Origin of the sequence: Thiohalocapsa marina (genome assembly GCF_008632335.1) — a bacterium.
GTDB lineage: Bacteria > Pseudomonadota > Gammaproteobacteria > Chromatiales > Chromatiaceae > Thiohalocapsa > Thiohalocapsa marina.
On sequence record NZ_VWXX01000033.1, the window covers coordinates 1 to 46,911 of the forward strand.

The 46,911-nt window shown below is 67.5% G+C and carries 42 protein-coding genes and 1 pseudogene; 36 read left to right on the forward strand and 7 right to left on the reverse strand.

Annotated elements, in window-relative coordinates; genetic code table 11:
* Positions 1–276: 276 nt before the first annotated feature.
* The 5 genes from exaC (at position 277) to lnt (ending at position 7,402) form a co-directional block, all read left to right on the forward strand.
* The gene (gene exaC / locus F2Q65_RS15695) at positions 277–1,797 is read left to right on the forward strand and encodes an acetaldehyde dehydrogenase ExaC (protein ID WP_150094361.1); all 1,521 of its coding nucleotides are present in this window, start codon (positions 277–279) and stop codon (positions 1,795–1,797) included.
* Positions 1,798–1,897: 100 nt separating this feature from the next.
* Positions 1,898–2,935: a protein adenylyltransferase SelO family protein gene (locus F2Q65_RS15700; protein ID WP_150094362.1), complete on the forward strand. Its 1,038-nt coding sequence runs from the start codon at positions 1,898–1,900 to the stop codon at positions 2,933–2,935.
* A gap of 113 nt (positions 2,936–3,048) precedes the next feature.
* Positions 3,049–5,001, forward strand: coding sequence for a 1-deoxy-D-xylulose-5-phosphate synthase (dxs, locus tag F2Q65_RS15705; RefSeq protein ID WP_150094363.1), 1,953 nt, complete (start codon positions 3,049–3,051; stop codon positions 4,999–5,001).
* A gap of 31 nt (positions 5,002–5,032) precedes the next feature.
* A complete protein-coding gene (gloB, locus tag F2Q65_RS15710; protein WP_150094364.1) occupies positions 5,033–5,818 on the forward strand; it encodes a hydroxyacylglutathione hydrolase in 786 nt (261 codons plus the stop codon).
* A 3-nt stretch (positions 5,819–5,821) separates the two neighbouring features.
* Positions 5,822–7,402, forward strand: coding sequence for an apolipoprotein N-acyltransferase (gene lnt, locus F2Q65_RS15715; RefSeq protein ID WP_246156276.1), 1,581 nt, complete (start codon positions 5,822–5,824; stop codon positions 7,400–7,402).
* Here the strand turns inward: lnt and F2Q65_RS15720 are convergent.
* On the reverse strand, positions 7,381–7,938 hold the full coding sequence (locus tag F2Q65_RS15720; RefSeq protein WP_150094365.1) for a cell wall hydrolase: 558 nt from the start codon (positions 7,936–7,938) through the stop codon (positions 7,381–7,383). The two genes, lnt and F2Q65_RS15720, sit on opposite strands and share 22 nt — an antisense overlap.
* A gap of 204 nt (positions 7,939–8,142) precedes the next feature.
* Between F2Q65_RS15720 and F2Q65_RS15725 the strand changes: the two genes are divergently transcribed.
* The 21 genes from F2Q65_RS15725 (at position 8,143) to F2Q65_RS15825 (ending at position 28,093) form a co-directional block, all read left to right on the forward strand.
* Positions 8,143–9,390, forward strand: coding sequence for a bifunctional alpha/beta hydrolase/OsmC family protein (locus F2Q65_RS15725; RefSeq protein WP_150094366.1), 1,248 nt, complete (start codon positions 8,143–8,145; stop codon positions 9,388–9,390).
* Between the two features lie 42 nt (positions 9,391–9,432).
* Complete coding sequence (locus F2Q65_RS15730; RefSeq protein ID WP_150094367.1) at positions 9,433–10,149, forward strand: VWA domain-containing protein; 717 nt, start codon at positions 9,433–9,435, stop codon at positions 10,147–10,149.
* A gap of 28 nt (positions 10,150–10,177) precedes the next feature.
* Entirely contained in the window at positions 10,178–10,966 is a 789-nt protein-coding gene (locus tag F2Q65_RS15735; protein ID WP_150094368.1) for a J domain-containing protein, read from the forward strand.
* 256 nt (positions 10,967–11,222) lie between these two features.
* The gene (locus tag F2Q65_RS15740; RefSeq protein WP_150094369.1) at positions 11,223–12,092 is read left to right on the forward strand and encodes a polyprenyl synthetase family protein; all 870 of its coding nucleotides are present in this window, start codon (positions 11,223–11,225) and stop codon (positions 12,090–12,092) included.
* Between the two features lie 49 nt (positions 12,093–12,141).
* Positions 12,142–13,269 (forward strand): methyltransferase, encoded by a 1,128-nt coding sequence (locus F2Q65_RS15745; RefSeq protein WP_342782253.1) that lies wholly within the window; start codon positions 12,142–12,144, stop codon positions 13,267–13,269.
* A 149-nt stretch (positions 13,270–13,418) separates the two neighbouring features.
* Entirely contained in the window at positions 13,419–14,378 is a 960-nt protein-coding gene (gene bchC, locus F2Q65_RS15750; protein WP_150094397.1) for a chlorophyll synthesis pathway protein BchC, read from the forward strand.
* Positions 14,371–15,348 (forward strand): chlorophyllide a reductase iron protein subunit X, encoded by a 978-nt coding sequence (locus tag F2Q65_RS15755; RefSeq protein WP_150094371.1) that lies wholly within the window; start codon positions 14,371–14,373, stop codon positions 15,346–15,348. The genes bchC and F2Q65_RS15755 overlap by 8 nt, the downstream gene beginning before the upstream one ends.
* Positions 15,349–15,536: 188 nt before the next feature.
* Positions 15,537–17,006 (forward strand): chlorophyllide a reductase subunit Y, encoded by a 1,470-nt coding sequence (bchY, locus tag F2Q65_RS15760; protein ID WP_150094398.1) that lies wholly within the window; start codon positions 15,537–15,539, stop codon positions 17,004–17,006.
* Positions 17,006–18,475, forward strand: a complete 1,470-nt coding sequence (gene bchZ, locus F2Q65_RS15765) for a chlorophyllide a reductase subunit Z (RefSeq protein WP_150094372.1) — start codon at positions 17,006–17,008, stop codon at positions 18,473–18,475. The genes bchY and bchZ overlap by 1 nt, the downstream gene beginning before the upstream one ends.
* A gap of 194 nt (positions 18,476–18,669) precedes the next feature.
* Positions 18,670–18,813, forward strand: coding sequence for a light-harvesting antenna LH1, beta subunit (pufB, locus tag F2Q65_RS15770; RefSeq protein WP_150094373.1), 144 nt, complete (start codon positions 18,670–18,672; stop codon positions 18,811–18,813).
* A 106-nt stretch (positions 18,814–18,919) separates the two neighbouring features.
* Entirely contained in the window at positions 18,920–19,117 is a 198-nt protein-coding gene (gene pufA, locus F2Q65_RS15775) for a light-harvesting antenna LH1, alpha subunit (protein WP_246156277.1), read from the forward strand.
* A gap of 104 nt (positions 19,118–19,221) precedes the next feature.
* Positions 19,222–20,043: a photosynthetic reaction center subunit L gene (gene pufL, locus F2Q65_RS15780; protein WP_150094374.1), complete on the forward strand. Its 822-nt coding sequence runs from the start codon at positions 19,222–19,224 to the stop codon at positions 20,041–20,043.
* 15 nt (positions 20,044–20,058) lie between these two features.
* Positions 20,059–21,033 (forward strand): photosynthetic reaction center subunit M, encoded by a 975-nt coding sequence (gene pufM / locus F2Q65_RS15785; protein WP_150094375.1) that lies wholly within the window; start codon positions 20,059–20,061, stop codon positions 21,031–21,033.
* Positions 21,030–22,295 (forward strand): photosynthetic reaction center cytochrome PufC, encoded by a 1,266-nt coding sequence (gene pufC, locus F2Q65_RS15790; RefSeq protein ID WP_150094376.1) that lies wholly within the window; start codon positions 21,030–21,032, stop codon positions 22,293–22,295. Before pufM ends, pufC begins: the two co-directional genes overlap by 4 nt.
* Positions 22,296–22,381: 86 nt before the next feature.
* Positions 22,382–22,525, forward strand: a complete 144-nt coding sequence (gene pufB / locus F2Q65_RS15795; protein WP_150094377.1) for a light-harvesting antenna LH1, beta subunit — start codon at positions 22,382–22,384, stop codon at positions 22,523–22,525.
* A gap of 92 nt (positions 22,526–22,617) precedes the next feature.
* Positions 22,618–22,809 carry a light-harvesting antenna LH1, alpha subunit gene (gene pufA, locus F2Q65_RS15800; protein ID WP_150094378.1) on the forward strand — a complete coding sequence of 64 codons (192 nt, stop codon included), beginning with the start codon at positions 22,618–22,620 and terminating at the stop codon, positions 22,807–22,809.
* A gap of 176 nt (positions 22,810–22,985) precedes the next feature.
* Complete coding sequence (gene pufB / locus F2Q65_RS15805) at positions 22,986–23,129, forward strand: light-harvesting antenna LH1, beta subunit (protein ID WP_150094379.1); 144 nt, start codon at positions 22,986–22,988, stop codon at positions 23,127–23,129.
* 88 nt (positions 23,130–23,217) lie between these two features.
* Positions 23,218–23,361, forward strand: a complete 144-nt coding sequence (gene pufA, locus F2Q65_RS15810) for a light-harvesting antenna LH1, alpha subunit (RefSeq protein WP_281291049.1) — start codon at positions 23,218–23,220, stop codon at positions 23,359–23,361.
* A gap of 233 nt (positions 23,362–23,594) precedes the next feature.
* Entirely contained in the window at positions 23,595–24,269 is a 675-nt protein-coding gene (locus F2Q65_RS15815) for an ABC transporter ATP-binding protein (RefSeq protein WP_150094380.1), read from the forward strand.
* Complete coding sequence (locus tag F2Q65_RS15820) at positions 24,266–26,902, forward strand: ABC transporter permease (protein ID WP_150094381.1); 2,637 nt, start codon at positions 24,266–24,268, stop codon at positions 26,900–26,902. The genes F2Q65_RS15815 and F2Q65_RS15820 overlap by 4 nt, the downstream gene beginning before the upstream one ends.
* 36 nt (positions 26,903–26,938) lie before the next feature.
* Positions 26,939–28,093, forward strand: coding sequence for a lipocalin-like domain-containing protein (locus tag F2Q65_RS15825; protein ID WP_246156278.1), 1,155 nt, complete (start codon positions 26,939–26,941; stop codon positions 28,091–28,093).
* A 51-nt stretch (positions 28,094–28,144) separates the two neighbouring features.
* On the opposite strand, the gene F2Q65_RS15830 is transcribed toward F2Q65_RS15825, so the two are convergent.
* Positions 28,145–29,227, reverse strand: coding sequence for a Fe(3+) ABC transporter substrate-binding protein (locus tag F2Q65_RS15830; protein WP_150094382.1), 1,083 nt, complete (start codon positions 29,225–29,227; stop codon positions 28,145–28,147).
* Between the two features lie 395 nt (positions 29,228–29,622).
* On the opposite strand from F2Q65_RS15830, the gene sufB reads away from it, so the two are divergent.
* The 4 genes from sufB to F2Q65_RS15850 all read left to right on the forward strand — a co-directional run bounded on the left by sufB (position 29,623) and on the right by F2Q65_RS15850 (position 33,875).
* Entirely contained in the window at positions 29,623–31,110 is a 1,488-nt protein-coding gene (gene sufB, locus F2Q65_RS15835; RefSeq protein WP_150094383.1) for a Fe-S cluster assembly protein SufB, read from the forward strand.
* A gap of 201 nt (positions 31,111–31,311) precedes the next feature.
* Entirely contained in the window at positions 31,312–32,067 is a 756-nt protein-coding gene (gene sufC, locus F2Q65_RS15840) for a Fe-S cluster assembly ATPase SufC (RefSeq protein WP_150094384.1), read from the forward strand.
* Positions 32,064–33,392, forward strand: a complete 1,329-nt coding sequence (gene sufD / locus F2Q65_RS15845; RefSeq protein ID WP_150094385.1) for a Fe-S cluster assembly protein SufD — start codon at positions 32,064–32,066, stop codon at positions 33,390–33,392. The genes sufC and sufD overlap by 4 nt, the downstream gene beginning before the upstream one ends.
* A gap of 63 nt (positions 33,393–33,455) precedes the next feature.
* Positions 33,456–33,875, forward strand: coding sequence for an SUF system Fe-S cluster assembly protein (locus tag F2Q65_RS15850; RefSeq protein ID WP_150094386.1), 420 nt, complete (start codon positions 33,456–33,458; stop codon positions 33,873–33,875).
* A gap of 289 nt (positions 33,876–34,164) precedes the next feature.
* Here F2Q65_RS15850 and F2Q65_RS15855 read toward each other — a convergent pair.
* Positions 34,165–35,166: pseudogene (locus F2Q65_RS15855) on the reverse strand (AI-2E family transporter); the annotation flags it as partial.
* Positions 35,167–35,289: 123 nt separating this feature from the next.
* On the opposite strand from F2Q65_RS15855, the gene F2Q65_RS15860 reads away from it, so the two are divergent.
* Both F2Q65_RS15860 and F2Q65_RS15865 read left to right on the forward strand, forming a co-directional pair.
* Positions 35,290–35,733, forward strand: a complete 444-nt coding sequence (locus F2Q65_RS15860) for a hypothetical protein (protein ID WP_150094387.1) — start codon at positions 35,290–35,292, stop codon at positions 35,731–35,733.
* A 564-nt stretch (positions 35,734–36,297) separates the two neighbouring features.
* Complete coding sequence (locus tag F2Q65_RS15865; protein ID WP_150094388.1) at positions 36,298–37,188, forward strand: hypothetical protein; 891 nt, start codon at positions 36,298–36,300, stop codon at positions 37,186–37,188.
* Positions 37,189–37,224: 36 nt separating this feature from the next.
* Here F2Q65_RS15865 and asd read toward each other — a convergent pair whose 3' ends face one another.
* The 3 genes from asd to F2Q65_RS15880 all read right to left on the reverse strand — a co-directional run bounded on the left by asd (position 37,225) and on the right by F2Q65_RS15880 (position 40,181).
* Entirely contained in the window at positions 37,225–38,100 is an 876-nt protein-coding gene (asd, locus tag F2Q65_RS15870; RefSeq protein ID WP_246156279.1) for an archaetidylserine decarboxylase, read from the reverse strand.
* A 13-nt stretch (positions 38,101–38,113) separates the two neighbouring features.
* Positions 38,114–38,872 carry a hypothetical protein gene (locus F2Q65_RS15875; RefSeq protein WP_150094390.1) on the reverse strand — a complete coding sequence of 253 codons (759 nt, stop codon included), beginning with the start codon at positions 38,870–38,872 and terminating at the stop codon, positions 38,114–38,116.
* A 106-nt stretch (positions 38,873–38,978) separates the two neighbouring features.
* Positions 38,979–40,181, reverse strand: a complete 1,203-nt coding sequence (locus F2Q65_RS15880) for a pyridoxal-phosphate-dependent aminotransferase family protein (RefSeq protein WP_150094391.1) — start codon at positions 40,179–40,181, stop codon at positions 38,979–38,981.
* A gap of 248 nt (positions 40,182–40,429) precedes the next feature.
* Between F2Q65_RS15880 and msrB the strand changes: the two genes are divergently transcribed.
* Entirely contained in the window at positions 40,430–40,831 is a 402-nt protein-coding gene (gene msrB / locus F2Q65_RS15885) for a peptide-methionine (R)-S-oxide reductase MsrB (RefSeq protein ID WP_150094392.1), read from the forward strand.
* A gap of 255 nt (positions 40,832–41,086) precedes the next feature.
* Complete coding sequence (gene lipA, locus F2Q65_RS15890) at positions 41,087–42,064, forward strand: lipoyl synthase (RefSeq protein WP_150094393.1); 978 nt, start codon at positions 41,087–41,089, stop codon at positions 42,062–42,064.
* 368 nt (positions 42,065–42,432) lie between these two features.
* Here the strand turns inward: lipA and F2Q65_RS15895 are convergent, their stop codons facing one another.
* Positions 42,433–45,570 (reverse strand): efflux RND transporter permease subunit, encoded by a 3,138-nt coding sequence (locus tag F2Q65_RS15895; protein WP_150094394.1) that lies wholly within the window; start codon positions 45,568–45,570, stop codon positions 42,433–42,435.
* Between the two features lie 105 nt (positions 45,571–45,675).
* Between F2Q65_RS15895 and F2Q65_RS19545 the strand changes: the two genes are divergently transcribed.
* On the forward strand, positions 45,676–45,843 hold the full coding sequence (locus F2Q65_RS19545) for a hypothetical protein (protein WP_170265775.1): 168 nt from the start codon (positions 45,676–45,678) through the stop codon (positions 45,841–45,843).
* Between the two features lie 4 nt (positions 45,844–45,847).
* On the forward strand, positions 45,848–46,783 hold the full coding sequence (locus tag F2Q65_RS15900) for a Gfo/Idh/MocA family protein (RefSeq protein WP_150094395.1): 936 nt from the start codon (positions 45,848–45,850) through the stop codon (positions 46,781–46,783).
* The last annotated feature ends 128 nt before the right edge of the window (positions 46,784–46,911 follow it).

The following is a 46,911-nucleotide window of genomic DNA, read 5'->3' on the forward strand; positions in this document are numbered from 1 at the left end:
CCGGAGCCCGGGTCGGGCTTATACCCCAAGCCCAGCCGCTACCGCCCACACCGCGGGTGGCGCTTCGCTTATCCGCCCTACAGTGTTCACCTTGTCTTGGGCGCGTTCCTAACTGCGGCGTTCTGCCCGGCGGCGGCGTGTGTGGCAAACCTGTCGCCGATCTTGAACGCTTGGCCTTGCCGACCCAGGTCGGTATGGGCATCATAGCGCCGGCTCGAACCAGACCGCAGGGTTCGACAAGCGATAATCAGGTACAAAAAGAGGAGGATACCCAGGATGATCTACGCAAACCCCAACACCCAAGGCGCGGTGGTCGATTTTCGCGACCGGTACGACAACTTCATCGGCGGCAAATGGGTAGCCCCGGTGCGTGGCGAGTACTTCGACAATGTCTCACCGGTCAATGGCAAGGTATTCTGCCAGGTGGCCCGTTCCAGCGAGGCGGATATCGAACTGGCCCTGGATGCCGCCCATGCGGCCAAGGACGCCTGGGGGCGGACCTCGGTCACCGAGCGTTCCAACCTGCTGCTCAAGATCGCCGACCGCATCGAGGCCAACCTGGAGGCGCTGGCCGTTGCCGAGACCTGGGACAACGGCAAGGCCGTGCGCGAGACCCTGAATGCAGACGTGCCGCTGGTGGTGGACCATTTCCGCTACTTTGCCGGCTGCATCCGCGCCCAGGAGGGCAGCATCGGCGAGATCGACGGAAACACCACGGCCTACCATTTCCATGAACCCCTGGGCGTGGTTGGCCAGATCATCCCGTGGAACTTCCCGATGCTGATGGCGGCCTGGAAGCTGGCGCCGGCCCTGGCCGCGGGCAACTGTGTGGTGCTCAAGCCCGCCGAGCAGACCCCGGCATCGATCCTCGTGCTGATGGACCTCATCGGTGATCTGCTGCCGGCCGGTGTGATCAATGTGGTCAACGGTTACGGCAACGAGGCGGGTAAGGCCCTGGCCACCAGCACGCGCATCGCCAAGATCGCCTTCACCGGCTCGACCCCGGTGGGCGCGATGATCATGAAATACGCCGCTGACAACATCATTCCCTCCACTGTGGAACTGGGCGGCAAGTCGCCGAACATCTTCTTCCAGGACGTGCTGCAGCAGGAGCCGGAATTCGTCAGCAAGTGCGTCGAGGGCGCGGTGCTGGCCTTCTTCAACCAGGGTGAGGTGTGCACCTGCCCGTCGCGGCTGCTGATCCAGGAGTCCATCTACGACCAGTTCATCGGCCTGGTCATCGAGCGCGCCATGCAGATCAAGCGCGGTAATCCGCTCGACACCGAGGTCATGGTCGGCGCCCAGGCCTCCCAGGAGCAGTTCGACAAGATCCTGAGCTACATCAAGATCGGCCAGGAGGAAGGCGCCCAGGTGCTGATCGGCGGTGACGTGGACGCTGTCGGTGAAGATCTCAGTGCCGGCTTCTACATTCAGCCAACGCTGCTAAAGGGCACCAACGACATGCGGGTGTTCCAGGAGGAGATCTTCGGCCCGGTGGTCTCGGTGACCACGTTCAAGGACGAGGCGGAGGCGCTGGCCATCGCCAACGACACCGAGTTCGGTCTCGGCGCCGGCGTCTGGACCCGCGACATGAACCTGGCCTATCGCATGGGTCGGGGCATTCAGGCCGGCCGCGTCTGGACCAACTGCTACCACCACTACCCGGCCCATGCGGCCTTCGGCGGCTACAAGAAGTCCGGCGTCGGCCGCGAGACCCACAAGATGATGCTCGAGCATTACCAGCAGACCAAGAACCTGCTGGTGAGCTACGACATCAATCCCCTGGGCTTCTTCTGACCGGCGGGCGGGGTCGCTACGGCGGCCCCGCCGCGCCGTCTGCAGCCGGGTCCGGCGCGCCGCTCCCTCTGCGCCGGTCTTCTTCCCGCCCCAGAGTGGCATGAGCGGACTCCCGTCCCTTGTCCTGCAGCCAATCCTGACCGATCCGGGGCCGCGTTTTCGCGCGGAGGTGTCCCCGCGTCCGCTGAGCCGCCCGGAACTGATGCGGCTCGACCCCGAGGCCGCGGCGTCCATCGGCTTGCAGTCGGCGGATTGTGCGTCGGAGGCCTTTCTGCAGTTATTCAGCGGCCAGACGCTGCCGGCCGGCTGCCGCCCGCTGGCGATGGAATACGCGGGCCATCAGTTCGGCCGTTTCAATCCATTCCTGGGTGACGGACGGGTGCTGCTGCTCGGCCAGGTCCGCACCGCCCAGGGGTCGCTGGAGATCAGCCTGAAAGGCGCCGGCCGGACCCCGTACGCCCGCGAAGCAGACGGGCGTGCCGGGCTGGAGGAGTGTCTGCATGAGTTCGACATGAGCCGGCGTCTGGCCGGGTTCGGTATCCCGGTTGCCCGCTGTCTGTGCGTCATCGCCGGCGATGAAATGGTGTACCGCCAGGGGTTCCAGCGGGCGGCCATCCTGGTGCGTCTGGCGCCGAGCCATGTGCGCTTCGGCAGCTTCGAGGCCCTGTACTTCCAGCGCGACGTGGAGGCCCTGCGCCGGCTGGCGGACGGCCTGATCCGGCATCACTATCGATATGTGCCCGATGGAGATATGCCGGACGAGCACCGCTACGCTGCCTTGTTCCGGGCCATGGTCATCGACACGGCCCGGCTCATCGCCCGCTGGCAGGCGGCGGGCTTCGTGCACGGCATGATGAATACCGACAACCAGTCGGCCCTTGGCCTGACCCTGGATCTGGGGGCGGCGGCCTTCACCGACGCGCGCGACGATGCCTTCGTCGCCAGCCCGCTGGATGAGCGCGGTCGCTATGCCTTCGGCCGGCAGCCCGTGATCGGGCTGTGGAATTGCAATGTGCTGGCGCGAGCCTTGTCGCCGATCATCCCGGCCGATGCGTTGCGCGATGCCCTGCGCGCCTATGAGCCGGCCTATCTGCAGGCGCGCGCGGCGCTGTCCCCCTCTGAGGGCCCGGCATCCTGATGCAGGTCAGCGGGCCAGCTAATCCCCGGCGGATTGCGCGGAAACAAGACCTCGTGCGATGCCATCGTCTACAATCGCCCGATCCGAGCCCTTTCGTGATCGCTATGCCACCGATGCCTGATTCCTCCCGTACCGCCCCCGAGACCGATGCCGAGCGCTATCCGTTGCTCAGCACGATCAACGATCCCACGGACCTGCGCGCCCTGCCGGCCAGTCGCCTGGAGCCGCTTGCCGCCGAGCTGCGCGCCTTCCTGATCGACAGTGTCTCGCGCACGGGCGGGCATCTGGCCGCCGGCCTGGGGGTGGTGGAACTCAGCATCGCGCTGCACTACGTCTTTGACACCCCGGAAGACCGCGTGGTGTGGGATGTGGGCCATCAGGCCTATCCGCACAAGATCCTCACCGGTCGGCGCGAACGCATGGCACGCATGCGCAAGAAGGGCGGTCTGTCCGGCTTCCCGAAGCGTAGCGAGAGCGCCTACGACACCTTCGGCGTCGGCCATTCCAGCACCTCCATCAGCGCGGCCCTGGGCATGTCCATTGCGGCGCGGCTGAAGGGCGAGCGCCGGCACGTCATCGCCGTGATCGGCGACGGCGCCCTGGGTGCCGGCATGGCCTTCGAGGCCCTCAATCATGGCGGCCCGCTCGATCCGGACCTGCTGGTCATCCTGAACGACAACGAGATGTCGATCTCGCCGCCGGTGGGGGCCATCAGCGGCCACCTGGCCCGGCTGCTGTCCGGACGGGTCTACACCAGCATGCGCGAGGGCAGCAAGAGCGCCCTGGCCGGCATGCCGCAGCTGCGCGAACTGGTCGGCCGCTGGGAGGAGCACATGAAGGGCATGGTCATGCCCAGCACCATGTTCGAGGAGCTCGGCTTCAATTACATTGGCCCCATCGACGGCCACGACATGGATGCGGTGGTCTCCACGCTGCAGAACATGAAGAAGATGCCCGGCCCCCGGCTGCTGCATCTGGTGACCAAGAAGGGACGCGGCTACGAGCCCGCCGAGCATGCGCCCACCACCTACCACGGGGTGACGCCATTCGACCTGAAGACCGGCACCATCCACAAGAAGAAGGGCGGCGGCAAGAGCTACACCCAGATCTTCGGCGACTGGCTGTGTGACATCGCGGAGCGGGACGCGCGCGCGCTGGGCATCACCCCGGCCATGCGCGAGGGCTCCGGTATGGTGGAGTTCTCGTCGCGCTTTCCGCAGCGCTATTTCGATGTCGGCATCGCCGAGCAGCATGCGGTGACCCTGGCTGCGGGCATGGCCTGCGAGGGCATGAAGCCGGTGGTCGCCATCTACTCGACCTTCCTGCAGCGCGCCTACGACCAACTGGTGCATGACGTCTGCCTGCAGGGTCTGGATGTCACGCTGGCGGTGGACCGGGCGGGGCTGGTGGGGGCCGATGGTGCCACCCATGCGGGCAGCTTCGACCTGAGCTATGGCCGTCCACTGCCCAATCTGGTGATCATGGCCCCCGCGGACGAGAACGAGTGCCGACAGATGCTGGAGACGGCCTACCAGCATCCGGGGCCGGCCATGGTGCGCTATCCCCGCGGCACCGGTCCCGGCGTGGCGTTGCAGGCGGAGCTGACGACCCTGCCCATCGGCAAGGGGGAGATCCGCCGCCGCGGGCAGGGGGTGGCGCTGCTGGCCTTCGGCAGTCGGCTGGCGCCGGCCCTGGAGGTGGCGGAACGGCTCGATGCCACCGTGGCAAACATGCGCTTCGTCAAGCCCATCGACGAGGCGCTGATCCTGGAACTGGCGGAGGAGCATCAGCTGCTGGTGACGGTGGAGGAAAACACCGTGGCCGGCGGCGCCGGTTCGGCGGTGTCCGAGACCCTGGCCGCCCATGGCGTGATCGTGCATTGCCTGCACCTGGGGCTGCCGGACGTCTGTGTCGATCAGGCCGGTCATGACGAACAGCTGCAGGTCTGCGGGCTGGACGAAGACGGCATCGAGGCGTCGGTCCGCCAGGAGATGCAGTCCCTCGGCCTGGGTGCCGGCGCTGATGTCGCTCAGGCGGCGATGCCGAAACAGGCCGCGGTGTCCTGACATGCCGCCGGATAGGCTGCCGGATAAGCTTATGGACAGTCTGCGGGTCGCGCCGATACCGGCCTTCGACGACAACTACATCTGGCTGCTGCGCGAGGGCGACGCGCCGACCGTGGCCGTGGTGGATCCGGGCGATGCCGAGCCGGTGATCGCGCGCTTGCGGGCAGACGGACTGACCCTGACGGCGGTGCTGGTGACCCACCACCACGGCGACCACACCGGCGGCATCGACGAGCTGCTGGCCGAATGGCCGGACGCCGAGGTGATCGCGCCGGCGGATCGGCGCATCCCGAGTGTGACGCAAACCGTGGCCGACGCAGATCGGGTCGTGCCGGCGGGGCTGCGGACCGAGTTTCAGGTGCTGGCCGTGCCGGGACACACCTCGACCCATGTGGCCTACCTGGGCGCCGGTGCGCTGTTCTGCGGCGACACCCTGTTCGCCGGTGGCTGCGGCCGCGTCTTCGACGGCACCTTCGAGCAACTGGCGGTGTCGCTGCGGCGCATCGCCGCGCTGCCCGCAGAGACGCTGTGCTACTGCGCACATGAATACACCCTCGCAAACCTGGGTTTCGCCGCCTGGGTGGAGCCCGACAGCGCCGCGCTGGCGGAACGCACGCGGGCCGCACAGGCGCTGCGTGCCGCCGGGCGGCCGACGGTTCCGTCGGAACTGGGCCTGGAGCGTGCCACCAATCCGTTTCTGCGCACCGCCGAGCCGGCGGTGATCGCCGCCGCAGAGGGGTTCGCCGGCGCCCGGTTGGCGGACGCGACCGAGGTGTTTACCGCGCTGCGTCGCTGGAAGGATACGCGCTACGACTGAGCCATGTCCGCATCCCGCCCGCTGATGTGGCGTTCTGCTGTGATGTGGTTACTGCCCTCGGCCCTGGCCCTGGCGGCCGGTGCGGTGGTGGTGCTGGCCTTTGCGCCCTTCGGCTGGTATCCATTCGCCGTGCTCGGCCTGGCGCTGTTCTATCACCTGATCCGCTCGGCCGCGCCCCGCGCCGCCGCCTTCCGGGGCTGGCTGTTCGGGCTGGGCCTGTTTGCTGCCGGGGTCTTCTGGATCCGCATCAGCCTGAACGAGTTCGGCAACCTGCCGGCGCCCATCGCCAACGGGCTGATGCTGGTGTTCGTCGCCGCCATGGCCCTGTACTACGCCCTGGCGGCCTGGCTCATCCGTCGCCTGCAGCCCCCCGCCGATGGCCCTCAATGGGTGGGGCCGTTGCTCGTCCTGCCCTCGGTCTGGGTGTTGCTGGAATGGTTGCGGGGGTGGCTGTTCACGGGCTTCCCGTGGCTGCTTGTGGGCAATGCTCAGATCAATGCCCTGCCGTTGATCGGTGCCCCTCTGGCCGGGCTTGCGCCCGTGCTCGGTGTCCATGGCCTGAGCCTGGCGGTGGCGCTGTCGGCGGGCCTGGTCTGGTGCCTGGTCCGGGACAGGCGCAGGGCCGGTTGGTCGCGGTCGGCGGCCTTGGCGGTGCTGACGTTCACACTGGCGGTCATCTGGCTGGGGTCGGCGCTGCTGGCCCGTGTCGAGTGGACGCAGCCCCGGGGCGAGCCGCTGTCGGTCAGCGTGTTGCAGGGCAACGTGGAGCAGGCACTGAAATGGGAGCCGGACGGCCTGCTGCCGACGCTTGAGGTGTATCTGGAACTCACGCGCCGGCATCTCCACAGCGATGTCATCGTCTGGCCGGAGACGGCCATTCCGGACTTTCTGCATCAGGTGCAGGGGGTGCTGATCGAGCCCCTGGCCGAGACCGCGCGGGCGGAGGGGGCCGAGGTGGTCATCGGCGTGCCGGTCATGGAAGACCGCGAGCATTACTACAACGGGCTCATCAGCCTGGGCAGTGCCGCTGACCACTATTACAAGCGGCACCTGGTGCCCTTCGGCGAGTTCCTGCCGTTCAAGGCCCAGTTGTCACCGCTGATCGACTGGTTCCAGGTGCCGATGTCCGACTTCAGTCGCGGCCAGGCGGAGCGGCCGCTGCTGCAGGTGGGGTCGCATGCGGTGGGGGTATCCATCTGCTACGAGGACGTGTTTCCGCAGGAGGTGCGCCAGGCCCTGCCGGATGCGGCCTATCTGATCAACGTCAGCAACGATGCCTGGTTCGGCGATTCGCTGGCGCCGCACCAGCATCTGGAGTTCGCCCGTCTGCGTGCGCTGGAGAACGGCCGTCCGCTGGTGCGGGCAACCAACAGCGGCATCTCCGCCATCATCGACCACCGGGGCCGGGTTATTGACGCCCTGCCGCTGTTCGTTCGCGCGGGGCTGGTGGCGGAGATCCAGCCGCGCTCCGGCAGCACCCCCTTCTCGCGCTTCGGCAGCCTGCCGACCCTGCTCGCCGCCGCGCTCATGCTGCTGGCGGCGGTGGTGCTGTCACGGCGTCGTCAGCTCTGGGTCGGCCGGTAGAACAGATGCTGGCCGATCTGCGCCGTGCGCTGGAAAGCGCGGGACCAGCTTGGCTTGACGTAGTGTGCGTGGTAGTAGAGCGCACCGCGGGTGGGGTCCGGGTCCTTTTCGGCAAGGGCGCGGCGGCCGATCCGCAGCGACCGGTGCCAGGCCTCCTGTTCCGTGGGATGGTCCGACTTGCCGTCGCACCACCAGGAGAACTGGCAGCGGTTGCGTTGCTGTCCGCCCTGTTTCACTACCCCGCAGATGGATCCCGGAAACGCGTCCGACGCCACCCGGTTGAGGGTGACCCGGGCCACGGCCATCTGGCCGGATTCCGGCTCGGAGCGGGCCTCGTGGTAGATGTTCAGCGCCAGGCAGAGCAGTTCGGGATCCGCTGCCGGCGCTTGTGCCGGGCTCGACTCGGTGGTGGTCGTCGCAGTGGCCAACGTCGTGCCGCGTTCCGATACTGGCGCGCCGCTATCCGAGGCCGCCGAGGCGAGCAGCAGTGTGGGAAAGAGTGCGGCGCCGAGCGCCAGAGTGGAAGCAATTCGCATGGGTGTTCACCGTCGATGCCGCAGGGGCAAGCCATAGTTTGTTGCGCTGCATGATATCCAAGAATGCGTCATAAGGGAAATCCCTGATAGGGTCTTCCCGTAGGGTAGGGCGTCTGCGCGCCGCTTCGCGTTGAAGCCGGACAACACCTGCCCTCATACTGGCGGTCAGGGCGACGACGGATTCCAGTGGGAGCAAAGACGGCCATGGCACGGATCAAACTCGACTTTCAGAACACCGAGGGACACACCCTGGCCGGTCTGCTGGAGACGCCCCCGGCGGACGTCGACACGCAGCGCTATGCGCTGTTCGCGCACTGCTTCACCTGTGGCAAGGACATCGCCGCGGCATCGCGCATCAGTCGCGCTTTGGCGGCCCGCGGCATCGCGGTGTTGCGCTTCGACTTCACCGGGCTGGGCAACAGCGACGGCGACTTTGCCAACACCAGCTTCACCTCCAATGTGCAGGACCTGCTGGCCGCCGCCCGCATGCTCGAGGCGCAGTACCAGGCGCCGTCGCTGCTGATCGGGCACAGCCTGGGCGGGGCCGCAGTGCTCGCGGCGGCGCACCGGCTCGATTCGGTGGAGGCGGTGGTGACCATCGCCGCGCCGGCCACGCCTGGCCATGTCGAGCACCTGTTCAGCGGCGCCCGCGGCGAGCTGGAGGCCAGGGGCGAGGCGGAGGTGCAGGTGGGGCGCAAGCGGTTTCGCATCCGCCGGCAGTTCCTCGACGACCTGGCCCAGTACGCCGACGCCGAGCACATCCGCCGACTGAAGCGGGCGTTGCTGATCTTCCACTCGCCGGTGGACGAGATCGTGTCCATCGAGGAGGCGGCCAAGATCTACCGCGCCGCGCTGCATCCGAAGAGCTTCATCTCGCTGTGCCAGGCGGACCACATGCTGACCAACCGCGAAGACTCGGAGTACGTGGCCGAGACCCTGGTGGCCTGGGCCAGCCGTTACCTGGGCCTGCGCCGGCACGCCGAGGAGGCCGGCAGCGGCACAGCACCGTTGGTTGCGGCCGGCGAGGTCAAGGTGACCGAGCGCAACGAGGGCCTGTTGCGCGGGCTCTATGGCGAGCGCCACCAGTTGCTGGCGGACGAGGCCCGGGACGCGGGACTGGGGCCCGATCCCTACGAACTGCTGCTGATGGCGCTGGGCGCCAGCATGTCCATGACGCTGCGCGCCTGCGCCACGGAAGCGGGCATGACGCTGGACGACGTGGAGGTCCATCTGCGCCAAGAGCGTGCCCACGCGGACGATCGCCAGGCCGCCTGCGCGGAGGCCGCCAGCGCCGGCCGGCTCGGGCAGATCCGTCGTCGTGTCCTGCTGACCGGGCATCTGTCCGATGCTGAGCGGGCCGAGCTGATGCGGCTGGCGGACCGTTCCCCGGTGCAGCAGGCCCTGGCGGCGGGCGTGCAGGTCGTCGACGAGTCGGACCCGCCTGATCAGTGATCTCTCCCTCCGCGCGCCAGAGTGCCGTACCGATCAAACGCCATGCCGAACGCCGGAAAAGACCTTCAATCTCCCGCCAGTGCCGCCGAGGTGGATGCCTTCCTGCGCCAGGTCGCGCAGACGCCCGCGCGTCCGTCGGGCGGCACGCGCGGGCGGCTGATCTTCGCCATGGACGCCACTGCCAGCCGTGAGCCGACCTGGGACCAGGCTGCCCACATCCAGGCCTCGATGTTCGCCGAGACCCGGGATCTCGGTGGCCTGGAGGTGCAGCTGTGCCACTACGGGGGTTTTCACCTGTTCGAGGCCTCGCCCTGGTGCGTCAGCGCCGATGAACTGTTGCCGCGCATGACTCGGGTGCGCTGCGCCGCCGGCCTGACCCAGATCGGCCGGCTGCTGGCGCATGCGGCGGACGAGGCCGCACGCAAGCCGGTGGATGCGCTGGTGTTCGTCGGCGACTGTGTCGAGGAGTCCCTGGACGGTCTGGCCGACCGGGCGGGCAAGCTGGGCCTGCTCGGTGTGCCGGTGTTCGTGTTTCAGGAGGGACGCGACCCCACCGCCGAGCGGGCCCTGCGGGAGATTGCGCGGCTCTCCGGCGGGGCCTGGTGTCCGTTCGATGCCGGCAGCCCGCAGGTGCTGAAGGACCTGCTGGGTGCCGTTGCCGTGTTCGCTGCCGGCGGCCGCAAGGCGCTGGCGGATTTCAGTCGCCGTCGCGGTGGCGCCGTGCTGCAACTGACCCGACAGTTGGGGCAGGGGCGATGAGCCGGCGGTCGTCTTGCCGGGAGTTGCCATGGGTCGGCTGATCATCCTGCTGGCGGTCATCGTCGGGCTGCTCTGGTTCCTGCACTGGTTCCGCCGCACGCCGCCGCACCAGGTGGCGGCGGTGTTGCGCAAGGTGCTGCTGTGGGGCGGCATCGGCCTGGTGATGCTGGCGGCGCTGAGTGGCCGCCTGAACCCGATCTTCGCCGCCCTGGCCGCCGCTGTGCCGGTGCTGATGCGGCTGCTGCACCTGATGCGCATGCTGCCGATGCTGCAGCAGGTGTTGCGGGCGCTGGGGCTTGGCGGCCTGGTGCCGCCGCCGGGGACCACTGGGGGACCCGGCGGGACCGCGGGTGCTGGCCGGGGCTCGTCCATCCGCACCCGTTATCTGGACATGACGCTGGAGCACGACAGCGGACGCATGGACGGCAGGGTGCGCGAGGGGCCATTCGCCGGGCGTGCCCTGTCCGAACTGGAGCTGCCGCAGCTGCTACGGATGCTGGAGCTGTACCAGGAGTCGGATCCCCGCTCGGCGTCGGTGCTGGTGGCGTACCTGGATCGCGAGCATGGCGATGCCTGGCGGGATGCCGCCGGCGCCGGCGTCGGCGACGATGCCCACGCCGGCGCCGCCGCGCAGGCCGGTCATGCCATGGGTCGGGACGAGGCCCTGGCCATCCTCGGGCTCGGCCCGGATGCCGATGCCGAGGCCATCCGCGCCGCGCACCGGCGGCTGATGCAGAAGTTCCATCCGGACCGCGGCGGCTCCGATTACCTGGCCGCCCGGATCAACGCCGCCAAGGCCCTGCTGCTGGGAGACTGAGCCCGGATCCCCCATCTCCATCCCGCCAATCCTCGCATACCCTCGCATCCCCTCGCATCCCCTCGCATCCTCGGCGGCTACCGCTCCGCCAGCCCCCCTTTTTTGCCATTCAATTGATCTGCTCCCCCCTGCGGGCGCGTCTGTGGCGTTGACGGTCATGGGGCGGGTGTCTATCTTTGCTGACACCTGCGAATGACAAAAAATGCTTACAGTTCGGGTCGGCCCTCGATCCGTCTGCCAGGAGAGATGCCCGACGATGGATGCCGTGCAACGCATTGAGCAAGCCCTTGAGGCGGCCCTTGCCCGAGGGCTGGGGGCCGAGGCGCCGCCGCTGCTGGCGCAGGCCGCGCGGCATGCGGTGATGGCGCCGGCCTCCCGCGCCCGTCCGCGCCTGCTGCTGGCCGTCGCCCACGCCTGTGGTGATGACGTGCCGGCGCTGAGCGATGCGGCGGCGGCCTCGCTGGAACTGCTGCACTGCGCCTCGCTGGTGCATGACGACCTGCCCTGCTTCGATGATGCCGACCTGCGTCGCGGCCAGCCGACGGTGCATCGGGCCTTCGGCGAACGGCTCGCGGTGCTGGCCGGCGACGGACTGATCGTGCTGGCGTTCGAGAATCTGGCCTGGCATGCGCCCCGGCACCCGGCCCGCCTGGTGTCCCTGACCGGCATCATCGGCCGCGCGGTGGGGCTGGCCACCGGCATCGTCGCCGGTCAGGCCTGGGAGTGCGAACCGCAGGTGGACCTGACGGCCTACCATCGCCAGAAGACCGCAGCGCTGTTCTCCGCCGCGACCGAGGCCGGCGCGGCCGCCGCCGGCATGGATCCGGACCCCTGGGGGCGGCTGGGGGAGAATCTCGGTCTCGCCTACCAGGTGGCCGACGACCTGCGCGACGTCGCGTCCAGTGCCGAGGAGCTGGGCAAGCCGGTGGGGCAGGACGCCGCCCACGGCCGACCCAGTGCCGTGGCCGAACTCGGCGTGGAGGGCGCCATGGAGCGCCTGCTGGAACTGATGCGCGGTGCCGTCGATTCGATCCCGGACTGCCCCGGGGCCGATCAGCTCCGCGCCATGGTGCGCGCGGAGATGCAGCGGCTGTTGCCCCGGCAACTGGGTGAGCGGCTGGGTTGATCGCTCCATCACATTGAACCATCCATGAAACCAAGGGGTAGAGGTGCAGGTGTCACTCATCGACCGCTGGCGCGCCTGGCGTGACCGCAAACTGGCCAGTCCGGCATTTCAGCGCTGGGCGGCAGATTTCCCGCTGACCCGGTTCGAGGCCGCGCGCCGCGCGCGGGGCCTGTTCGACATCACCGCCGGATTCGTCTATTCGCAGATCCTCTATGCCCTGGTCGAGCTCGACCTGTTCGACCGGCTCGCCGACAGGCCGCTGACCGCCGCCGAGCTGGCGCCGCACATGGGCATGTCCGTCACCGCCGCCGACCGGCTGCTGCGCGCGGCGGTGGCCATCGATCTGCTGGAGCGTCGCGGGACGGACGCCGCCGGCGCGGCGCGCTACGGCCTCGGCAAGCTCGGCATCGCCATGCCGGGCAATCCGGGCATCGCCGCCATGGTGCGGCATCACCGCATGCTCTATCACGATCTGGACGACCCGCTGGCACTGTTCCGCGGCGAGCTCACCGAGACCGAGCTGGGCCGCTACTGGTCCTACGCCGGCTCGGCGGATCCGGCGGCGGATGGCGAGGAGCGGGTGGCTGAGTACAGCACCCTGATGTCCGCCTCCAGCGGCTTTGTGGCGGAAGACACCCTCGACGCCTATTCCCTGGGCGAGCACCGTTGCCTGATGGACGTCGGTGGCGGCGAGGGCCGTTTCCTGCTGCAGGCCGCCCGGCGCTGGCCGGATCTGCAACTGATGCTGTTCGATCTGCCGGCGGTGGTGGAGCGTGCGCGCGAGACCTTCGATGCGGCGGGTGTGGGCGACCGGGTACAGGTGGTCGGCGGCAACGTCAAGTCCGATCCGCTGCCCAAGGGTGCCGACATCATCTCCCTGGTGCGCGTCATCCTGGACCACAACGACGACGGTGCCATGACCATCCTGCGCGCGGTGCGCGCGGCGCTGCCCGTGGGCGGCACGCTCATGATCACCGAGCCGATGTCGGAGGTGCCGGGGGTGGAACCCGTCGGCGATGCCTACTTCGGCCTCTACCTGCTGGCCATGGGCAGCGGCCGCACGCGACCGCTGCGCGAGCATCGGGCCATGCTGCGCGAGGCCGGCTTCGATCAGATCAGGCTGGTGCGCACGCGCCGCCCGCTGCAGACCCGTCTGCTGATCGCCAAGGTCGCGTGAGCGGGGCGATGTGCCAAGCCGCATTGACACCTGAACTGTAAATTTTTATTGACATTCCAACTGGTCAAGCTAGACTGACACTACGTCAGCATCGTCCGCCGACCGCGCAACTATTACCGCCACAAACCACCGTGACCGCTTCCATCGACATGACCGCCCAAGCCGTGGTGCTGCAGGCACCGCGCCAGTTGGCGCTGAGGCAGTTGCCGCTGACCCCGCCGGGGCCGGGTGACTGTGTCGTCGATGTGCTCTATAGCGGCATCAGTACCGGCACCGAGCGCCTGCTCTGGACCGGCACCATGCCGCCCTTCCCGGGCATGGGCTATCCGCTGGTGCCGGGGTATGAGTCCGTGGGTCGGGTAGTACAGGCCGCCGCAGAGGGCGACCGCGCCGAGGGCGAGCTGGTGTTTGTGCCGGGCGCCCGCTGCTATGGCGAGGTCAACGGCCTGTTCGGGGGCGCGGCATCACGCGTGGTGGTGGCCGCCGATCGGCTGCTGCCGATCCCGGACGCGCTGGGCGAGCAAGGCGTGCTGATGGCCCTGGCGGCAACCGCCTACCATGCGGCCTGCGGCGAGAACGCCGACGGTTCGTCCAAGGTTGCGCCGGATCTGGTCATCGGTCATGGCGTGCTTGGCCGGTTGCTGGCGCGCATCGCGGTGGCCGTGGACGCCCCTGCGCCGGTGGTATGGGAGACCAACCCCCGGCGGTGTGAGGGCGCGGCGGGCTACACCGTGCTGGATCCGGCCGCCGACGAGCGCCGCGACTATCGCGCCATCTACGACGTCAGCGGCGACGGCAGCCTGCTGGATTCCCTCATCGGGCGGCTGGCACCGGGTGGCGAGATCGTCCTCGCTGGCTTCTACGAGGCGCCGTTGTCGTTCAATTTTCCGCCGGCCTTCATGCGCGAGCTGCGGCTGCGGGTGGCGGCAGAATTTCGTGAGCCGGACCTGGTGGCGGTGCGGGGTCTGGTGGAGTCCGGGCGGTTGTCCCTGGACGGCCTGATCACGCATCGCAGTGCCGTGGCCGATGCGGCCGAGGCCTACGAGACGGCCTTCAATGATCCGGCCTGTCTGAAAATGATTCTCGACTGGAGCGGTTTGCATGGGTAATTCAGCGGCCACGGGCGCCACTGCGGTCAATCTGGAACTGCCGGTGCAGTCCGGGGCCGGCAACAAGCAGACCCAGATCATCGCCATCTACGGCAAGGGCGGCATCGGCAAGAGCTTCACCCTTGCCAACCTGTCCTACATGATGGCGCAACAGGGCAAGAAGGTGCTGCTGATCGGCTGTGACCCGAAGAGCGACACCACCACGCTGCTGTTTGGCGGCAGGGCCTGTCCCACCATCATCGAGACCTCGGCCCGCAAGAAGGCGGCCGGCGACAGCGTCAGTATCGGTGACGTCTGCTTCAAGCGCGACGGTGTGTTCGCGATGGAACTCGGTGGGCCGGAGGTCGGCCGGGGCTGTGGTGGCCGCGGCATCATCCACGGCTTCGAGATTCTGGAAGGGCTCGGTTTCCACGACTGGGACTTCGACTTCGTGTTGCTGGACTTCCTCGGTGATGTGGTGTGCGGTGGCTTCGGCCTGCCCATCGCGCGGGACATGTGCCAGAAGGTCATCGTGGTTGGCTCCAACGACCTGCAGTCACTCTACGTCGCCAACAACGTCTGTTCGGCGGTGGAGTATTTTCACGGCCTCGGCGGCAACGTCGGCGTGGCGGGCATCGTCATCAACAAGGACGACGGCACCGGCGAGGCCCAGGCTTGGGCGGAGAAGGCCGGTGTGCCGGTGCTCGCATCGATCCCGGCGGATGAAGACATCCGGCGCAAGAGCGCGGCCTATCAGATCATCGGCATGCCCGGCGGCCAGTGGGCGTCGCTGTTCGAGCAGCTGGGCGCGAATGTCGCCGAGGCGCCGCCAAAGCGGCCGCAGCCGCTGTCGCCGGACGACCTGCTGGGGCTGTTCTCCGGCGATGCGGTGGGGCGCGATGTGGTGCTGGAGCCGGCCACGGTGGAAGACATGTGCGGCGCGGCCAGTATCCAGAAGCCCTCGCTTGAAGTCGTCTACGACGACGTCTGACGCACGCCAGACAAGCGACCCGACGAGCCACCAGAGACGAGCCACCAGACATGCAGGCCAAGGTCCTCCAGCAGACAGCTTCCGCGACAGACGCCGCCGGCGCAGTCGCGCCGAACGCCAGGCGTACGGAGACCGTCTATGACGAGGCCCATGCCGCGCCCCTGGATTCCGATGCGGCCGCCGCTGCCATGACCCAGCAACCAGACAATGCATCCGCTTCGGCCGGCGCCGTCACGGATCAAGGGACCGGCTGCCACGCCGGTGCCGACGAGTTACGTCGAGCCGCAGAGAGCGCGGGTCAGAGCGCGTTGTTGGAGCGCCTGGCAGCCGACTACCCGACCGGCCCACATGATCAGCCCCAGAGCATGTGTCCGGCATTCGGTTCTCTCCGTGTCGGGTTGCGGATGCGCCGCACCGCCACCGTCCTCTGCGGCTCGGCGTGCTGTGTCTACGGGCTGACCTTCACCTCGCACTTCTACGGTGCGCGGCGCAGCGTCGGCTACGTACCATTCGATTCCGAGACCCTGGTCACCGGAAAGCTGTTCGAGGACCTGCGCGAGGCCGTGCGCAAGCTGGCCGACCCCGACGCCTGCGACGCGGTGGTGGTGATCAACCTGTGCGTGCCCACCGCCTCCGGTGTGCCGCTGCGGCTGCTGCCGCGGGATCTCAATGGCGTGCGCATCATCGGCATCGACGTGCCGGGCTTCGGCGTGCCGACGCATGCGGAGGCCAAGGACGTCCTCGCGGGTGCCATGCTCCACTATGCCCGCAACGAGGCCGAGGTCGGTCCTGTGCAGGCGCCCCGCGGCGGTCGCAGCGAGCGCCCCACCGTGACCCTGTTGGGGGAGATGTTCCCGGCGGATCCGGTCGGCATCGGCATGCTGCTGGAGCCGCTGGGTCTGGCCGCTGGTCCGGTGGTGCCCACGCGGGAGTGGCGCGAGCTCTACGCCGCGCTGGACTGCGCCGCCGTCGCCGCGGTGCATCCCTATTACACCGCCTCCATCCGCGAGTTCGAGACCGCCGGACGCGCCGTCGTCGGCTCCGCGCCGGTGGGCCTGGACGGCACCGCGGCCTGGCTCGATGCCATCGGTGATGCCTGCAATGTCGCCGGCGACAAGGTCGCTGCGGCCAAGAACGCCTTCCTGCCGGCCATACGCGGGGCGCTGGCCAAGGCGCCAGTGCAGGGCACCATCACGGTGTCCGGCTATGAGGGCTCCGAACTCCTGGTGGCGCGACTGCTGATCGAGAGTGGTGCGAACGTGCCCTACGTCGGCACGGCCACGCCCAAGACCCGCTGGGCCGAGCCCGATCTGGACTGGCTGGAGTCCCGCGGCACCGTGGTCCGCTTCCGCGCCTCGCTGGAGCAGGACAAGGCGGCGGTGGACGCGGTGCGCCCGGACCTGGCCATCGGCACCACGCCGGTGGTGCAGCATGCCAAGCAGCAGTCGATCCCGGCGCTGTACTTCACCAACCTGATCTCGGCGCGGCCGCTGATGGGACCCGCCGGTGCCGGTTCGCTGGCCCAGGTGGTCAACGCGGCATTGGCGGGCAAGGCCCGTTTCGATCGCATGAACGCCTTCTTCGCCGGTGTCGGCGATGGCGACACGGCCGGCATCTGGGACCGCATGCCGCAGCCTCGGCAGGGAGGGGCCGGCTGATGCTGATCCAGGATCTCGATCGCGCCGGTGGCTACTGGGGCTCGGTCTACGTGTTCACCGCGGTCAAGGGGATGCAGGTCATCATCGACGGCCCGGTGGGCTGCGAGAACCTGCCTGTCACCGCCGTGCTGCACTACACCGACGCCTTGCCGCCGCACGAACTGCCGGTGGTGGTCACCGGCCTCGGCGAGGAAGAGCTGGGCCAGGAAGGCACCGAGCAGGCCATGCGCCGGGCCTTCTCGACCCTGGATCCCACCAGGCCCGCCGTGGTCGTGACCGGCTCCATTGCCGAGATGATCGGCGGCGGCGTGACCCCGTCCGGCACCACCATCCAGCGCTTCCTGCCGCGGACCATCGATGAGGACCAGTGGCAGAGCGCCGATCGCGCCATGGTCTGGCTGTGGACGCAGTACGGCCTCAAGGCCGGACGCATGCCGAAGCCCAAGGCGCGCAAGGCTGGCGACAAGCCCCGGGTCAACATCGTCGGCCCGATCTACGGCATGTTCAACACCTGGTCCGACCTGGCCGAGGTGCGGCGCCTGGTGGAGGGCATCGGTGCCGAGATCAACATGGTCTTTCCGCTGGGGACGCACCTGAACGACATCCCTCGTCTGGTGGATGCGGACGTCAACATCTGCATGTATCGCGAGTTCGGCCGCAAGCTGTGCGAGGCGCTGGAGAAGCCCTACCTGCAGGCGCCCATCGGCCTGCACAGCACCACCAAGTTCCTGCGGGCGCTGGGCGAGCTGCTGGGGCTGGATCCGGAGCCCTTCATCGAGCGCGAGAAGCACACCACCATCAAGCCGGTGTGGGACCTGTGGCGGTCGGTCACCCAGGACTTCTTCGGCACCGCGAGCTTCGGCATCGCCGCCACCGAGACCTATGCCCGGGGCGTGCGCCACTTCCTGGAGCAGGAGATGGGGCTGCCCTGCACGTTCGCCTTCGCACGCCGTCCCGGGGTCAAGCCCGACAACGATGCCGTGCGTCAGGCCGTGCACGAGAAGACCCCGCTGATCCTGTTCGGCGGCTACAACGAGCGCATGTACCTGGCCGAGATCGGCGGCCGCGCGGCCTACATTCCGGCCTCGCTGCCCGGCACCATCATCCGCCGCCATACCGGCACGCCGTTCATGGGCTATTCCGGCGCGACCTACCTGATCCAGGAGGTCTGCAATGCCCTGTTCGACGCCCTGTTCAACATCCTTCCCCTCGGTACCGAGCTGGATCAGGTGGAGGCGACGCACGCGCGTCTGCACCCCGGTGCGGACCGGCAGCTGCCTTGGGATGACGAGGCCAAACGGCTGCTCGACCAGTTGCTGGAGGCCACGCCGGTACTGACCCGCATCTCCGCGGCAAAGCGTCTGCGCGATGCCGCCGAGCGCGCCGCCCGCGAAGCGGGGGAAGAGCGAGTGACCGCATCACGCGTGACCCTGGCCGGGGGCACGCTGAGCGGAGGACGCGCCGCATGACGCCGCTTACCACGAGCGTTTGCGCGGCCCGCCTCCGTGTGACCTGGCCTCGGCGCCGCGGCTGTGATGGCCGATGCGTCGAAGCCGCATGTTCGCCAGGCCTGTCCGCCCCGTTGCGGCACTGGCCCGCATTGGCTCGGCATGGAAGTGCCGGCGGCCTGACGACCCTTTGAACCTGACTGGAGGGTTTACCCATGGCAGACGACAAGACCCTGAGTGGCGTTACCGAAGAAGAGGCTCAAGAGTTTCACGGCATCTTCGTGTCCAGCATGAGCGGCTTCATCGGCGTCGCGGTGTTCGCGCACATCCTGGCCTGGATGTGGCGCCCCTGGCTGTAACCGGCCGCTGACCTACCTGTTGTCGATCGCTTCTTGGCAGCGTCGCGGGCTGCACGGAGCCGACGCCGACGCAACTGGCGAGACTTACTGAACTTGGAGAGCCTGTATGAACATGAACGACATGTACAAAATCTGGACGATCTTCAGCCCCCGGCTGGCCCTGGTCGGGCTGTTCGGATTCCTGATCGTCCTCGCGCTGGCGATTCACCTGATCCTGCTCAGCACCACCGATTTCAACTGGCTCGAGGATGGCATCCCGGCCGTCCAGATTACACCTGCCAAGGTCGCCCCGCAGCAGATGTGAAGGCCTGAGCGCATGATGGCCGCCGGGCCGCTGGCGCCGGCTGCCGTCGAGCTTGCTACGAGGAGACCGCCGCGGGGCGTGTCTCCCCAGCAGAGGAATCAACAATGGCCATGCTGAGTTTTGAGAAAAAATACCGCGTTCGTGGCGGTACCCTGTTGGGAGGGGATCTGTTCGACTTCTGGGTGGGGCCGTTCTACGTCGGCTTCTTCGGGGTCACGACGGTCTTCTTCGCCACCCTGGGTACGCTGCTCATCATCTGGGGGGCGGCCATCGGCCCAACCTGGAACATCTGGCGCATCAACATCGCGCCGCCTGACCTGAGCTACGGCCTGGGAATGGCACCGCTGACCGAAGGAGGGCTGTGGCAGATCATCACCATCTGTGCCATCGGCGCCTTCGTCTCCTGGGCCCTGCGGCAGGTCGAGATCTCGCGCAAGCTGGGCATGGGGCTGCACGTCCCGTTCGCCTTCAGCTTCGCGATCCTGGCCTACGTGACCCTGGTGGTGATCCGTCCGGTGCTGCTGGGTGCCTGGGGTCACGGCTTCCCGTATGGCATCTTCAGCCATCTGGACTGGGTATCCAACGTCGGCTACCAGTACCTGCACTTCCACTACAACCCGGCCCACATGCTGGCGATCACGTTCTTCTTCACGAACGCGCTGGCACTGGGACTGCATGGTTCGCTGATCCTGTCGGTGGCCAATCCGCAGAAGGGTGAGCCTGTGAAGACCGGCGAGCACGAGAACACCTTCTTCCGTGATCTGGTCGGCTACTCCATCGGTGCCCTGGGCATCCATCGCCTGGGTCTGTTCCTCGCCATCAACGCTGCCTTCTGGAGCGCCGTCTGCATCGTGCTGAGCGGCCCGTTCTGGACCCGCGGCTGGCCGGAATGGTGGAACTGGTGGCTCGAGCTTCCGCTGTGGTAACCAGAGGACACCAACATGGCTGAATATCAAAACATCTTTACGCGAGTGCAGATTCGCGAGCCGGGCTACCCCGGTGTCCCGTTGCCGAAAGGGGAACTGCCCCGCCTCGGCAAGCCGCTGTTCAACTACTGGATCGGCAAGATCGGCGATGCGCAGATCGGTCCCATTTATCTGGGCTTTGCTGGCACGGCATCGCTGATCTTCGGCTTCATCGCCATCGAGATCATCGGCTTCAACATGCTGGCCTCGGTGAACTGGAGCCCGGTGGAGTTCGTCAAGAACTTCTTCTGGCTTGCGCTGGAACCGCCACCGCCCTCCTACGGGCTGAGCATTCCCCCGCTCGGTGACGGTGGCTGGTGGCTGATGGCCGGTTTCTTCCTGACCGTGTCGATCCTGCTCTGGTGGGTGCGGACCTACCAGCGGGCCATCGCGCTTGGCACCGGCACGCATGTGGCGTGGGCCTTTGCGGCGGCCATCTTCTTCTACCTGACGCTGGGCTTCATCCGCCCGTTGCTGATGGGTAGCTGGGGCGAGGCGGTGCCGTTCGGCATCTTCCCGCACCTGGACTGGACCGCGGCCATCTCGATCCGCTACGGCAACTTCTACTACAACCCGTTCCACGCACTGTCCATCGCCTTCCTGTACGGCTCCGCCGTGCTGTTCGCGATGCACGGCGGCACCATCCTGGCGGTCTCCCGCTACGGTGGCGACCGCGAGATCGACCAGATCACCGACCGCGGTACCGCCGCCGAGCGTGCGATGCTGCTGTGGCGCTGGACCATGGGCTTCAATGCCACCATGGAATCCATCCATCGCTGGGCCTGGTGGTTCGCCGTCCTGACGGTCATCACCGCCGGCATCGGCATCCTGCTGACCGGCACCGTGGTTGAGAACTGGTATCTGTGGGGTATCAAGCACGGCCTCGTTGCTCCGTATCCGTCGGAACTGACCATTGAGGATCCGAGCCTACTGCAGGGGGCGCCGCAATGATGTTACTCAATCACAAGACGCTGACGTTCGCGGCACTAGGTGTCTCGGCGTTCCTGGCGGGCTGCGAAATGCCGCCTCCGGAGACCGTGCAGAACGGCTACCGGGGCCTGCAGATGCAGACCAACTACAACCCGCGGCTGCTGCAGGCATCCCTGGATGCCAATGTGCCGCCGGAGCCGATCCCCGCAGCCGCCCCGGGTGGCCCGCTGGCCAAGGACATGTACAAGAACGTACAGGTCCTGGGTGAACTGACGGTGGGTGAGTTCAACCGCCTGATGGTCGCCATGACCAACTGGGTGGCCCCGCAGGAGGGTTGCTACTACTGCCACGTGAACGAGGGCTTCGAGTACGACGGCATCTACACCAAGGTGGTGTCGCGCCGCATGCTGCAGATGACCCAGGAGACCAACGCCAACTGGAAGGACCACGTGGCCGATACCGGCGTGACCTGCTACACCTGCCATCGCGGCAAGCCGGTACCCGAGTATGTGTGGACCAGTGATCCGGGTCCGGGGCAGCCGTCCGCCATCGCGCCGACGGGGCAGAACATCGCGGCCAAGTCCGTCGCCTATGCGTCGTTGCCGTACGATCCGTTCACGCCGTATCTGCTGGCGGACAACGACATCCGCATCATCGGCGATACCGTGCTGCCGGAGGGCAACCGCCGCTCCATCAAGCAGGCGGAATGGACCTATGGCCTGATGATGCACATGTCCGATGCCCTGGGCGTGAACTGCACCTACTGCCACAACTCCCGTTCGTTCTACTCGTGGGATCAGAGCACGCCGCAGCGGACCACCGCCTGGTACGCCATCCGGCATGTGCGCGAGATGAACAACGACTACATCGTGCCGCTGGGCGAGGTGCTGCCGGAATCGCGCAAGGGACCGCTGGGCGATCCGTACAAGATCTACTGCACCACCTGCCATCAGGGCGCCTACAAGCCGCTCTATGCTGCACAGATGCTGAAGGACTATCCGTCCCTGGCGCAGCCGCTGCCCGAAGGCGGACTGGCGGCGATCCGCGCGGCTGCAGCTGAGGCCGAGGCCGCAACGGAAGAGACCCCTGCAGAGGCCGTGCCGGCGGAGGCCGCTCCGGCCGAAGAGGCCGCGGCTCCGGCAGAGGCGGTCACCCCGGTGGCCGAAGCGCCCGTCGAGGACGCCCCGGCCGCCGAAGCGCCGAAGCTGCGTTATCCGCCCCCGGGCATGATGCAGTACCCGCCGGCACCGCTGCAGTATCCGCCGCCGCCGGCCGCCCGCTGATAAGTCTGGCGGGTGCTTGCACCCGCCGCACAGGCCGTCCGCAGGCGGCCACTTGGTCAAATTCGACACATTGAGAGGTACATGTAATGGCTACCGAAAACAGCATCACCGGACTGACCGAAGAAGAGGCCCAGGAATTCCACGGCTTCTTCGTGCAGAGCATGTCGGGCTTCATCGGCGTCGCCGCCTTTGCCCACCTGCTGGCCTGGTTCTGGCGCCCATGGCTGTAGGCCCGTGCGTGCCCTTCGGGGCAAAACGCTCTACTGACCGGGTGGGACCCGATAACCGTCGGGCCTCCCGAAGCCTCTAACGGAGTACGCAAATGCACCAAATCTGGCGATTGTTCGATCCGCGCCGCACCCTGATGGCTCTGCTGAGCTTCCTGTTCGCGCTGGCGCTGGTCATTCACTTCATCCTGTTGATGTCGCCGGGCTTCAATTGGATCAGCACGTCCAAGGCGGTGGCACCGTCGACCAACATGTCGGCAATGCCCCCGGCGCGAACCCTGAATTGAGTGTTTTCGGCCCGGTTTCGGATGATTTGTTGACCGGTGCCGTGGTCGACGCACTTTGTTCCGGTTACGTTGAAGGCGGTATGTGCCGCCGGCACGCCCTCTTGGGCAACCCCGCCGCGGGGGAGTATCGCGGAAATGGCCGCAAGGCCTAATCAGGCAAACTGGAGGTTGATTCCATGGCTGAAAACCAAAGCCTGTCTGGCTTGACCGAAGAAGAGGCACAGGAATTCCACGGATTCTTCGTGCAGAGCATGTCCGGGTTCATCGGCGTTGCCGCCTTTGCCCACCTGCTGGCATGGTTCTGGCGCCCCTGGCTGTAATCCGCGCCATTCCGGCCCTTGGACCTCTTTTTAACGGGCGGCACGCAGTGGTTTGCGTCAACCCGGCACACGCATTAGGAGACGACTCATGCAAAGCATGCACAAGATCTGGCAGATCTTTGACCCACGCAGGACCCTGGTAGCCCTGTTCGGCTTTCTGTTCGTGCTCGCGCTGTTGATCCACTTCATCCTGCTGAGCAGCGCCGACTTCAACTGGCTCGGTGGCGCCTGAGCGTCCAGCCATGTCGAACGGCTGATGCCGGCTCCACTGGGGCCGGCCGTATCGGTGCGGGGCCGCGCTCTCATGGCCCCGTGACCGACTCGATTCGCATGAAAGGCAGCATCACGCTGCCTTTCATGCGTTCGGACTGCCGACCCGAAACACCCCGGTTCGCCAGCCTGCACTTGGGATCTTCGGGCCATGTGCTTACCTTTCCAGCATCGTCACCACTCCCGGATCGGGCCATGTTGCGCATCGAGAACCTATCGAAACGCTTTGATCGAGGGCCCGGACACCCGCTTTTTCAAGGCGTGAACCTGCACCTGCAGCCGGGGGAGTCCGTGGCCGTGATGGGAGAATCCGGCGTCGGCAAGTCGACGCTGCTCAACTGCATCGCCGGGCTCGAATCGGTGGATGGCGGTTCCATCCGCTTGCGGGGCAGGGAACTGACCACCCTGGACGAGGATGCCCGCGCCATGTTGCGACGGCGGGACTTCGGCTTCGTGTTCCAGGCCTTCCACATCCTGCCCCATCTGACGCTGGCCCAGAATGTCGCGCTGCCGCTGTGGCTGCTGGACCAGCCGGAGGCGGACGCGGACCGGCGTGCCCGCGCCATGCTGGAGCGGGTCGGTCTTGGCCAACGGGCCGATGACTGGCCACGGTATCTTTCCGGTGGCGAACTGCAGCGGGTGGCGATCGCCCGTTCCCTGGTGCACGAACCGGCACTGGTGCTGTGTGACGAACCCACCGGCAACCTCGATCCGGAGCGGGCGGTGGACGTGCTGGGCCTGTTGTTCGAGCGCATCCGCGACGCTGGCGCCATCGGTATCCTGGTGACCCATTCCCGCACGGCCGCCGGCCATGCGGACCGTCTGCTCTCTCTGACCGCCTCCGGTCTGCGAGAGTCGCCCGCCGCATGAGGCCGACCCCGAGCCCTGTGCTGCGCCGGCTCTTCCTCGGCAGCCTGCGCCGACGGCGGCTGGCCACCGCGCTGTCGCTGCTGGCCATCGCGCTGGGGGTGACCCTGGGCCTGGCGGTGCAGCTGATCCATGCGGCGGCGATCGAGGAGTTCGACCGCGGCGTCCGCTTGGTGACCGGCGTGGCGGATCTGCAAGCCGTGGGGCCGCGCATGGGCTTCGACGAGGCCCTGTATCCCCGGCTGGCCCGGCGCCCGGAGATCGACAGCGCCAGCCCGGTGCTGGAGGTACAGGCGCAACTGCCCGAGCATCAGCGTCGCCTGCGCCTGCTCGGGGTGGATGTCTTCCGGGTCGGTGCCGTCACCCCCGGCCTGCTGCCGGTGCCCGAAGCAGAAGCAGACCCAGGACCAGAAACCGGCGCTGGCCGGGACACGGCAGATGTCGCCGGCGCTGCGCAGGCCGCGGACGCCGGGTCGGCCGACGCTGCGGCCGACCGCTTCGCCATCCTGCGCGAGGATGTCGTGTTCCTGAGTCCTGCCGCGCTGAACCGGCTGGGACTGTCGGTGGGTGATCGCCTGCAGGTCCAGGCCGGTACGCAGACGCTCGGGCTGCGGGTGGCCGGGCGTGTGCCGGGCGCCGGTCTCGATCAGGAACTGGCGGTGATGGACATCGCCGCGGCGCAGCAGGCGTTCGACCGGCTCGGACGGCTGACCCGGGTCGACCTGCGCCTGGTCGCCGGCATGGACCCCAAGCGGGCCCGTGATGCACTGCAGGGACAGATGCCTGCGGGCATCGTCCTGCGTACGCCGGAAGAGTCCGCCGACGAGGTGCTGGGCCTGTCGCGGGCCTACCGGGTCAACCTGACCATGCTCGCGGCCATTGCGCTGCTCACGGGCGGGTTCCTGGTCTTCTCCACCCAACTGCTTGCGGTGGTGCGGCGCCGGCGGGAATTCGCCTTCCTGCGCGCCCTGGGGCTGGGCCGGCGCCGTCTTCTGGGTGGCTTGCTGGCGGAGGGGGCGGTGCTGGGCCTGGTCGGTGGCCTGCTGGGTATCCTGCTGTCGTATCTGCTGGCGGCACTGGCCATGGGGTTCCTTGGCGGCGACCTCGGGGCCGGCTTCTTTCAGGGCCTGCAGCCGCAGCTGCGTGCGCAACCGGTGGTGACCCTGATCTACCTGGGGCTCGCGGTGCTGGCGGGCGTCGCCGGGGCCTGGCTGCCGGCACGGGAGGCGGCGCGGATGCTGCCCGCCCACGGGCTGCGCTCTGGCGACGAATCCGAGGTCTTTCGCGGCAGGCCCCGCTGGGGTCTCGCCGGACTGGTGCTGGCGGCGGCCCTGGTCAGTGCGCTGTTGCCGTCCGTCGGCGGCATCCCGGTGTTCGGCTACGCGGCAGTGGCCCTGGTGCTGGTGGGCGCCGTGCTGGTGCTGCCGGGGGTCACGCCCTGGGGGCTGCGCCTGCTGCCCGTTCACCGCCCGCTGCCACGCCTGGCCCGCGCGCGGCTTTCGGCGGCCCCGGGACAGGTTGCGGTGGCTGGTGCCGGGGTGGTTGCAAGCGTGGCCCTGGCGGTGTCCATGGCCATCATGGTCAGCTCGTTCCGCGTCTCGCTGGACGACTGGCTGGGCCGCATGCTGCCGGCGGACCTCTACCTGCGTGCCGCCGAGAGCGATGCCAGCGGCTACCTGGAGCCGGCTGCGGTGGCCGCAGTGGAGGCCCTGCCGGGGGTCATCCGGGTGCGGCCGGTGCGCTTCGACACCGTGCGGATCACCGGGGTCGACGGACCCGTTGCCCTGATTGCGCGACCGGTGGCGGGCACCTCCGGCCTGCCGCTGGTGGCCGGCGGACCGCCTTCGGCGAGCACATCCCGGCTTGAAACCAGTCGAGACGCCGCTGCCGAAGGGCGCCCCGTCTGGCTCTCCGAGGCGCTGGCGGACCGGCTGCAACTGGGCATCGGCGATGCGCTTTCTCTGCCCCTGGGCGGGCGGGCGCACGGATTCCGCGTGCAGGGCGTCTGGCGTGACTATGCCCGCCAGCAGGGTGCGGCGGTGATCGAACTGTCCGACTACCGGGCCCTCAGCGGCGACCAGCGCACCAATGACGTGGGCATCTTCCTGGCGCCGTCGGCACAGCCGGAGCAGGTGATGGCACAGATTCGCGAGGCCCTGGACGGCGGCTTCAGCGAGATGATCCAGCCCGGCGCGCTGCGGGCCATCATCCTGCAGGTGTTCGACCGTACCTTTCTGGTGACCTATCTGATGGAGGCGGTGGCGGTGCTCATCGGCCTGTTCGGCATCAGCACCACCTATGCGGCGTTGGCGGACAGTCGCCGCAAGGAGTTCGGCATCCTGCGTCATCTCGGTCTGCGTCGGCGCGAGATCGGCAACCTGCTGGCCATGGAGGCGGCGCTGAGTGCGGCAATCGGGGTGCTGGTGGGGCTGGCTGCCGGTGGCGCCATTGCGCTGGTGCTGGTGGAGGTCATCAACTGGCAAAGCTTCGGCTGGAGCATGGACATCCGCCTGCCCGTTGGCGTGCTGGCGGGCTTCAGTCTCGCGATGGTGCTGCTGGCGGCGGTCGCGGCGCGGCTGTCGGGCTATCAGGCCATGCGCCAGGATGCCGTGCTGGCGGTGCGGGAGGATTGGTGATGACACCCGACCCACTCATGCTGTTTCTGCAAACTGATGGTCAATACAACTGACATGAAGGCGCCGGCTCGCCGGTCGGCTGCGCCTTGGCGCGCTGTTGCGTCGCGGCTGTCGCGCTCGCTTCCGGCGCTGGTGCTGTTGGCCTGGCTGCCCTGGGCGTCCGGGGTCGCCGGGGACTTCGCCAGGGTGCAGGCAGGCGCTGCGCTGGAGTTTCCGCGAGACCATGGCGCACACCCGGCCTTTCGTACGGAGTGGTGGTACGTCACCGGCTGGCTGACGGATGACGCCGGACGCGAACGCGGCTTTCAGGTCACCTTCTTTCGGGTCGGCACCGGCATCGGTGCGGACAACCCCAGCCGCTTTGCGCCAAGCCAGCTGATCCTGGCCCATGCGGCCGTCGCTGACCCGGCCCAGGGCCGGCTGCTGCATGCCGAGCGCATCGAGCGCGCCCTGGAGCCGCTGGCGGGCGCGGCGCGCGGTGTGACTCGTGTCTGGATCGGTGACTGGGCGCTGGTGCTGGAGCAGGATCGCTACCTCGCGCGCATCGACACGGACCGTTTCGATCTGGCGCTGCAACTGACCCCCGACGGTCCGCCGGTGCTCAATGGCCGGGGCGGCTTCAGCCAGAAGACGCCGAATCCGCGCAATGCCAGCTGGTATTACAGTCGGCCGCAACTGGCGGTGGAGGGTCGTCTGCGCGTTGACGGTGAGGAGCAGGCGGTGCGTGGCCAGGCCTGGATGGACCATGAGTGGTCCAGCGAGATCATGCCACCGGAGGCCCAGGGCTGGGACTGGATCGGCATCAATCTGCACGACGGTGGGGCGCTGATGGCGTTTCAGATGCGTCACCGCGACGGCTCGTCACTGTGGACGGCCGGGACCCTGCGCAAGGCGACCGGGGAGACCCGGGTGCTGGCGCCGGAGCAGGTGCGCTTCCTGCCCCGACGGTCGTGGCGTTCGCCGCGGTCCGGCACGGATTTTCCGGTGGAATGGGACCTCGACATCGATGGCCGGCGACTGTCGTTGCGACCGCTGATGGATGATCAGGAACTGGATTCCCAGGGCTCCAGCGGCGTGCTGTACTGGGAAGGGGCGGTGCGGGTATTCGAACGGGAGCAGGGGCAGGAGCGTGAGATCGGCCGCGGCTATCTGGAGATGACGGGCTACGGCCGGCGGCCGTCGGGCCTGTAGCCCGACCGCCGACCTCCAGCCCACTCAGCCTGTGGCACAGGCAGCCGGCCGTCACTTCCAGCCGGCGCGGTCCATCAGCCGGACGGCCTCGCCGTTCAGCGCACCCAGTTGGTCCAGCGTCAGCGTATCGGCCTTAAAGCGGCCCCACTTGGCCAGCACGGGGCTGACGTCGATAGATTCGACTACCGGATATTCGCCGTTGGCCTCGGCGTACCAGGCCTGGGACTCCGGGCTGACCAGGAATTCCATCAACCGGATGGCCGCGTCCCTGTTCCTGGCGGCCTTGGTCACGGCGGCCCCGCTGACATTGACGTGTGTGCCGCGCCCGTCACCCTGGCCGGGCTGATTCGGCCAGAAGATGGCCATCTGCAGCGCCGGCTCGCGCTCGGCGGGATCGTCGGATTCGAGCATGCCGGCCAGGTAGTAGGTGTTGGCCACGGCGAGATCGCACTGGCCCGCTGCGGCGGCCTTGATCTGGTCGCGGTCGCCGCCCTTGGGCGGTCGCGCCATGTTGGCCACCAGTGCCCGCGCCCAGGCCTCGGTAGCGTCGGCGCCATTGGCGGTGATCATCGACGCCACCAGCGACTGGTTGTAGATGTTGCTCGATGAGCGGATGCAGATGCGGCCCTTCCATTCGGGCGCCGCCAGCGCCTCGTAGGTGGACAGCTCCGCCGGATCGACCCGGCCCTTGACGTACAGGATGGGCCGGGCGCGCAGCGAGAGTCCATACCAGTGTCCCTGCGGGTCGCGGTAGCTGGCGGGGATGGCCGTGGTCAGGGCGTCGGATGTGATGGCCTGGGTGACGCCGGCCTCCTTGGCCCGGTGCAGGTTGCCGGCATCCACGGTCAGCAACAGGTCGGCGGGGCTGTTGACGCCCTCGCTGCGCAGCCGTTGCAGCAGGGCGTCCGCCTTGCCGGTGACCAGGTTCACCTGGATGCCGGTGGCGTCGGTGAAGCGGTCCAGCAGGGGCCGGATCAGGTCTTCCTTGCGGGCGGAGTACAGGTTGACCTCTTCGATGGCGAGGGCGCTGGCGGGCGGGAGGGTCAGCGCCAGTGCGACAGCGACCAGTGGCACCTGGGTCAGGAAACGCCGCCGGGCGGACGAATGGCGGGGTCTGGAGAAGGCGTAGAACATGCGACAGCACTCCTAAATGATTGGCCGTATTGCAATTGTGATCCCTTGCCCGTTGCACACCGGCGGCACGCTGGCGTCAGGGGCGGGCCGGCAGGACACCAGGCTCGCTAAAATAATGCGAACCATTAGCGTTTTCAACCATAAATTCCCGCATTTATTCTCCGGGCGCACAGGGGCATGCGCCCTGTCTGGCCCTTGAAACCTGTTGCGACCGTTATGATTTAACCCTCACTGAAGAGATCGCCCGGCCCAGATCGGTGAAGATCGCCGGCTTGATTCCCGGCATCGCCGCCGCACCATAAACCAAGTAAACTGCTCAGTTTTCGCCCCCGGATCAATGGTCCCGGCTTTCGGACCACCGGGCCATGGCGCCAGGCAGACAGTTGGAGACAGTCATGAGCGCACTTACCGAACAGCTCGCGCGCGAGCCCGCAAACCCGAATGTCGACGCGGACGGGGCCTATGATCACCTCGTGCAGTCGGAATACGAGCATGGGTTTGTCACCGACATCGAGTCGGACACCCTGCCGCCGGGGCTCGACGAGGACGTCATCCGCACCATCTCGCGCCGCAAGGGCGAGCCGGAATGGATGCTGGAGTGGCGTCTGAAGGCTTACCGCAACTGGCTCGAGATGCCCACGCCCGAGTGGGCGGCGGTGCACTATCCGCCCATCGACTTCCAGGCCATCTCCTACTTCTCGGCGCCCAAGCGCAAGCAGTTGCAGAGCCTGGACGAGGTGGACCCGGTGCTGCTGGAGACCTACGAGAAGTTGGGCATCCCCATCGAGGAGCAGAAGGCCCTGGCCGGGGTGGCGGTAGACGCCGTCTTCGACAGCGTGTCGGTGGCGACCACCTTCCGCGAGAAGCTTGCAGAGGTGGGCGTGATCTTCTGCTCCATCTCCGAGGCCCTGCAGGAGTACCCGGAACTGGTGCGCAAGTACATCGGCACCGTGGTTACGCCGAAAGACAACTTCTACGCCGGCCTGAACTCCGCCGTCTTCACCGACGGTACCTTCGTCTATGTGCCGAAGCACACCCGCTGCCCGATGGAGCTCAGCACCTATTTCCGCATCAACGAGGCCAAGACGGGTCAGTTCGAGCGTACCCTGATCGTCGCCGACGAGGGCAGCTATGTCAGCTATCTGGAGGGTTGCACGGCCCCCCAGCGCGACGAGAACCAGCTGCATGCCGCGGTGGTGGAACTGATTGCTCTGGACGACGCAGAGATCAAGTACTCCACGGTGCAGAACTGGTATCCAGGCGACGAGGACGGGCGCGGCGGCATCTACAACTTCGTCACCAAGCGCGGCGACTGCCGCGGCGCGCGCTCGAAGATCTCCTGGACCCAGGTGGAGACCGGCTCGGCCATCACCTGGAAATACCCCAGCTGCATCCTGCGGGGCGACGACTCCATCGGCGAGTTCTACTCCGTGGCCGTGACCAAGGGACGCCAGCAGGCCGACACCGGCACCAAGATGATTCACATGGGGCGCAATACCCGCTCCACCATCGTCAGCAAGGGCATCTCCGCCCAGCACGGGCAGCAGTCCTACCGCGGCCTGGTGCGGATTGCCGGCAAGGCGGAGGGCGCGCGCAACCACACCCAGTGCGACTCGCTGCTGATCGGCGATCAGTGCGCCGCCAACACCTTCCCGTACATCGAGGTGAAGAACCCCACGGCGAAGATGGAGCACGAGGCCACGACGTCGAAGATCAGCGATGACCAGCTGTTCTACTGCCGCTCGCGCGGACTGTCGGAGGAAGACGCCGTGTCCATGATCGTCAACGGCTTCTGCAAGGAGGTCTTCAACGAACTGCCGATGGAGTTCGCCGTGGAGGCGCAGAAGCTGCTCAGCATCAGCCTGGAAGGCGCCGTCGGCTGATCCGATTCGGCGCTTGCCGTGTGGGGCAAGACGCCCCGCCATGTTCGGCGGCGCAGGCCGCTGATCATGCAGCGAATCGGGCGCTGAACATTCGCATCGTCTGCTGATTTTGGGCCCTGTTCAGCATCAGGGACGCCCATGGATCAGCAGCTGCCTGAAGAACCTGGCGCATCGCGCCAACGCAACGATTGGGGTCGTAACATGTTGTCTGTCAAAGGCCTGATGGCCGAAGTTGGGGGCAAGGAGATTCTCAGGGGCCTGGACCTGGAGGTGGCTCCGGGTGAAATACACGCCATCATGGGGCCGAACGGCTCCGGCAAGAGCACCTTCGCCCACGTCCTGTCGGGTCGTGAGGGTTACACCGTCACCGGCGGCAGTGTCACCTTCGACGGCAGGGACCTGCTGGAACTCGAGCCTGAAGAGCGTGCCTGCGTGGGCCTGTTCCTGGCGTTCCAGTACCCGGTGGAACTGCCCGGCGTCAACAACACCTATTTCCTCAAGGCTGCCCTGAATGCGATGCGCAAGTACCGCGGCGAGCCGGAGCTGGATGCGGTGTCGTTCATGCGCCTGATGAAGGACAAGCTGAAGATTCTGCATCTGGATGACAGCCTGCTGAAGCGGCCGGTGAACTTCGGCTTTTCCGGCGGCGAGAAGAAGCGCAATGAGATCTTCCAGATGGCGCTGCTGGAGCCCAAGCTGGCCATCCTGGACGAGACCGATTCGGGACTGGACATCGATGCCCTGCGCATCGTCGCCGACGGCGTCAACGCCCTGCGCAGTCCGGAGCGGTCCATGATCGTCGTCACCCACTACCAGCGGTTGCTGGACTACATCCAGCCCGACCATGTGCATGTGCTGGCCAAGGGGCGGATCATCCGTTCCGGCGGCAAGGACCTGGCGCTGGAGCTGGAAGACAAGGGCTACGGCTGGATCGTCGAGGAAGAGGCGGCGGCATGAGCACGACAACGCAAGCACAGACCAACGGTGTCTTCGACGCCTGGGTGGCCGACGGTGGCGACGCACCGGCCGGTCCGGACTGGCTGCAGGCCGCCCGTCGCGATGCCCGGGCGCGGATCGCCACCCAGGGCGCTCCCACGGCCAAGGCGGAGGGCTGGCGCTACACCGGCCTGCGTGACCTGATGCAGCAGGACTTCCAGCGCGTTCACGAGCCGGTCTCCGCGCTGCAGCCGGGCGACATCGACGAGGCCCTGATCCCCGGTCTCGACGCCCATCGCGTGGTGGTGGTCAACGGCCGTTATGTGCCCCAGCTATCGGCCCTTGGCACCCTGCCGACCGGTGTGCGCGTGGGCGGACTGCACGCTATGCTGCAGTCCGATCCGGCGGCCCTCGAAGGCCGGCTGACGCAGATCGCCGGCGCCGGCTGTCACGTCTTCGCGACATTGAACACCGCGGCCATGGACGACGGTCTGGTGCTGCTGCTGGAGCGGGGCGCGGTGCTGCAGCGGCCGATCGAGCTGATCCATCTTTCCGTAGGCATGGACGAGCCGCGCGTGGCCCAGCCGCGCCATCTGATCCACCTCGGCGACGGCGCCCAGGCGGAGGTGATCGAGCGCTACCTGAGTCTGGGCGACTCACTGTATTGCACCAACTCCCTGCTGGAAATCGAGCTGGGGCGCGACGCGCTGCTCAGGCATCGGCGGATCCAGCTGGAAAGCCCGCACGCCTTCCATATCACGGGCCTGTACCTGAGTCAGGGTGCGAACAGCCAGTACGACGGCGTCAACATCGGTCTGGGGTCCGCCTGGGCGCGCACCGATCTGGTGACCCGGTTCCGTGGCGAGCATGCCCGCTGCGACCTGTCCGGCCTCTATCTGGCGGGGGATCGGCAACTGGTGGACTACCACATGGACATCCGCCACGATCTGCCCAACTGCGCCAGCAGCGAGAACTTCAAGGGCATCGTCCATGGCCGGGGCCGGGCGGTGTTCGACGGTCTGGTCTACGTGGCGCCGGGCGCCAGCAAGACGGATGCGGCCATGTCCAACCGCAACCTGATGCTGTCGGAAAACGCCGAGGTGGATACCAAGCCGCAGCTGGAGATCTACAACGACGACGTCAAGTGCAGCCATGGCACCACCGTCGGCCAGATCGAGCCGGAGATGTTGTTCTACCTGCGCTCGCGGGGCATCTCGGCGCCTCTGGCGCGGCGCATGCTTTGTCTGGGTTTCGCCGGCGAGATCATCGACGCCCTCGGCAATGAGGCCCTGCGGCAGCATGTGGCGGAGCAGGTCGGGCAGCGCCTGGAGCAGGCGCCGGTCTGAGGCCGGTGCTGCATGGGTGCTCTGCCGGGTTCCGACTGTAACGGGTATTCAGGGGTTGACCAAATGAACAGACTTGCGCGTTTCGCCGGGTTTGGGTCCGGACATGAACAGGGCGTCGATCGCGATCAGCCAGACGCCACCGTAGCCAGCACCGAGGTCGATGTCGAGCGGATGTCTTCCGAGGAGCTGCGCGAGCCCATCATCGCTGCCTTGCGCCAGGTGCATGACCCCGAGATTCCGGTCAACATCTACGACCTGGGGCTGATCTACGAGATCGACATCGCCGGCAACGGTAATGTGCACATCGACATGACCCTGACGGCGCCGGCCTGTCCGGTGGCCGGCATGATGCCGGTCATGGTTCGGGACGCGGTGGCGCGGGTCGAAGGCGTCGGCGAGGTGGATGTGGAACTTGTCTGGGATCCGCCCTGGAGCCAGGAGAAGATGTCGGAAGAGGCGCTGCTGACCCTGGGGATGATGTGACCGGACCGTCGGCGGATATCGCAGCCGCTGACGTGTCCGGTCGGCCCGCCGCCGGGTCGACGCTTTCCGGTCCGACACCTTCCGGGTCGACTTTCTCCGAGTCGACTTTCTCCGGGCCGATTTTCTCTGGGCCAACCTCCTCTGGACCAGCGCTGAATTCCGGCGCAGCCACGTCGTCCGTCAGGATGGTCGCCGGCTGCTCCACGCCCACGCTCACCGTGGCCGACGGCGTGCGGCCCACCGCCGGCAGCAGGTCCTTGAATGCCACGCCGTAGATCTCCCAGAGGGTGAGAAACAGCGACGCGATCAGCGGGCCGATCAGCAGTCCGCTCATGCCGAACATGAACAGCCCGCCCAGGGTGCCGAAGAAGATCATCAGTTCATGCATGTTGGTGTCCTTTCCCACCAGCACCGGTCGCAGCAGATTGTCCACGCTGCCGACCACGATGGCGCAGAACAGGAACAACCCGGCACCGGCGGCGACATTGCCCTGAAACACCAGGATCAATGACGCGGGTACCCAGATCACCGCGGAGCCGATGCCGGGCACGATCGACAGCACGGCCATCACCGTGCCCCAGAACACCGCATTGCCCACCCCGGCCACGGCAAACGCCAGGCCCGCCAGCGTTCCCTGCAGCAACCCGATCAGCAGCGTGCCCTTGACCATGGCGCGGGTCACGGACGTGAACTTCTCCAGCATCAGGCGCTCGTCGCTGTCCTCCAGCGGCAGGTAGTACAGGATGGCGTCCACCACCTTCTTGCCGTCCAGCAGGAAGAAAAACAGCGTGTAACAGAACACCAGGGTCATGAACAGGAAGTTGGCGGTGCCGACAGCGACACTGGACAGGCCACCCACCAGCAGGGCGCCTGCCGCCTCGATGGACTCGGCCGCTTTCTGCCGCAGCTGATCCTCGTACGGCATCAGTTCCTCCCAGTACGGCAGCCGGTGCAACCAGTCGGCCAGCGTGCTGGGCTCCTTGAGGAAGGTGGTGGCCACGGGCACCACGGACTGCCCCACGTTCACCGCCTGGCCAACGAAGATGCCGGTCAGCACCACCAGGGGGATCAGCACCATGAACAACAACAGCAGCAGCGTGGCGAACGAGGCCAGGTAGCGATTGCCGCCGAATGTGCCAGTCAGCCGGACGAACAGCGGGTGGCTCATGGCAGCAAAGAGCGCAGCCATGAAGATCGCCAGCAGAAAGGACTGGATCATGGCCAGGAACAGCAGGGATATGCCGGCCACCAGCATCAGCAGCACGGTCTTGTTGATGGTTTCCTTGTGCATGGTCTGGCTCCCGGCGTCGCGAATAGTTGAGTATTTTCATGGATTATGGCCGGCACTGGGCGACAGAATGTGCATAACGTCATGGTCGTCGTGGCCGTCATCGCTCAAAAGAGGCAATGTACCTTGGACAGCTTTACCAGAAATTACACCATTGTATTGGTCGCCATCCTGCTCGGTCTGCTTGCCTGGTGGGGCTCGTCGGTCTGGCAGCCGCGGGTCTGGGAATTGAATGACCTGCTGGAGGCGGACGCCGAACTGGCCGACTATCCCTACCAGTTCCGGCTGGTCAGGCTTGACGGCGGCGTGGCGACCCTGTCGACGCCCCGCTCATTCCAGTTTCCGGCCGTGCGCTTCCTGCAGCTGATCCATCCCGAACTGGCGGGTCAGTCTCAGGATGATCCGGGCATGATGGCCGCGCAGCAAGACCTCATCGATCATCAGAAGCGCGCCCAGGGCCTGATGCTGGCGCAGCCGGATGTGCAGCGGGTGGACTGGGAACTGGATGTGAAATGGCTCAGCGATCACGGCGTGCATGCGCCGTCAGCCGGATCGTCTGCGATGCGTTGACTTTTCATGCCGAGCCGGGGCCTCCGAGACGGCCGCCCTGGCCTTGTGGTGGTAAGTCTCCATTGAAAAACTGCGCGTTTTCAGGCAGCGTACGCATCCTCGTGGTAGGACCGGGCTGGAGTCCGGCCGGCAGGACCTGCGCTGATGTCCGCTGGTGAACCGGCGTGCCAGGCCCAACATCAGGCCTTGTGCGACATCACGCGCCGAACACATCGGCCCCGGATCGGTATCGGTGACCCTGTTGGCGATTCGATCCACCAGGCCGGTCTGCCGGCTTGGCCTGCCTGATCGGCCAGCCGGATCGGTCCGACAACCTTTAGGCCACCGACTCTGGCCTGCCAGTGTAGTGCATCGGCTTTGATCATCGGTGCAGGTTGTCGGTGCAGTCCGGCCGATCCGTTTGCCAGTTCTGGCTGCCGATCTCGAACCAGCGGCCCTGGGTCATCGTTCGGGTTGCCAGCCGGGCCGCCAGTCAGGCCCGCCGGACCGAACTGCGGTTTTTCAGCTTTTGAATACGCCCTGAGACGACGCGCGGGTGCCGCGCAAGAATGAGGTACGAAGATCGTGACTAACCCACTTCCCTGGCTTGCCAAGCAGTTCTCGACGCTTGGCAAAGACGATATCGGAACCCTCCTGGTGAAGGGCACCGTCGCCTTCATCGTGGTCGGTGTGCTTTACCTGCTGCTCGGCAGCGGCGGCGGCCCTGCGGCACCCACGCCGGACCAGATCCGCGCCAACCTGGCACGCATCGGCCAGGTCGAGCTGGCTGCGCCGCCGGCCCCCGCCCCTGCGGCACCGGCCAAGGTCGCCCCGGCGGAGCCGGCTCCAGAACCAGCCTCACAGCCGGCTGAAGAAACCGCTGCTGCGGCGGCCGCCGAGCCTGCGGCGGAAACGGATGCCGAGTCGGCTGCAGAGGCCGCTTCTGAGCCCGCACCAGAACCCACCTTGGAACAGGCCGCCGTCGAGCCGGAGGCAAAGCCGGAGCCGGCCGCCGAAGCAGTGCCGGAAGCCGTCGAGGCCGCTGCCGCGCCTGCGGCGGAGCCCCAGCCTGAATCGGCGTCTGCGGCGGCCCCAGAGGCAACGCCCGCTGACGTAACACCTGCTCCAGCCGCCGCTGAGACCGCCGATGCGGCAGCCGAAGCCGAAGCATCCGCCCCGGCAGTCGAAGTGTCTGCACAGCCCGCGCCGGTGGAGGAGCCAGCGACCGATGCGTCCGCTGGCGAGTCGGCGCCAGTCACCGAGTCGGCCGCCGCCGCACCAGCGGAGACCGCTCCCGCAGCGGCGCCTGCTCCGGCCCCAGTTCCGGCCCCGGCCCCGGCCCCGGCCCCTGTCTACGTGATGCCGCTGTCACCGCCCGGCACCTTCACCGTGCCTGTGGCCCCGCGTCCCATGGGGCCGACCCGTCCTGCTCCGCACTGGGCACCGCAGTTCTCGCCGATGCCGTCGTCGCGCTGAACCGCGGCCGGACTGGATCTGACGCCGAACCGTGCGTCAGTCCCGCAGATGCCCGAGTGCGCGTCCAACGCGCACCGGGCTCCCCGCTCCCAGCTCCCGCGTCCAGTCGGCGCTGCCATCGGGCAGCAGCAGGATGACCGTGGAGCCCATGTTGAACCGACCCATCTCTTCGCCCCGCTCCAGCGCCACGGGTTGATCCGGCGACGCGACCACGCGGGTGATGCGCCGGCCGCGGGGCGGTGTGATGCGCCCGCCCCAGACCGTCTCGATGCTGCCGACAAAGATGGCACCCACCAGCACCATGGCCATGGGTCCAGCCGGTGTGTCGAAGATGCAGACCACCCGCTCGTTGCGGGCAAACAGCCGCGGCACCCCGCGGGTGGTGGTGGGGTTGACGCTGAACAGGCGGCCCGGCACATGGATCGTCTGCCGCAGTCGGCCGGCGATGGGCATGTGGATCCGGTGGTAGTCCCGCGGCGACAGGTAGAGCGTGGCGAACAGGCCGGCGTCGAATTCCGCCGCCAGCCGGGCGTCTCCGCCCAGCAATTCCGTGGTGCTGTAGTCCTGGCCCTTGGCCTGGAACAGGGTGCCGTCCTGGATGCGGCCAAGCTGGCTGACCGCGCCGTCCACAGGCGACAGCAGAGCGCTTTCTGTCGGATCCAGCGGCCGGGCATCGTCGCGCAGGGCCCGGGTGAAGAAGGCGTTGACACTGGGATAGGCCGCCGGCGAGGGATTGGCCGCCTCCTGCAGGTCCACGTCGAAGCGGCGGGCGAACAGCCGGATGGCCTGTGTCGTGACCATCCCCAGTCGCAGCCGGGTGAGCCGGAACATGGCCGCCGACAGGGCATGCTGTGGAAGCCCGTACTGCAGGGCCACGAACAGCCGCTGGGCCGGCGTCAGTGGCTGGGTCAAGGGTGCATCGGGCTCAGCGGCCCGGTTCGGAGGTGGGTGGTGCATTCGTTTGGTCAGGGTTCCGGTCGGAGATCCAGTCGTCCGCATCGTCGGCACGGTCTGCAAGGGTGCGGATGTCGTCGGCAATGGCCGCCGCGGTCTGCTCCGCCGGGAACAGGGCCACCAGGCGGCCACGGGGCTCGATCAGGAAGAATGCCGGCGTGGGCGCGGCGGATGCAGGGTCTGAGCCTGGAGTCGTGTCGGCAGCCGCCCGGTTAACAAACTGGTCAGCGGACAGGTCGCTGGCGCCGACGGCAGCCCGCAGCGCCTCGATCTCCGTCGGCTCGCCAGCAAGGATGGCGATGGCGGGGGTCAGGCGTTCGAAGTCCTGCGCCAGCGCCGGTGTCCTCTCCGGCGCCCTATCTGGCGTCGTCCCGGGGACCACCCCGGACGCCGGGCCGGTATCGAGCAAGCGCAGCTGAAGCTGCTCGCGCAGTTGTGGCCGGTCGGCCAGGCGGTTGAACACCTCGATCTGCTTGCTGATGCCGAGATGTCCTGCGGCACTGTCCAGGGGGGCGAATGCGAGCAGGCTCCAGGCGCCCCGCAGGGCCTCTTCGCCCGCCGTGCGGCCCGCACTGTCCGTCAGGCGTACTTCCGGCAGCGGCTGGGGCGGGCGGATCAGCACGCCGCTGATCCGGGGCGGCTCACTGCGCCCGTGCTGGTACTGGTTGCCCCACTGGTAGCCGATCAGGAAGAGTCCCACGGCGGCCACCGCCATGATCAGGCGCGGCAACAGGGGCCGGCTGCGGCGCGGCGGGCGACCAGACTCGAAACCGGATTGGAAGCCAGTCTGGGAACCAGGCTGGCGGCGGGTCGGGCCGCTGGGCATCAGGATCCGGTCACATGCGGGCCTGCGGCAGGGCGCCCTGCGCGGCCTGCAGCGCGGCGCCGGTGTCGACGCCGGCACCGAGGTCGTTCAGGACGCTGCCCAGGGCGCCGATGCAGAGCACGATGTTTTCGCGGCGGCACGACCACCCCATCAGGCCGATGCGCCAGACCTTGCCGGCCAGGGCGCCGAGCCCGGCGCCGATCTCAAGGTTGTATTCGTTCAGCAGGCGGGCGCGCACCGTCGCATCATCGATGCCGGCCGGGATGGAGACTGCGTTCAGCTGCGGCAGGCGCTCCGCCTCCGGCACCACCAGTTCCAGCCCCATGGCCTCCAGCCCCGCGCGCAGGGCCAGATGGTGTGCCTGATGGCGCGCCCAGCTTTGCTCGATGCCCTCCTCGGCCAGCATGACCAGGGACTCATGCAATGCATACAGGGCATTGACCGGTGCGGTGTGATGATAGCTCCGCTTGGTCTGGCCCGGCGTACCGCCACCCCAGTAGCCCAGCACCAGGTTCAGATCCAGGAACCAGCTGCGCACCGGGGTAGCGCGCGCCGTGACCTTCGCCAGCGCGCGCTCGCTGAAGCTGACCGGGGCCAGGCCCGGTGTGCACGACAGGCACTTCTGGCTGCCGGAATAGACGGCATCGATGCCCCAGTCGTCCACCAGCAGCGGCGAGCCCGCCAGGGCGGTGACGGCATCGACGATGGTCAGGCAGCCATAGCGACGGGCGATCTCGGCCAGTGTCCGGGTGTCCGAACTGGCGCCGGTGGAGGTCTCGGCCTGAACGAAGGCGACGATCTTCGCATCGGGATGCGCCTTCAGGGTATCCTCCAGCTTGCCGGGGTCCACTGCGCGACCCCAGGGGTCCTCGATGCAGATCGGCTCGCCGCCGGCGCGGATCACGTTCTCCCGCATGCGGCCGCCGAAGACGCCGTTGATGCAGACCACCACCTTGTCGCCCGGCTCCACCAGGTTCACGAAGCAGGTCTCCATGCCCGCGGAGCCCGGCGCCGACACCGGCATGGTCAGCCGGTTATCGGTGCGGAAGGCGTAGCGCAGCAGATCCTTCAGCTCGTCCATCATGCCGCCGAAGACCGGGTCGAGATGTCCGACGGTGGGGCGCGACAGGGCGGCGAGCACGCGCGGATGGAGATCGGCGGGCCCCGGCCCCATCAAGGTGCGTACCGGGGGCTGGAAAGAGCTGGCATTCATGATGAATTTGCTTTCGATTCAGGGGTTTTGCCCGGGGGCGAATAACGGCCTGGCAGTATAGGGCGTCGCCGCAGGCCGCTCAAGCACGGATGCCGGCTCCCAGCCTCCAGCCGCCAGCCGCCAGCCGCCAGCTCCCAGCCGTTGCCCCCGACCCGTACGCGGCTTTGCGGCCAATCGAGCCACGGCAGAAGGACAGGCTTTTTCAATCGCCGGCCGCGTCCGGTTCATTACTGAGGAGACGATGCGCAATGAGTGAGAAGATCGCCAAGACCGACACCCAATGGCGCGAACAACTGACAGCGGAACAGTTCCGCGTCTGTCGCCAACAAGGCACCGAGCCGGCCTTCAGCGGGGCCTATCACGCCAGCAAGTCGCCCGGTCAGTACCGGTGCGTCTGTTGCGGCGCCGACCTGTTCAGCTCGGCGCACAAATACGACTCCGGCAGCGGCTGGCCCAGCTTCTGGCAGCCGTCCGCGGCGGACGCCATCGGCACCGAGTGTGACCGCAGTCATGGTATGGTGCGTACCGAAGTTCACTGCAGCCGCTGCGGGTCGCACCTGGGACATGTCTTCCCCGACGGCCCGGAACCCACGGGCCTGCGCTACTGCATCAATTCCGTGTCGCTGGACTTCCAGCCTGACGCCGACTGAACGCCGCCGTTCGACCGAGTCCGCCCGCGAAAACCGAACGCTCGCTTGCTAAAGGAAACGCTGATTTATTCAGCATTTCCCGTGCGGGGCAGGAGGCCCCGCCATTTTTAGCGACGCAAGCCGCTGAAAATGACGCGATTCGGAAACCACGTTTTCGAATCGCGTGCTGATTTCTGGCCAGGATGGCCAATGAATCAGCGTCTCCAAAAGGGAGAAAATCCACAGGACCATGATCAAAAACAAGGAGACCGAGCGATGAACGAGACCGAGCCCCTGGTCGCCCCCTCCCGCAGCACCCCGGAAACCCACCAGCGCGGACGCGACAAGGTGTCGCGCATCCCGGTCAAGGTAACGCCCACGGCGCAGGTGCCGCGCAAGCCCGACTGGATTCGCGCCAAGGCCCCGATCGGGGCCGGCGTGGTCCGGGTCAAGCGACTGCTGCGCGAGAGCGGCCTGGCCACGGTCTGCGAAGAGGCCCAATGCCCCAACCTGGGCGAATGCTTCAACCACGGCACCGCCACCTTCATGATCCTGGGCGACATCTGCACCCGGCGCTGCCCGTTCTGCGACGTGGCCCACGGACGCCCGCAGCCCGTCGACGCGAGCGAGCCCGCCCACCTGGCCCGCTCCATCGCGCGCATGGGCCTGCGCTACGTCGTCATCACCTCCGTGGACCGCGACGACCTGCGGGACGGCGGCGCCGGGCACTTTGCCGCCTGCCTGCGCGCCGTGCGGGCCCAGTGCCCCGACACCCGGCTCGAGGTCCTGGTGCCCGACTTCCGTGGCCGCGAGGCCGTGGCCCTGTCCGCCTTCGTCGACGATGCCGCACCGGACGTCTTCAATCACAACCTCGAGACTGTGCCCCGCCTGTACCGCGAGGCCCGGCCCGGCGCCGACTATCAGGGATCACTGGACCTGCTGGCCCGGTTCAAGGCGTCGCACCCGTCCGTGCCGACCAAGTCCGGCCTGATGCTCGGACTCGGCGAGACCGAAGACGAGGTGCTTGAGGTCTTGCGCGACCTGCGGGCGCACGGCTGCGACATGCTCACCCTTGGCCAGTATCTGCAACCCAGCCGCGACCATCTGCCGGTGCGGCGCTACTGGACCCCCGCGGAGTTCGACCAGCTGGCCGCACAGGCCCGGGACATGGGCTTTTCCGGCGTTGCCAGCGGACCCATGGTGCGCTCCTCCTACCACGCCGATCGCCAGGCACAGGAACTGGTGCGCGGCTAGGGAGACGCTGATTTCCTGGCCATCCTGGCCAAAAATCGGCACGCGATTCGAAAACGTGGTTTCCGCATCGCTTCATTTTCAGCGGCGTGCGCCGCTAGAGATCGCGGGGCTTCCTGCCCCGCGCGGGAAATGCTGAATCAGTCAGCACTTCCCTTGGTGCTGTCGGCCCCCGATGCACGACAGGGCAGGTTGTGCACAGCCTCGGCGAGAATACCCATTGACTTGGTGGTTTTTATGAGGGCTGACGGCCGCCTTCTGTAAGCTGTTGTTTCTGAAGGTGAGTCAGGATTGGTCAAAAATCGGCCGATCTAACGCAAGTCGCCGATCTTCAGCCACTTGGCCCGTTCGCCACCAAGTGTTCCACAGACTTATCCACAGCTGTTGTGGAGCGATTCGCCACCGCTGTGCCGCGTCAGCGGGTGATGGCGTTCGCCGAGGATGGCGTAGAGCATCGGCACCAGCAGCAGCGACACCAGCGTGGAAAAGCTGAGGCCGGCGACGATCACGATGGCCAGGGGTTGCAGCATCTCGGAGCCCTCGCCGATGGCCAGCGCCAGCGGCAGCATGCCGAAGACCGTGGTCAGCGTGGTCATCAGGATGGGCCGCAGGCGCAGCCGCGCCGCCTCGACGATGGCCGCCGCCTTGTCCTGCCCGTCGTGCCTGCGCAGCTCGATGAACTCCACCAGCACGATGGCGTTGTTGACGACGATGCCCGCCAGCATGATCAGCCCCAGCCAGACCGGCATGGACAGCGGCGTGGCGGTCCAGTCCAGGCCGAGCACCACGCCGATCAGGCCGAAGGGCACCGACAGCAGGATGATCAGCGGATTGCGCAGCGATTCGTACTGCACCGCCATGACCACCAGCACCAGGAACAGCGCCAGGCCCAGCAGCAGCCGGCCCAGGTCGCGGCCCTGCTGCAGGGTTTCCAGACTGCCGGCCTCGTAGAGCACGTAGCCCGGCGGCAGATCGACCTCGGCCGCGGCGGCCAGTGCCATCTCGATGGCCTGCTCCAGGGTCAGGTCACCGCCCAGGGAGGCACTGATCTCCACCACCCGCTGCTGGCGGTCGCGCAGGATCTCCGTGGGCTGGGGCAGGATCCGCACTTCCGCCAGGTCCCCCAGGCGGATCGGCACCCGCGGCTCGGTCTTGCTGAACAGGATGATCGACTCCAGGTCACCAGGGGTGCCGATGTCGTCGCGGTCCAGCCGCAGGCGCACATCGATGCTGCGGTCGTCGTCGATGAAATCGGTGACCGTCTGGCCCTCCAGGGCGAAGCGCAGCACGCTGCCGACGTCTTCGGCATCCAGGCCGTAGCTGGCGGCCCGGCGCCGATCCAGCCGCACCGAGAGTTCCTGGGTCACGTCCTCGTTGGAATGCTGCAGGTTGCGCAGCCCGTCCACCTGCTCGAGCCGCCGCGTGATGCGGTCCGCCAGACCCACCAGGGTGTCCAGGTCCGGCCCCTTGATGCGCAGCGCCAGGTCATCGTCCCCGCGGCCGAAGCGGATGCCGCGGATGCCTCGGGTATAGAGATAGACCTTCAGCCCGGGGATGGCGGCGGCGTCGATCTGCGCCTTCACGCGGTCGATCCAGGCCCTGGAGCCGAGTCCGTCGCGGGCGCCCAGCGGCGCCAGTTGCACCTGGATGCTGGCGCGGTGGCTGCTCTCGAAGCTGGAACGGCCGAAGACGAAGCCGCCGACGGTGGTGAACATGGCCTGCACCTCCGGCTGCGCGGCGACGATGGCCTCCACCTGGCGGGTCAGGGCGTCCATCTGGTCGATGTTCACGCCGGTGTCCGCGGTCAGGCTGATGCGCACGTCACCCTCGTCCAGTTCTGGCAGGAACACCTGCTTGCCGCCGAAGAAGCCCGGCACCGTGACCAGCAGCGCGGTGACGAAGCCGGCAATGACGAGCCAGCGCAGCCGCAGCATCCGTACCAGCAGCCAGGCATAGCCATCCTGCAGCCGGCCCAGGGCATGGTCGACGCCACGGCGCATCGCCCCTTCGCGCCCGGCGGGCACCTGTCCGGCCAGGGCCGGGACCAGGGTCAGGGCCACCACCATGGCCGCCAGGATCGCCGCCGAGATGGTGAAGATCAGCTCGCGGAACAGCAGGCCGACCAGTCCGCCGATGAACAGGAACGGCAGCACCGCAGCCAGATTGGTGGACGTTGACGCGACGATGGCGCTGGTCACCTCGCGTGCGGCCCGGGCGGTGCTGGCCTGGGTGGAGCCGCCCAGGCGCTGGTGGCGATGGATGTTCTCCAGCATCACGATGGTGCTGTCCACCAGCATGCCGATGCCCAGCGCCAGCCCGCCAAGGGTCATGATGTTGAAGGTCAGGCCGAAGGCGGCCATCAGGATGAAGGTCACCAGCACCGCGATGGGGATGGCACTGCCGATGATCAGCGTGCGCCGCAGGCTGCCAAGAAACAGGTACACCACCAGCATCGCCAGCAGGGCGCCGCCGACGGCCGCCTGGATGGCGTTGCTGAGGGAATGGCGGATGTAGCGCGCCTGGTCGTCGACCTTGGTGATGGCGACGTCCTCGGGGATCTGGCCTTGCGCGCGCAGTTGCGCCAGTTCCTCGTCCACCGCCTGCACCACCGCCATGGTGTTGGCCAGTGGCTGTTTCTGGATCGACAGCTTGATCCCCGGCGCGTCGTTCAGCCGGATCCGCAGCCGCTCCTCGGCGGCGCCGTCGATGACCTGTGCCACCTCGTTCAGGCGCAGCAGTCCCAGGGGGTCGTCGCGACCCTCCGCCGACAGCGGCAGATCGACGATCTGCTGCACCGAGTTGAAGCGCCCGCCGATGCGTCCGCTGATCTCGCCGTGGGGCATCAGCAGCCGGCCGCCGGGCACGTCGCGGTTGGCTTCCGCCAGGGCCGACTGCAGGTCCAGCACGTCCAGCCCGAGCCCGGCCAGACGATACTGGTCGGCGATCACGCGGACCTCGCGCTCAAGCCCGCCGCCCACCTCCGCGGCGGCAACGCCGGGCAGCGTGAGCAGCGACGGACCCAGGCGGTAGTCCACCCAGCCGCGCAGTTCCACCGGGTCCATCAGGCGCGCGCTGACCACATACTCCGCCACCGGCAGCTGGAAGGGATCGCGCTTGTAGATGACGGGCGGGTCGATGCTCTCGGGCAGGAAGCGCTTGGCCCGGTCCAGCCGCGAACTGGCATCGCGCAGGGCCTGGTCGATGTCCTCGCCGTAGCGGAAGGACAGGTCCACGGCACTGCGGCCTTCGCTGCTGCGCGACTGGATGGCCACGGCGCCCTCGGTGATGGCGAGCTGCTCCTCGAGCTGGCGCGTGACCTCGTCCTCCATCACCCGGGCCGGCACGCCGGGATCCAGTACGCGAATGCGGATGTCCGGGTAGATGATGTGCGGCAGCAGGTCGACGTTCAGGCGCCCGAGGGCGAAGCCGCCCAGCACCATCACCGCCAGCGTCAGCATGACGACGCCTATGGGATGGCGGATGGACCAGGTGGAGATGCCGTCGGTCATTCGCTATCATTGCTACCGGAGCGCGGGCTTTGCAACCCGGAATCAGCGACCGGTCCCGGCCTCCACCCCCTCTGATCGAGAACCAAAGGTCCTGGTCCCGCATCCATGTTCAAACACTCCCGCCGCCGTCGTGTCGACCCCTTTGCTGTCCTGGTGGCGGTGGTTGCCCTGGGCATGACCCTGACCCTGGCCTACCAGATCCTGCTCTACCATGGCGAACCCGCGCCGCCGGTGGCCAAGGAGACGCAGGTGCGGCCCAATGTCGGTGGCTAGGCCCATGCGCGATACACTGAAGGTCGGCGTGGTCGGTGTCGGCTACCTGGGCCGCTTTCATGCCCTGATCTACTCCCGTCTGGCCGGCGTCGAACTGGTGGGCGTTGCCGATGTGGACGCCGAACGCGCCGCCGCCGTCGCCGCCGAGGCGGGCTGCGAGGCCTTTGCCGATCCGTCGGCACTGCTTGGCCGTGTGGATGCGGTCAGCATCGTGGTGCCCACAAGCCTCCATCTGCCGGTGGCACGGCCCTATCTCGAGCAGGGTGTGCACATGCTGCTCGAAAAGCCGGTGGCGCCTGATCTGGATGCGGGCCGAGAGATCGTCCGGCTGGCGGAGGCCTCCGGCGCCACGCTGCAGATCGGCCATCTGGAGCGCTTCAACGCTGGCATCGCTGCGCTGGCGGGCCGGATCGAGTCGCCTCGCTTCATCGAGGCCCAGCGCATGGGTGGGTTTACCGAACGGGCCACCGACGTGGACGTCGTCTCGGACCTGATGATCCACGACATCGACATCATCCTGGCCCTGGTGGACGCCGACCTGGCCGACGTGCGGGCGGTGGGCTCGCCGGTGCTGACCGAGCACGTGGACATCGCCAACGCCCGGCTGGAGTTCGTCAACGGCACAGTCGCCAACGTCGTCGCCAGCCGCGTCTCCGACAAGACCACGCGCCGCATTCGCGTATTCCAGCCCCGGGGCTATCTGTCCCTGGACTTCGTCGAGCAGACCCTGGACATTGCCACGCCGGTGCCGCAGCCGGATGCGGCCCGACCGCAGATCCACCGTGAGCGCATCCAGGTGGAGCCGGTGAAACCCCTTGACCGCGAGATCGCCGCCTTCGTCGACTGCGTCCGCCACCATCGGCGTCCCCTGGTGCACGGCGCCGTGGGACTCCAGGCGCTGGAGGTGGCGCTGCAGGTCAGGGAGCGCATCGGCGCCTGAATCCAGGGCCAAAGCCCCAGGCCAGCATTGGACGCTAAGGAACGCGCCCAAAACAAGGTGAATACTGTAGGGCGGATAAGCGAAGCGCATCCGCCGTTGTGGCCTGTGGCGGATGCGCTTCGCTTATC

Bases quoted from the DNA above. Each gene is read 5' to 3' on its own strand.
- pufB (WP_150094379.1), top strand. From the start codon at position 22,986: ATGGCTGAAAACCAAAGCCTGTCTGGCTTGACCGAAGAAGAGGCACAG.
- dxs (WP_150094363.1), top strand. From the start codon at position 3,049: ATGCCTGATTCCTCCCGTACCGCCCCCGAGACCGATGCCGAGCGCTAT.
- pufM (WP_150094375.1), top strand. From the start codon at position 20,059: ATGGCTGAATATCAAAACATCTTTACGCGAGTGCAGATTCGCGAGCCG.
- F2Q65_RS15880 (WP_150094391.1), bottom strand. From the start codon at position 40,181: ATGAATGCCAGCTCTTTCCAGCCCCCGGTACGCACCTTGATGGGGCCG.
- F2Q65_RS19545 (WP_170265775.1), top strand. From the start codon at position 45,676: ATGTTCAAACACTCCCGCCGCCGTCGTGTCGACCCCTTTGCTGTCCTG.
- F2Q65_RS15830 (WP_150094382.1), bottom strand. From the start codon at position 29,227: ATGTTCTACGCCTTCTCCAGACCCCGCCATTCGTCCGCCCGGCGGCGT.
- F2Q65_RS15720 (WP_150094365.1), bottom strand. From the start codon at position 7,938: ATGCGAATTGCTTCCACTCTGGCGCTCGGCGCCGCACTCTTTCCCACA.
- pufA (WP_246156277.1), top strand. From the start codon at position 18,920: ATGAACATGAACGACATGTACAAAATCTGGACGATCTTCAGCCCCCGG.
- pufB (WP_150094373.1), top strand. From the start codon at position 18,670: ATGGCAGACGACAAGACCCTGAGTGGCGTTACCGAAGAAGAGGCTCAA.
- F2Q65_RS15725 (WP_150094366.1), top strand. From the start codon at position 8,143: ATGGCACGGATCAAACTCGACTTTCAGAACACCGAGGGACACACCCTG.
- F2Q65_RS15815 (WP_150094380.1), top strand. From the start codon at position 23,595: ATGTTGCGCATCGAGAACCTATCGAAACGCTTTGATCGAGGGCCCGGA.
- F2Q65_RS15700 (WP_150094362.1), top strand. From the start codon at position 1,898: ATGAGCGGACTCCCGTCCCTTGTCCTGCAGCCAATCCTGACCGATCCG.
- F2Q65_RS15850 (WP_150094386.1), top strand. From the start codon at position 33,456: ATGAACAGACTTGCGCGTTTCGCCGGGTTTGGGTCCGGACATGAACAG.
- bchZ (WP_150094372.1), top strand. From the start codon at position 17,006: ATGCTGATCCAGGATCTCGATCGCGCCGGTGGCTACTGGGGCTCGGTC.
- F2Q65_RS15740 (WP_150094369.1), top strand. From the start codon at position 11,223: ATGGATGCCGTGCAACGCATTGAGCAAGCCCTTGAGGCGGCCCTTGCC.
- F2Q65_RS15755 (WP_150094371.1), top strand. From the start codon at position 14,371: ATGGGTAATTCAGCGGCCACGGGCGCCACTGCGGTCAATCTGGAACTG.
- F2Q65_RS15825 (WP_246156278.1), top strand. From the start codon at position 26,939: ATGGTCAATACAACTGACATGAAGGCGCCGGCTCGCCGGTCGGCTGCG.
- msrB (WP_150094392.1), top strand. From the start codon at position 40,430: ATGAGTGAGAAGATCGCCAAGACCGACACCCAATGGCGCGAACAACTG.
- sufD (WP_150094385.1), top strand. From the start codon at position 32,064: ATGAGCACGACAACGCAAGCACAGACCAACGGTGTCTTCGACGCCTGG.
- pufB (WP_150094377.1), top strand. From the start codon at position 22,382: ATGGCTACCGAAAACAGCATCACCGGACTGACCGAAGAAGAGGCCCAG.
- bchY (WP_150094398.1), top strand. From the start codon at position 15,537: ATGACCCAGCAACCAGACAATGCATCCGCTTCGGCCGGCGCCGTCACG.
- exaC (WP_150094361.1), top strand. From the start codon at position 277: ATGATCTACGCAAACCCCAACACCCAAGGCGCGGTGGTCGATTTTCGC.
- lnt (WP_246156276.1), top strand. From the start codon at position 5,822: ATGTCCGCATCCCGCCCGCTGATGTGGCGTTCTGCTGTGATGTGGTTA.
- pufA (WP_150094378.1), top strand. From the start codon at position 22,618: ATGCACCAAATCTGGCGATTGTTCGATCCGCGCCGCACCCTGATGGCT.
- gloB (WP_150094364.1), top strand. From the start codon at position 5,033: ATGGACAGTCTGCGGGTCGCGCCGATACCGGCCTTCGACGACAACTAC.
- pufA (WP_281291049.1), top strand. From the start codon at position 23,218: ATGCAAAGCATGCACAAGATCTGGCAGATCTTTGACCCACGCAGGACC.
- F2Q65_RS15730 (WP_150094367.1), top strand. From the start codon at position 9,433: ATGCCGAACGCCGGAAAAGACCTTCAATCTCCCGCCAGTGCCGCCGAG.
- F2Q65_RS15820 (WP_150094381.1), top strand. From the start codon at position 24,266: ATGAGGCCGACCCCGAGCCCTGTGCTGCGCCGGCTCTTCCTCGGCAGC.
- pufC (WP_150094376.1), top strand. From the start codon at position 21,030: ATGATGTTACTCAATCACAAGACGCTGACGTTCGCGGCACTAGGTGTC.
- F2Q65_RS15895 (WP_150094394.1), bottom strand. From the start codon at position 45,570: ATGACCGACGGCATCTCCACCTGGTCCATCCGCCATCCCATAGGCGTC.
- bchC (WP_150094397.1), top strand. From the start codon at position 13,419: ATGACCGCCCAAGCCGTGGTGCTGCAGGCACCGCGCCAGTTGGCGCTG.
- F2Q65_RS15735 (WP_150094368.1), top strand. From the start codon at position 10,178: ATGGGTCGGCTGATCATCCTGCTGGCGGTCATCGTCGGGCTGCTCTGG.
- sufB (WP_150094383.1), top strand. From the start codon at position 29,623: ATGAGCGCACTTACCGAACAGCTCGCGCGCGAGCCCGCAAACCCGAAT.
- F2Q65_RS15900 (WP_150094395.1), top strand. From the start codon at position 45,848: ATGCGCGATACACTGAAGGTCGGCGTGGTCGGTGTCGGCTACCTGGGC.
- sufC (WP_150094384.1), top strand. From the start codon at position 31,312: ATGTTGTCTGTCAAAGGCCTGATGGCCGAAGTTGGGGGCAAGGAGATT.
- lipA (WP_150094393.1), top strand. From the start codon at position 41,087: ATGAACGAGACCGAGCCCCTGGTCGCCCCCTCCCGCAGCACCCCGGAA.
- pufL (WP_150094374.1), top strand. From the start codon at position 19,222: ATGGCCATGCTGAGTTTTGAGAAAAAATACCGCGTTCGTGGCGGTACC.